Origin of the sequence: Mycolicibacterium pyrenivorans, from assembly GCF_025821625.1 — a bacterium.
Taxonomy (GTDB): domain Bacteria; phylum Actinomycetota; class Actinomycetes; order Mycobacteriales; family Mycobacteriaceae; genus Mycobacterium; species Mycobacterium pyrenivorans.
Window position 1 is genome coordinate 1 of the sequence record NZ_JACKSH010000101.1, and the last position, 54,132, is coordinate 54,132.

At 68.5% G+C, this 54,132-nt stretch carries 63 protein-coding genes and 1 pseudogene (1 of these 64 only partly in view); 41 read left to right on the plus strand and 23 right to left on the minus strand.

The window, feature by feature from the left end; translation table 11 throughout:
* From infB to H7I57_RS12950, 4 genes are all read left to right on the plus strand, one after another.
* Nucleotides 1-1,989 (plus strand): translation initiation factor IF-2 (gene infB / locus H7I57_RS12935; RefSeq protein WP_264023922.1); only part of this gene is annotated, 1,989 nt, incomplete at its 5' end.
* Nucleotides 1,989-2,516 carry a 30S ribosome-binding factor RbfA gene (gene rbfA, locus H7I57_RS12940; RefSeq protein WP_264023924.1) on the plus strand — a complete coding sequence of 176 codons (528 nt, stop codon included), beginning with the start codon at nt 1,989-1,991 and terminating at the stop codon, nt 2,514-2,516. The genes infB and rbfA, both read left to right, overlap by 1 nt.
* On the plus strand, nt 2,497-3,489 hold the full coding sequence (locus H7I57_RS12945; protein WP_264023925.1) for a DHH family phosphoesterase: 993 nt from the start codon (nt 2,497-2,499) through the stop codon (nt 3,487-3,489). The genes rbfA and H7I57_RS12945 overlap by 20 nt, the downstream gene beginning before the upstream one ends.
* Entirely contained in the window at nt 3,455-4,828 is a 1,374-nt protein-coding gene (locus H7I57_RS12950) for an MATE family efflux transporter (RefSeq protein ID WP_372510211.1), read from the plus strand. Before H7I57_RS12945 ends, H7I57_RS12950 begins: the two co-directional genes overlap by 35 nt.
* Before the next feature lie 16 nt (nt 4,829-4,844).
* Here the strand turns inward: H7I57_RS12950 and H7I57_RS12955 are convergent, their stop codons facing one another.
* Nucleotides 4,845-5,465, minus strand: a complete 621-nt coding sequence (locus tag H7I57_RS12955) for a class I SAM-dependent methyltransferase (protein WP_264023927.1) — start codon at nt 5,463-5,465, stop codon at nt 4,845-4,847.
* A 45-nt stretch (nt 5,466-5,510) separates the two neighbouring features.
* Between H7I57_RS12955 and H7I57_RS12960 the strand changes: the two genes are divergently transcribed.
* Nucleotides 5,511-6,011: a MerR family transcriptional regulator gene (locus tag H7I57_RS12960; RefSeq protein ID WP_264023928.1), complete on the plus strand. Its 501-nt coding sequence runs from the start codon at nt 5,511-5,513 to the stop codon at nt 6,009-6,011.
* Here H7I57_RS12960 and H7I57_RS12965 read toward each other — a convergent pair.
* On the minus strand, nt 5,980-6,747 hold the full coding sequence (locus H7I57_RS12965) for an enoyl-CoA hydratase (RefSeq protein ID WP_264023929.1): 768 nt from the start codon (nt 6,745-6,747) through the stop codon (nt 5,980-5,982). The two genes, H7I57_RS12960 and H7I57_RS12965, sit on opposite strands and share 32 nt — an antisense overlap.
* A 45-nt stretch (nt 6,748-6,792) precedes the next feature.
* On the opposite strand from H7I57_RS12965, the gene H7I57_RS12970 reads away from it, so the two are divergent.
* Nucleotides 6,793-7,059: a DUF2277 domain-containing protein gene (locus tag H7I57_RS12970; protein ID WP_264023930.1), complete on the plus strand. Its 267-nt coding sequence runs from the start codon at nt 6,793-6,795 to the stop codon at nt 7,057-7,059.
* Nucleotides 7,056-7,628: a DUF1802 family protein gene (locus H7I57_RS12975; protein WP_264023931.1), complete on the plus strand. Its 573-nt coding sequence runs from the start codon at nt 7,056-7,058 to the stop codon at nt 7,626-7,628. Before H7I57_RS12970 ends, H7I57_RS12975 begins: the two co-directional genes overlap by 4 nt.
* A 6-nt stretch (nt 7,629-7,634) precedes the next feature.
* Here the strand turns inward: H7I57_RS12975 and H7I57_RS12980 are convergent, their stop codons facing one another.
* Together H7I57_RS12980 and H7I57_RS12985 are read right to left on the minus strand one after the other, a co-directional pair.
* Complete coding sequence (locus H7I57_RS12980; RefSeq protein WP_372510212.1) at nt 7,635-9,296, minus strand: CocE/NonD family hydrolase; 1,662 nt, start codon at nt 9,294-9,296, stop codon at nt 7,635-7,637.
* A 39-nt stretch (nt 9,297-9,335) separates the two neighbouring features.
* The gene (locus H7I57_RS12985; RefSeq protein WP_264023932.1) at nt 9,336-9,920 is read right to left on the minus strand and encodes a DUF3558 domain-containing protein; all 585 of its coding nucleotides are present in this window, start codon (nt 9,918-9,920) and stop codon (nt 9,336-9,338) included.
* Between the two features lie 152 nt (nt 9,921-10,072).
* Between H7I57_RS12985 and pptH the strand changes: the two genes are divergently transcribed.
* From pptH to truB, 3 genes are read left to right on the plus strand one after another with little or no spacing between them, the layout of a single operon-like run.
* Nucleotides 10,073-11,020 (plus strand): ACP phosphodiesterase PptH, encoded by a 948-nt coding sequence (gene pptH, locus H7I57_RS12990; protein ID WP_264023933.1) that lies wholly within the window; start codon nt 10,073-10,075, stop codon nt 11,018-11,020.
* Entirely contained in the window at nt 11,017-11,694 is a 678-nt protein-coding gene (gene pptT / locus H7I57_RS12995) for a 4'-phosphopantetheinyl transferase PptT (RefSeq protein ID WP_264023934.1), read from the plus strand. The genes pptH and pptT overlap by 4 nt, the downstream gene beginning before the upstream one ends.
* Before the next feature lie 14 nt (nt 11,695-11,708).
* Nucleotides 11,709-12,593: a tRNA pseudouridine(55) synthase TruB gene (gene truB, locus H7I57_RS13000; RefSeq protein ID WP_264024043.1), complete on the plus strand. Its 885-nt coding sequence runs from the start codon at nt 11,709-11,711 to the stop codon at nt 12,591-12,593.
* Nucleotides 12,594-12,611: 18 nt separating this feature from the next.
* Here truB and H7I57_RS13005 read toward each other — a convergent pair whose 3' ends face one another.
* Both H7I57_RS13005 and mntR read right to left on the minus strand, forming a co-directional pair.
* Complete coding sequence (locus tag H7I57_RS13005; RefSeq protein WP_264023935.1) at nt 12,612-13,043, minus strand: type II toxin-antitoxin system Rv0910 family toxin; 432 nt, start codon at nt 13,041-13,043, stop codon at nt 12,612-12,614.
* A gap of 12 nt (nt 13,044-13,055) precedes the next feature.
* The gene (gene mntR, locus H7I57_RS13010; RefSeq protein WP_264023936.1) at nt 13,056-13,775 is read right to left on the minus strand and encodes a manganese-binding transcriptional regulator MntR; all 720 of its coding nucleotides are present in this window, start codon (nt 13,773-13,775) and stop codon (nt 13,056-13,058) included.
* An 80-nt stretch (nt 13,776-13,855) separates the two neighbouring features.
* Between mntR and H7I57_RS13015 the strand changes: the two genes are divergently transcribed.
* The 6 genes from H7I57_RS13015 (at nt 13,856) to bla (ending at nt 20,732) form a co-directional block, all read left to right on the plus strand.
* Complete coding sequence (locus H7I57_RS13015; RefSeq protein ID WP_264023937.1) at nt 13,856-14,830, plus strand: bifunctional riboflavin kinase/FAD synthetase; 975 nt, start codon at nt 13,856-13,858, stop codon at nt 14,828-14,830.
* Between the two features lie 157 nt (nt 14,831-14,987).
* Nucleotides 14,988-15,257 (plus strand): 30S ribosomal protein S15, encoded by a 270-nt coding sequence (gene rpsO, locus H7I57_RS13020; RefSeq protein ID WP_264023939.1) that lies wholly within the window; start codon nt 14,988-14,990, stop codon nt 15,255-15,257.
* Nucleotides 15,258-15,309: 52 nt separating this feature from the next.
* Entirely contained in the window at nt 15,310-15,810 is a 501-nt protein-coding gene (lppU, locus tag H7I57_RS13025) for an LppU family putative lipoprotein (RefSeq protein ID WP_264023940.1), read from the plus strand.
* A 388-nt stretch (nt 15,811-16,198) separates the two neighbouring features.
* Nucleotides 16,199-18,475: a polyribonucleotide nucleotidyltransferase gene (locus tag H7I57_RS13030; RefSeq protein ID WP_264023941.1), complete on the plus strand. Its 2,277-nt coding sequence runs from the start codon at nt 16,199-16,201 to the stop codon at nt 18,473-18,475.
* On the plus strand, nt 18,453-19,799 hold the full coding sequence (locus H7I57_RS13035) for a M16 family metallopeptidase (RefSeq protein ID WP_264023943.1): 1,347 nt from the start codon (nt 18,453-18,455) through the stop codon (nt 19,797-19,799). Before H7I57_RS13030 ends, H7I57_RS13035 begins: the two co-directional genes overlap by 23 nt.
* Before the next feature lie 18 nt (nt 19,800-19,817).
* The gene (bla, locus tag H7I57_RS13040) at nt 19,818-20,732 is read left to right on the plus strand and encodes a class A beta-lactamase (protein ID WP_264023945.1); all 915 of its coding nucleotides are present in this window, start codon (nt 19,818-19,820) and stop codon (nt 20,730-20,732) included.
* On the opposite strand, the gene H7I57_RS13045 is transcribed toward bla, so the two are convergent.
* A complete protein-coding gene (locus H7I57_RS13045; protein WP_264023946.1) occupies nt 20,715-21,284 on the minus strand; it encodes a DUF4334 domain-containing protein in 570 nt (189 codons plus the stop codon). The genes bla and H7I57_RS13045 overlap by 18 nt on opposite strands.
* Nucleotides 21,285-21,340: 56 nt before the next feature.
* Here H7I57_RS13045 and H7I57_RS13050 point away from each other — a divergent pair.
* Nucleotides 21,341-21,703 (plus strand): annotated as a pseudogene (locus H7I57_RS13050) (YchJ family protein); the annotation flags it as partial.
* A gap of 6 nt (nt 21,704-21,709) precedes the next feature.
* On the opposite strand, the gene ald reads toward H7I57_RS13050, so the two are convergent.
* A complete protein-coding gene (ald, locus tag H7I57_RS13055) occupies nt 21,710-22,837 on the minus strand; it encodes an alanine dehydrogenase (protein WP_264023947.1) in 1,128 nt (375 codons plus the stop codon).
* Between the two features lie 92 nt (nt 22,838-22,929).
* Between ald and aldR the strand changes: the two genes are divergently transcribed.
* Nucleotides 22,930-23,445, plus strand: a complete 516-nt coding sequence (gene aldR / locus H7I57_RS13060) for an HTH-type transcriptional regulator AldR (RefSeq protein ID WP_264023949.1) — start codon at nt 22,930-22,932, stop codon at nt 23,443-23,445.
* Between the two features lie 5 nt (nt 23,446-23,450).
* On the opposite strand, the gene H7I57_RS13065 is transcribed toward aldR, so the two are convergent.
* Nucleotides 23,451-23,819 carry a hypothetical protein gene (locus H7I57_RS13065; protein ID WP_264024044.1) on the minus strand — a complete coding sequence of 123 codons (369 nt, stop codon included), beginning with the start codon at nt 23,817-23,819 and terminating at the stop codon, nt 23,451-23,453.
* 369 nt (nt 23,820-24,188) lie between these two features.
* Here H7I57_RS13065 and gntH point away from each other — a divergent pair, with 369 nt between their 5' ends.
* A complete protein-coding gene (gntH, locus tag H7I57_RS13070; RefSeq protein ID WP_264023951.1) occupies nt 24,189-25,328 on the plus strand; it encodes a guanitoxin biosynthesis MBL fold metallo-hydrolase GntH in 1,140 nt (379 codons plus the stop codon).
* Between the two features lie 95 nt (nt 25,329-25,423).
* Here gntH and H7I57_RS13075 read toward each other — a convergent pair whose 3' ends face one another.
* Complete coding sequence (locus H7I57_RS13075; protein WP_264023952.1) at nt 25,424-25,552, minus strand: hypothetical protein; 129 nt, start codon at nt 25,550-25,552, stop codon at nt 25,424-25,426.
* A gap of 109 nt (nt 25,553-25,661) precedes the next feature.
* Here H7I57_RS13075 and dapB point away from each other — a divergent pair, with 109 nt between their 5' ends.
* From dapB to H7I57_RS13100, 5 genes are all read left to right on the plus strand, one after another.
* Nucleotides 25,662-26,399, plus strand: a complete 738-nt coding sequence (gene dapB, locus H7I57_RS13080; RefSeq protein WP_264023953.1) for a 4-hydroxy-tetrahydrodipicolinate reductase — start codon at nt 25,662-25,664, stop codon at nt 26,397-26,399.
* Entirely contained in the window at nt 26,396-26,857 is a 462-nt protein-coding gene (locus H7I57_RS13085) for a tetratricopeptide repeat protein (RefSeq protein WP_264023954.1), read from the plus strand. Before dapB ends, H7I57_RS13085 begins: the two co-directional genes overlap by 4 nt.
* Before the next feature lie 50 nt (nt 26,858-26,907).
* Entirely contained in the window at nt 26,908-27,309 is a 402-nt protein-coding gene (locus H7I57_RS13090; RefSeq protein ID WP_264024045.1) for a flavodoxin family protein, read from the plus strand.
* A gap of 86 nt (nt 27,310-27,395) precedes the next feature.
* Entirely contained in the window at nt 27,396-27,623 is a 228-nt protein-coding gene (locus H7I57_RS13095) for a hypothetical protein (protein ID WP_264023955.1), read from the plus strand.
* Nucleotides 27,624-27,964: 341 nt separating this feature from the next.
* On the plus strand, nt 27,965-28,435 hold the full coding sequence (locus H7I57_RS13100) for a hypothetical protein (protein ID WP_264023956.1): 471 nt from the start codon (nt 27,965-27,967) through the stop codon (nt 28,433-28,435).
* Here H7I57_RS13100 and H7I57_RS13105 read toward each other — a convergent pair.
* Nucleotides 28,423-29,160 (minus strand): dienelactone hydrolase family protein, encoded by a 738-nt coding sequence (locus H7I57_RS13105; RefSeq protein ID WP_264023957.1) that lies wholly within the window; start codon nt 29,158-29,160, stop codon nt 28,423-28,425. The genes H7I57_RS13100 and H7I57_RS13105 overlap by 13 nt on opposite strands.
* A gap of 41 nt (nt 29,161-29,201) precedes the next feature.
* Between H7I57_RS13105 and H7I57_RS13110 the strand changes: the two genes are divergently transcribed.
* The 9 genes from H7I57_RS13110 (at nt 29,202) to H7I57_RS13150 (ending at nt 37,048) form a co-directional block, all read left to right on the plus strand.
* Nucleotides 29,202-30,002, plus strand: coding sequence for a thymidylate synthase (locus tag H7I57_RS13110; RefSeq protein ID WP_264023958.1), 801 nt, complete (start codon nt 29,202-29,204; stop codon nt 30,000-30,002).
* A 61-nt stretch (nt 30,003-30,063) separates the two neighbouring features.
* Nucleotides 30,064-30,552: a dihydrofolate reductase gene (locus H7I57_RS13115; RefSeq protein WP_372510213.1), complete on the plus strand. Its 489-nt coding sequence runs from the start codon at nt 30,064-30,066 to the stop codon at nt 30,550-30,552.
* A gap of 88 nt (nt 30,553-30,640) precedes the next feature.
* The gene (locus H7I57_RS13120) at nt 30,641-31,363 is read left to right on the plus strand and encodes a hypothetical protein (protein ID WP_264023961.1); all 723 of its coding nucleotides are present in this window, start codon (nt 30,641-30,643) and stop codon (nt 31,361-31,363) included.
* Nucleotides 31,364-31,372: 9 nt separating this feature from the next.
* A complete protein-coding gene (locus H7I57_RS13125; RefSeq protein WP_264023962.1) occupies nt 31,373-31,951 on the plus strand; it encodes a TetR/AcrR family transcriptional regulator in 579 nt (192 codons plus the stop codon).
* Between the two features lie 14 nt (nt 31,952-31,965).
* A complete protein-coding gene (locus H7I57_RS13130; RefSeq protein WP_264023963.1) occupies nt 31,966-33,204 on the plus strand; it encodes a winged helix-turn-helix domain-containing protein in 1,239 nt (412 codons plus the stop codon).
* A gap of 43 nt (nt 33,205-33,247) precedes the next feature.
* Nucleotides 33,248-33,427: a hypothetical protein gene (locus H7I57_RS13135; RefSeq protein ID WP_264023964.1), complete on the plus strand. Its 180-nt coding sequence runs from the start codon at nt 33,248-33,250 to the stop codon at nt 33,425-33,427.
* A gap of 214 nt (nt 33,428-33,641) precedes the next feature.
* Nucleotides 33,642-34,406, plus strand: coding sequence for an FAD-dependent thymidylate synthase (thyX, locus tag H7I57_RS13140; protein WP_264023965.1), 765 nt, complete (start codon nt 33,642-33,644; stop codon nt 34,404-34,406).
* 45 nt (nt 34,407-34,451) lie between these two features.
* Entirely contained in the window at nt 34,452-35,372 is a 921-nt protein-coding gene (dapA, locus tag H7I57_RS13145; protein ID WP_308204353.1) for a 4-hydroxy-tetrahydrodipicolinate synthase, read from the plus strand.
* Nucleotides 35,372-37,048, plus strand: coding sequence for a ribonuclease J (locus H7I57_RS13150; RefSeq protein ID WP_264023968.1), 1,677 nt, complete (start codon nt 35,372-35,374; stop codon nt 37,046-37,048). The genes dapA and H7I57_RS13150 overlap by 1 nt, the downstream gene beginning before the upstream one ends.
* Here H7I57_RS13150 and H7I57_RS13155 read toward each other — a convergent pair.
* The 4 genes from H7I57_RS13155 to H7I57_RS13170 all read right to left on the minus strand — a co-directional run bounded on the left by H7I57_RS13155 (nt 37,045) and on the right by H7I57_RS13170 (nt 39,918).
* Nucleotides 37,045-37,713 (minus strand): response regulator transcription factor, encoded by a 669-nt coding sequence (locus H7I57_RS13155; protein ID WP_264023969.1) that lies wholly within the window; start codon nt 37,711-37,713, stop codon nt 37,045-37,047. The two genes, H7I57_RS13150 and H7I57_RS13155, sit on opposite strands and share 4 nt — an antisense overlap.
* 84 nt (nt 37,714-37,797) lie before the next feature.
* Nucleotides 37,798-38,673: an SAM-dependent methyltransferase gene (locus H7I57_RS13160; protein WP_264023970.1), complete on the minus strand. Its 876-nt coding sequence runs from the start codon at nt 38,671-38,673 to the stop codon at nt 37,798-37,800.
* Nucleotides 38,674-38,692: 19 nt separating this feature from the next.
* Entirely contained in the window at nt 38,693-39,511 is an 819-nt protein-coding gene (locus tag H7I57_RS13165; protein ID WP_264023971.1) for a mycofactocin-coupled SDR family oxidoreductase, read from the minus strand.
* A gap of 11 nt (nt 39,512-39,522) precedes the next feature.
* On the minus strand, nt 39,523-39,918 hold the full coding sequence (locus H7I57_RS13170; protein WP_504928639.1) for a putative quinol monooxygenase: 396 nt from the start codon (nt 39,916-39,918) through the stop codon (nt 39,523-39,525).
* Between H7I57_RS13170 and H7I57_RS13175 the strand changes: the two genes are divergently transcribed.
* Nucleotides 39,887-42,565 carry an FtsK/SpoIIIE family DNA translocase gene (locus H7I57_RS13175; RefSeq protein WP_372510220.1) on the plus strand — a complete coding sequence of 893 codons (2,679 nt, stop codon included), beginning with the start codon at nt 39,887-39,889 and terminating at the stop codon, nt 42,563-42,565. The two genes, H7I57_RS13170 and H7I57_RS13175, sit on opposite strands and share 32 nt — an antisense overlap.
* An 87-nt stretch (nt 42,566-42,652) precedes the next feature.
* Here the strand turns inward: H7I57_RS13175 and H7I57_RS13180 are convergent, their stop codons facing one another.
* A complete protein-coding gene (locus H7I57_RS13180) occupies nt 42,653-43,174 on the minus strand; it encodes an amino-acid N-acetyltransferase (protein ID WP_264023974.1) in 522 nt (173 codons plus the stop codon).
* A gap of 42 nt (nt 43,175-43,216) precedes the next feature.
* On the opposite strand from H7I57_RS13180, the gene pgsA reads away from it, so the two are divergent.
* The 5 genes from pgsA (at nt 43,217) to pspM (ending at nt 46,437) form a co-directional block, all read left to right on the plus strand.
* Nucleotides 43,217-43,813, plus strand: coding sequence for a CDP-diacylglycerol--glycerol-3-phosphate 3-phosphatidyltransferase (gene pgsA / locus H7I57_RS13185; RefSeq protein ID WP_264023975.1), 597 nt, complete (start codon nt 43,217-43,219; stop codon nt 43,811-43,813).
* On the plus strand, nt 43,791-44,138 hold the full coding sequence (locus tag H7I57_RS13190; RefSeq protein WP_264023976.1) for a CinA family protein: 348 nt from the start codon (nt 43,791-43,793) through the stop codon (nt 44,136-44,138). Before pgsA ends, H7I57_RS13190 begins: the two co-directional genes overlap by 23 nt.
* Before the next feature lie 111 nt (nt 44,139-44,249).
* Nucleotides 44,250-44,591, plus strand: a complete 342-nt coding sequence (gene clgR, locus H7I57_RS13195) for a transcriptional regulator ClgR (RefSeq protein ID WP_264023977.1) — start codon at nt 44,250-44,252, stop codon at nt 44,589-44,591.
* A gap of 174 nt (nt 44,592-44,765) precedes the next feature.
* Nucleotides 44,766-45,593, plus strand: coding sequence for a phage shock protein PspA (pspA, locus tag H7I57_RS13200; protein WP_264023979.1), 828 nt, complete (start codon nt 44,766-44,768; stop codon nt 45,591-45,593).
* 25 nt (nt 45,594-45,618) lie between these two features.
* Entirely contained in the window at nt 45,619-46,437 is an 819-nt protein-coding gene (gene pspM / locus H7I57_RS13205; RefSeq protein WP_264023980.1) for a phage shock envelope stress response protein PspM, read from the plus strand.
* 26 nt (nt 46,438-46,463) lie between these two features.
* On the opposite strand, the gene H7I57_RS13210 is transcribed toward pspM, so the two are convergent.
* The gene (locus H7I57_RS13210) at nt 46,464-46,925 is read right to left on the minus strand and encodes a limonene-1,2-epoxide hydrolase family protein (RefSeq protein ID WP_264023981.1); all 462 of its coding nucleotides are present in this window, start codon (nt 46,923-46,925) and stop codon (nt 46,464-46,466) included.
* 41 nt (nt 46,926-46,966) lie between these two features.
* Here H7I57_RS13210 and H7I57_RS13215 point away from each other — a divergent pair, with 41 nt between their 5' ends.
* Entirely contained in the window at nt 46,967-48,139 is a 1,173-nt protein-coding gene (locus tag H7I57_RS13215; protein WP_264023982.1) for a glycosyltransferase, read from the plus strand.
* Between the two features lie 9 nt (nt 48,140-48,148).
* A complete protein-coding gene (locus H7I57_RS13220) occupies nt 48,149-48,343 on the plus strand; it encodes a DUF3046 domain-containing protein (protein ID WP_264023983.1) in 195 nt (64 codons plus the stop codon).
* Nucleotides 48,344-48,359: 16 nt separating this feature from the next.
* On the opposite strand, the gene H7I57_RS13225 is transcribed toward H7I57_RS13220, so the two are convergent.
* The 6 genes from H7I57_RS13225 to hypF form a co-directional block, all read right to left on the minus strand.
* A complete protein-coding gene (locus H7I57_RS13225) occupies nt 48,360-48,548 on the minus strand; it encodes a hypothetical protein (RefSeq protein ID WP_264023984.1) in 189 nt (62 codons plus the stop codon).
* A gap of 66 nt (nt 48,549-48,614) precedes the next feature.
* Nucleotides 48,615-49,367: a DUF6390 family protein gene (locus tag H7I57_RS13230; RefSeq protein ID WP_264023985.1), complete on the minus strand. Its 753-nt coding sequence runs from the start codon at nt 49,365-49,367 to the stop codon at nt 48,615-48,617.
* Nucleotides 49,368-50,441 carry a hydrogenase expression/formation protein HypE gene (gene hypE, locus H7I57_RS13235; protein ID WP_275081226.1) on the minus strand — a complete coding sequence of 358 codons (1,074 nt, stop codon included), beginning with the start codon at nt 50,439-50,441 and terminating at the stop codon, nt 49,368-49,370.
* Complete coding sequence (gene hypD / locus H7I57_RS13240; protein ID WP_264023986.1) at nt 50,434-51,534, minus strand: hydrogenase formation protein HypD; 1,101 nt, start codon at nt 51,532-51,534, stop codon at nt 50,434-50,436. Before hypD ends, hypE begins: the two co-directional genes overlap by 8 nt.
* Complete coding sequence (locus H7I57_RS13245; RefSeq protein ID WP_264023987.1) at nt 51,531-51,860, minus strand: HypC/HybG/HupF family hydrogenase formation chaperone; 330 nt, start codon at nt 51,858-51,860, stop codon at nt 51,531-51,533. Before H7I57_RS13245 ends, hypD begins: the two co-directional genes overlap by 4 nt.
* Before the next feature lie 20 nt (nt 51,861-51,880).
* Nucleotides 51,881-54,132: the 3' portion of a carbamoyltransferase HypF gene (gene hypF, locus H7I57_RS13250; protein WP_264023988.1), read on the minus strand. Its footprint extends 40 nt past the window's final position; 2,252 of the gene's 2,292 nt are visible here — the last part of the coding sequence; its start codon lies beyond the right edge, outside the window; it ends in the stop codon at nt 51,881-51,883.

The window sequence follows — 54,132 nt, forward strand, 5'->3', positions numbered from 1 at the left end:
GGCGGTGCCCCCGCAGGCGGCGGCTACCGCGGACGGCCCGGCGGCGGTGGCCGTCCAGGTCAGCGCGGCGGTGCGGCCGGTGCCTTCGGTCGTCCCGGCGGCGCACCGAAACGCGGTCGCAAGTCGAAGCGGGCAAAACGCGCCGAGTACGAGAACATGCAGGCCCCGGTCGTCGGTGGCGTGCGGTTGCCGCACGGCAACGGCGAGACCATCCGGCTCGCCCGTGGTGCGTCGCTGTCCGATTTCGCCGAGAAGATCGACGCCAACCCGGCATCGCTGGTGCAGGCGTTGTTCAACCTCGGCGAGATGGTGACCGCCACCCAGTCGGTGGGCGACGAGACGCTCGAGCTGCTCGGCAACGAGATGAACTACATCGTGCAGGTCGTGTCCCCGGAGGACGAGGACCGCGAACTGCTGCAGTCGTTCGACCTCACCTACGGCGAGGACGAAGGCGGCGAGGACGATCTGGAGTTCCGTCCGCCGGTGGTCACCGTCATGGGTCACGTCGACCACGGCAAGACCCGGCTGCTCGACACGATTCGTCAGGCCAACGTCCGCGAGGGCGAGGCCGGTGGCATCACCCAGCACATCGGCGCCTACCAGGTGCTCACCGAGCTGGACGGCAACGAACGACTGGTCACCTTCATCGACACCCCGGGTCACGAGGCGTTCACCGCCATGCGTGCCCGCGGTGCGAAGGCCACCGACATCGCGATCCTGGTGGTCGCCGCCGACGACGGCGTCATGCCGCAGACGGTGGAGGCGATCAACCACGCCCAGGCGGCCGATGTGCCGATCGTGGTGGCGGTCAACAAGATCGACAAGGAGGGCGCCGACCCGGCCAAGATCCGCGGGCAGCTCACCGAGTACGGCCTCGTCGCCGAGGACTTCGGCGGCGACACGATGTTCGTCGACATCTCGGCAAAGCAGGGCACCAACATCGACGCGCTGCTGGAAGCGGTGCTGCTGACCGCCGACGCCGCGTTGGACCTGCGGGCCAACCCGGACATGGAAGCCCAGGGTGTGGCCATCGAGGCGCACCTGGACCGCGGTCGCGGTCCGGTGGCCACGGTGCTCATCCAGCGCGGCACACTGCGCGTCGGCGACTCGATCGTCGCCGGCGACGCCTATGGCCGCGTCCGGCGCATGGTCGACGAGCACGGCGAGGACGTCACCGAGGCGCTGCCGTCCCGGCCGGTGCAGGTCATCGGCTTCACGTCGGTGCCAGGTGCAGGTGACAACCTGCTGGTCGTCGACGAGGACCGCATCGCCCGGCAGATCGCCGACCGGCGCAGCGCGCGTAAGCGCAACGCGCTGGCGGCCAAGACGCGCAAGCGGATCAGCCTCGACGATCTGGATGCCGCGCTGAAGGAGACCAGCCAGCTGAACCTGATCCTCAAGGGCGACAACTCCGGCACCGTCGAAGCCCTGGAAGAGGCCCTGTACGGCATCGAGATCGACGACGAGGTGGAACTGCGCGTCATCGATCGTGGTGTCGGCGGTGTCACCGAGACCAACGTCAACCTGGCGTCGGCGTCGGATGCGATCATCATCGGGTTCAACGTCCGTGCGGAGGGCAAGGCCACCGAGCTGGCCAACCGCGAGGGTGTGGACATCCGGTACTACTCGGTGATCTACCAGGCCATCGATGAGATCCAGAGCGCGCTCAAGGGCATGCTCAAGCCGGTCTACGAGGAGAAGGAACTCGGCCGCGCCGAGATCCGCGCGATCTTCCGCTCCTCGAAGGTGGGCAACATCGCAGGCTGCCTGGTCACCTCCGGCATCATGCGGCGCAACGCCAAGGCGCGATTGCTCCGCGACAACACCGTCGTCGCCGAGACCGTCACGATCTCGTCGCTCAAGCGGGAGAAAGACGACGCCACCGAGGTGCGCGAGGGCTACGAGTGCGGTCTGACGCTGACGTACTCCGACATCAAAGAGGGCGACGTCATCGAGGCGTACGAGCTTGTGGAGAAGGAGCGCACCTAATGGTCGACGTCGGTCGGGCGCGCCGGCTCTCCAAGCGCATCGGCACGGTCGTCGCCTCGGCCATCGAGTTCGAGATCAAGGATCCCCCGCTGGCCTTCGTGACCATCACGGACACGAAGGTCACGGGAGACCTGCACGACGCCACCGTGTACTACACGGTTCGTGGCGAGACCCTGCAGGACGAGCCCGATTACGAGGCCGCCGCGGCGGCGCTGGAGCGCGCCAAGGGCACGCTGCGGAGCAAGGTCGGCGCCGCCACCGGTGTGCGCTTCACCCCGACGCTGACCTTCGTGCTCGACAAGGTGCCCGACACCGCGCAGCACATGGAGGAACTGCTGGCCCGTGCGCGAGCCGCGGATGAGGATTTGGCGAGAGTTCGTCAAGGTGCCAAGCACGCAGGCGATGCCGACCCGTACCGTGTAAGCGGGGCGGAGGACACGGATGACGCTGCAAGCGGGGGGCCATCGGGGACCGACGCTGAGGACACGGGTGACGCTGATTGGCTCGATGACAGACACGACGACTGATGCCCTGGTGGCGGGCGCGCACATCGATGCCCGCGCCGCAGCCGACCTGTTGTCGGCGGCCACCACCGTCAGCGTGGTCTGTCACGTCTTCCCCGACGCCGACACCATCGGCGCCGGGCTCGCCCTGGCGCTGGTCCTCGACCATGCCGGCAAGGACGTCCAAGTCAGTTTCGCCGAGCCGGCCGAGCTGCCCGAGTCGTTGCAGTCGCTGCCGGGCGGTCACCTGTTGGTGGCGCCCGACGATCTCCGTCGTGACGCCGATCTGGTGGTCACCGTCGACATCCCCAGCGTGAACCGCCTCGGTAAGCTGCGCGAACTGGCCGCCCCCGACCGTCAGGTGCTGGTGATCGATCACCATGCCTCCAACCGTCTGTTCGGCACTGCGAATTTCGTCGACCCGTCCGCGGACTCGACGACGATGCTGGTCGCCGAACTGCTCGACGCGTGGGACAAGCCGATCGACGTGGGCGTGGCGCACTGCCTGTACGCGGGCCTGACCACCGACACCGGTTCGTTCCGGTGGGCCAGCGCCCGGGCGCACCGGCTGGCGGCGCGTCTGGTGGAGTTGGGTGTCGACAACGCCGCCATCAGCCGCACCCTGATGGACACCCATCCGTTCGCGTGGCTGCCGATGTTGTCGCGGGTGCTGGGATCGGCGCGACTGCTGACCGACGCTGCCGACGGGCAGGGTCTGGTGTACGCCGTGGTCGACCACGGAGAGTGGGTCAACGCCCGCCCGGAGGAAGTGGAGAGCATCGTCGACATCGTGCGCACCACGCAGGAAGCCGAGGTCGCGGCGGTGTTCAAGGAGATCGAGCCCCGGAAATGGTCGGTGTCGATGCGCTCGAAGTCCGTGGACCTCGCGTCGGTCGCCAGTTCGTTCGGCGGCGGTGGTCATCGCCTCGCCGCCGGCTATTCGGCAGCGGGGACCGCCGACGATGTGGTGGCGGCGCTCGCACGCGCACTTGGCTGAATCCCGGCACCGAACACCTTTGACCGACCCCGTTCAGCCTGCGACCAGCCGTCGCATCGCCGCACTGGCCTTCCCGGCGCTCGGCGTGCTGGCCGCCGAACCCGTCTACCTGCTGTTCGACCTGGCCGTCGTCGGCCGCCTCGGTGCCGTCGATCTGGCCGGCCTGGCGATCGGCGCGCTGGTCATGGGCGTGCTGAGCTCGCAGCTGACCTTTCTGTCCTACGGCACCACCGCGCGCGCGGCGCGGTTCTACGGAGCCGGTGACCGGAGTGCGGCCGTCGGGGAGGGCGTGCAGGCGACGTGGCTGGCGCTGGGGATCGGCACCACGATCGTCATCGGCGTCCAACTGACCGCGGGCCCGCTGGTGTCCGCACTGGCGGGCGGCGGACGGATCGCCGAGGCGGCGCTGCCGTGGGTTCGGATCGCCAGCCTGGCCGTCCCCGCGATACTCGTCGCCGCCGCAGGCAACGGGTGGATGCGCGGCGTGCAGGACACCATGCGTCCGCTGCGCTATGTCGTCTTCGGGTTCGCGGTGTCGGCGGTGCTGTGCCCGCTGCTGGTGTACGGGTTGCTGGGTGCTCCCGAACTCGGCCTGCCCGGGTCGGCGGTGGCCAACCTGGTCGGTCAATGGCTGGCGGCGGCGCTGTTCTTCCGCGCGCTGTTCGTCGAGCAGATTCCGCTGCGACCGCGGCCACCGGTGCTGCGCGCCCAGGTGGTGATGGGCCGCGACCTGGTGTTGCGCACCCTGGCGTTCCAGGCGTGCTTCGTCTCCGCCGGGGCTGTCGCGGCGCGCTTCGGCGCGGCGGCCGTCGCGGCACACCAGGTGGTCCTGCAGCTGTGGAACTTTCTTGCGTTGGTGCTCGACTCGCTGGCCATCGCGGCGCAGTCACTGGTCGGTGCGGCGCTGGGGGCGGGCCATCTGGCGCATGCGAAATCGGTGGCGTGGCGGGTGACGATCTTCTCGACGGTCGCCGGCGCCGTGCTGGCCGCGTTGTTCGTGCTGGGCTCCTCGGTGCTGCCGGGAGTCTTCACCGACGACCGCTCGGTGCTCGACGAGATCGGGGTGCCGTGGTGGTTCCTGGTGGCCCAATTACCGGTCGCCGGAATCGTTTTCGCCCTCGATGGGGTGCTGCTCGGCGCTGGTGACGCCACGTTCATGCGCAACGCGACGGTCATCAGCGCCCTGGTCGGTTTCCTGCCGTTGGTCTGGCTGTCGCTGGCGTTCGGGTGGGGACTGCTGGGCATCTGGTCGGGTCTGAGCGCGTTCATGGTGCTGCGCCTGGTGTTCGTCGGCTGGCGGGCGTTCTCGGGTCGCTGGCTGGTGCCCGGGACGGGCTAGAGAGGTTCCGCGTGGCTCAGGGGCGGGTACCGCCGACCGTCCACACGTCCCGCCTGCCGCTGCGGTGACCGGCGACGGTGACGTTGACCAGCCCCGCCGTACGGCACAGCGCTGCAAAGGATTCCGCCTGGTCTGCCGTCCATCCGTGGCTCGCGAGCCCGGTGGCACCCGGCTGCGTCTGGCGTTCGACGGCCAGCAACCGGCCGCCGGGGGCGAGCACTCGATGTGCCTCGGCCAGGCCCTTGGTGACGTCACGCCAGTGGTGCACCGTGGCCAGCGCCCACACGACGGTCGCCGAACCATCCGCAACAGGTAGGCGCTCGGCCGCACCTTCGGCCCACCTGATGGCAGCGCGGTTGCGGGTGACGGCCCGCGCCAAACGCAGCATGGATGGCGCCGGGTCGACCCCGGTGACACGCGCGCCCCGGCGGGCGGCGGCGCGCGCGGCGGAACCCGGTCCGCAGCCGATGTCGACGACGTGGTCGGCCGCCGAGACCCGCGCGAGGTCAGTGGCCAGCCTCGCGTTCCGGCGGCCGGTGAGCAGGAAGACGAACCCGCAGAGGGTCCCGGTGAGACCGGCGAAGCCGGGGTGATCGCCGTGGTGGTTGACCGCCATCGCGGCCGATGCATCGCTCATGCATCGACCTTGCCGGTTCAAGCGGGGTTGAAGTCGAATGGCCCCATGGACTCGATACCGATCGGCGAGGCCGCCTCGCGGTTGCAGATGACGACGTCGGCGTTGCGTTACTACGACGAGCGCGGGCTGGTGTGCCCGCGGTCGCGCCGATCCGGCAGGCGGATGTACGGGCCCGAGGAGCTGCGGCGGCTGGCGTTCCTCAAGATCGTGCACCGGCTTGGCCTGCCGCTGGGCACCGCCGCCGCCGTGCTCGACGCACCGGGTGAGCAGTGGCGCGACACTGTCCGCGGCCAGATCGCCGACCTGGACCGGGTGATCGCCCAGGCGCGGGCCGCGCAGCAGTTCCTCACCGACGCACTGAACTGCCCGACGGATCACCCGGCCCGACAGTGCCCCTCCATGATCGGGGCGCTGGACCGACGACGGGGTGAGTGTGGAACAGCTCGCCGCCGAGCAGACCGGGGCGAGCGGGCCCGCCGACTGACTGTCGACGGCCGCGGGCGCGTGCCGGTGCTCAGCGCACCTGGGTGCGGCCGCGTTCGATGACCGAGCTCCGGCTCTCCGCGATGTCGTCGCCCGTCGCGCTCTTCATCCACTCGCGCGCCGACGCCGCCTCCAGCCACAGCGCCGCGCTGTTCTGCTGGTCGTCGATCTGGTGGTAGGACGCCAGCAGGGCGCGGACGGCTTTCTGGTTGTTGCCGACGATCGACGCCGCGATCTGACGGGCGGTGTCGAGCAGCTCGCCGTGCGGCACCACCTGCGTGACCAGACCGGTGCGCAGCGCGTCCTCGGCGGACAGGTAGTCGCCGGTCATGCTCATCCGTCGCGCCATCCCGACGCCGACCTTCTGCGGCAGCCGCACCGACAGTCCCCAGGTGGGCAGCAACCCGACGCGGGCGTGGGTGTCGGCGAAGCGGGCCAGCTCCGAGGCGATCAGGATGTCGCAGTAGAGCGCGATCTCCAGACCTCCGGTCACCGCCGCGCCGTTGATCGCCCCGATCACCGGCTTGGTCATCGGTGGCCACTTGGGGGAGATGTCGGGAAGGTCGGTGGTGTCGCCCAATTCCTTGAGGTCCAGGCCGGCGCAGAACACCGGATCGGCGCCCGTGACGATGACCACGTCGACACCGTCGTCGGCCTGCGCGTCGCGCAACGCCTGGTAGAACTGCGTGCGCAACGCCGCCGACAGCGCGTTGCGGGACTCCGGCCGGTTCAACGTGAGTGTTCGGACCCGGTCGCGGGTGTCGATCAGCAGGACGTCCGTGGTGTCGGAGTTGGTCATCCGCTCACCGTATCGGCTCGCGCTTTCGCGCCTATCGTGGAGAAGATGTGCCGAAACATCACCGAGCTGCGGGGCCTGGAACCGGCCGCCACCTCCGAGGAGGTCGAGGCAGCCGCACGCCAGTACGTCCGCAAGGTCAGCGGCATCACCAGGCCCTCCGGCGGCAACGTCGAGGCGTTCGAGATCGCCGTCGCCGAGGTCACCGCGACCACCGAGCGGCTGCTGGCGGGCCTGCAGCCGCGCCGACAGCCGCCGAAAAGCGTTCCGCCGCTGCGTCGTCCCGAGGTCCGGGCGCGGCTCGGACTCGGATGACCGCAACGCTGACCCGGCCCGCGCTCAAGGAGTGGAGCGCCGCCGTGCACGCGCTGCTCGACGGCAGGCAGAGCGTGCTGCTGCGCAAGGGCGGTATCCACGAGAAGCGGTTCGAGGTCGCTCCCGAGGTGGCCAGGTCACGGTTCTTGCTGTTCCCGACCGTGGCGCACAGTCACGCCGAGCGGGTCCGTCCCGAGCATCGCGAGCTCCTCGAGCCCGCGGCGGCGGACAGCACCGAGGATGACGTGATCCTGCGTGCCGGAGCCCGGGTGATCGCCGCGGTGGAGGTCAACCGCCCGGAGAAATTGGACGAGATTGCGCCGCTGCATATCTGGACCGCCGAGTCGGTGCAGGCCGATCGCCTCGACTTCCGGCCGCGGCACCGGCTGACGGTGCTGGTCGTCTCGGCGGCGCCGCTGGCCGAGCCCGTGCGACTGGCGCGCACCCCCGACTACCGCGGTTGCTCGAGCTGGGTGCGGCTGCCGGTGCACCCCGAGTGGGCGGCACCGGTGCACGACGACGCGGATCTGCTCGAGGTCGCCGAGCGGGTGCGCCGGTCAGTCGGTTGAGGGCGGTCAATCGCCTGCGGGAAGGATCAGCCGAGTCGCATCCCCGAGATGCAGGGTGTGTCGGGCGGTGGCGAAGCCGGTTCCGCTGACCGCGGGTTCACCGGTGCCCAGGTTGCGCAGGAACCGCGGGTGCGACCCGCCGGCCACCAGGACCCGGATGCGGGAGCCTGCGGGAAAGGTGTGCGCGACACCGTCGAGTTCGATGCGCACGGTGCCCGTATCGGGCGCCGAGGCACGATATCCGTCGCTGACGTTGCGGGAGCGGCCCTGCGCGTCGACCTGGCTGACCCGCACGAACAGATCGTTGTTCGGGTTGGTGCAGGAGTGGGACAGCTCCAGCACCGGCGACCCGACCACGAAGAGGTCGGTGGGCAGCGGGTCCCCGGTGAACGTGAGCACGTCGGCCCGCCGCGCCAGGGCGGTGTCGTCGCGGTAGCCGCCGACCGGCGACAGCAACCGGCCGCCGACGGTGGGCGTCGGGTCGGCGGGGTTGTAGACGAATGCCGCCGTGCTCGCCTCGGGAACGGTGTCCGCGAGCCGTCTCGCGGGTTGCAGGTAGAGCACGCGTTCGGGCATCGGGGGCGGCCAGTCGGTGAAGTCGAGCCAGCCATCCCCGTCAGGTGAGCCCGCAAGGTGGACGCGCACCGGGGCGCTGCGCTGTGCGGGCGCGTCAGCGAGGTGGGCGTCGAGCCAGTCCAGGGATTCGCGGATCACCGTCGGGGCGGCCTTGGTCATCATGTGGCCATGTGTCCAGGGACCGATGGTGAGGCCCGCGGTCACCCCGCGGCTGCGCAGCCGGCCGTACTGCTCCAGGGTCTGTTCGAGGAACAGGTCCTGCCAGCCGGTCAGTAACAGCACCGGGATCTCGGCGCGCTCCAGCGCGTCGCGCAACTGCAGCTTCGTCCAGAACGGGTCGTCGGCCTGCGGATGGTCGAGCCACGACTCGAACCACGGCGCCCCGTCCCCGAGCAGCGCCCGGCTCGACTCGCCCAGCGGCAGCCCCAGGGATGCCCGGGTCACCAGGCGCTGAGCGCGTGCCTGCCGCAGCAGGACGCGCAGCCTGCGCGGGTCTTCCTGGCGGGCCACCAGGTCGCTCCAGCCGAGGAAGTCGTTGAGTCCGAATGACCCTGTGCCCCAACGTGGTCCACTGACATCGTGGGGCCCGACGGTGATCACCGCGGCCTTCATCTCCGGCGGCGGGTCGGCGAGCAGCGCCCACTGCGTGAAGCCCAGATACGACAGTCCCACGGTCCCGAACGTGCCCGTGAACCACGGCTGCTCGCGCAGCCAGGCGACGGTGTCGGCGCCGTCCTCTATCTCGTGCACCATCGGATCGAATTCGCCGCCCGAGCCGTACGTGCCCCGCACGCTCTGCACGATCACGTGGTAGCCCCGCGCGGCGTAGACCGAGCCGAACAGCGCCGCGAAGGGAAAGCCGCGTCCGTACGGGCCGCGGACCAGCAGCGTGCCCGCGGGCTGCGTCGTCTGCGGCACGTAGTGGTCGGCGACCAGGTCGACGCCGTCACGCATCGGCACCCGCAGTCCGCGGTCGACGACGTAGTCCGTGGTCGGCGGCGGCAGCTGCAGCACCCCGCTGAGCTTCCGCAGAGCGGCCTGCTGCAGCGTCGGACGGGTCGCGGTGTTCGGGGGCGCGGCGGTCACGCTCACGAGGCTACGCAAGCCCGCTTCCCAAGCCCGCTACGCGCCTCAGTACACGTAGAAGGGGCTGAGCTCGTGTGCCCGCTGCAGGTTGGTCTGCATGCAATCCGGATCGGGCTCGGAGTAGATGGGGGAGTAGAACAGCGACTGCTGGATCACTCCGTAACTGGTCTTGAAGGCCACCATGCAGGTGATCCACCAGCGGTTGTTCCAGTCCGTCGGCTTCATGATCCAGTACTGGGCGGCGCGGTGGCCGTTGATGTCGAGTTCGACCGCGTCGGGGGGCAGGGTCTGCTCGTAGGTGCGCCACACGAAGGCCTCGACCGCCATCTGGTAGTTCCCGGCGTCGTATTTGCACCGCAGACTGTCCTCCGGCATAGGCGGCGTGTATGCCAGCCCGATGCGCTGCACGACGTCGAGCGGGACGTCGCGGCACGGGTCGAACGGGTCGGGATCCACGGTATCGACCACCGGCCATTTGATCGTGGTGGACATGTCGGTCAGGGGTGCGCCGGTCGCCCGCAGCTCGACCCGCTCGGCGGTGACAGGGCCGGTCGGGTTTGCCTGCCAGACCACGACAACAGCCGCGACCAGCGCGCACAGCGCCGAGAGCAGCCGCAGCTTGGCGACCATCGCACCCCCTGATCTCGAGGCGGTCCGTGCCGCCGATTCGTCCGACCCTGCCGGGAGTGTAGCGGGCACCGCTTCGCCGCCGACACGGAAACAGGAACATGTTCTAGTTGCCGGAGCGTCGACTCGGTGCCGCACCAGTAGGCTGACGGGTTGTGACCAGTGACGACCGACGTCCGACGTTGTGGGCCGTCAGTGACCTCCATACCGGACACACCGGAAACAAGCCGGTGACCGAGTCGCTGCACCCGGCCTCGCCCGATGACTGGCTGATCGTGGCCGGTGATGTCGCCGAGCGCACCGATGAGATCCGGTGGGCGCTGGACCTACTGCGCAAGCGGTTCGCGAAGGTGATCTGGATACCGGGCAACCACGAACTGTGGACGACCCAGCGCGACCCGATGCAGATCTTCGGCAAGGCCCGCTACGACTACCTGGTCAACATGTGCGACGAAATGGGCATCGTCACCCCCGAGCACCCGTACCCGGTGTGGACCGAGGAGGGCGGCCCGGCGACCATCGTCCCGATGTTCCTGCTCTACGACTATTCGTTCCTGCCGCAGGGCGCGGGCACCAAGGCCGAGGGCCTGGCCATCGCCAAGGAACGCAACATCGTCGGCACCGACGAATACCTGCTGTCCTCGGAGCCGTACTCGACCCGCGACGCCTGGTGCCGGGACCGGGTCGCCTACACCCGCAAGCGCCTCGAGGAACTGGACTGGATGATGCCGACCGTCCAGGTGAACCACTTCCCGATGGTCCGCGAACCCTGCGACGCGATGTTCTATCCCGAGTTCTCCCTGTGGTGCGGCACCACGGCGACCGCCGACTGGCACACTCGCTACAACGCGGTCTGCTCGGTGTACGGGCACCTGCACATCCCGCGCACCACCTGGTACGACGGTGTGCGGTTCGAGGAGGTGTCGGTCGGTTACCCGCGGGAGTGGCGCCGCCGCAGGCCTTATCGCTGGCTGCGCCAGATCCTGCCCGACCCGAAGTACGCGCCGGGATACCTCAACGAGTTCGGTGGGCATTTCCAGATCACCCAGGAGATGCGCGACAACGCCCAGAAGGTGCAGCAGCGGATCAAGGACCGGGCATGATCGCAGCGACCCTGCTCGCCGGGGTGCTTCCCGGCTCGCTGGACGCGCTGGCCGCCGCCGAGATGTATTCCGACCCCAAGGAGCTCGCGCCGCTGCCCGAGGAAGAGCCGCTGATCGCCCGGTCGGTGGCCAAGCGGCGCAACGAGTTCATCACCGTGCGGTACTGCGCCCGTCAGGCGATGGTCGATCTCGGGCTGGAACCGGTGCCGATCCTCAAGGGGGACAAGGGCGAACCGTGCTGGCCCGAGGGCATCGTCGGCAGCCTGACGCACTGCGAGGGCTTCCGCGGTGCCGCCGTCGGGCGTCGCGAGGAGGTCCGTTCGGTGGGCATCGACGCCGAACCCCACGACGTGCTGCCCAACGGTGTCCTCGACGCGATCAGCCTGCCCGTGGAGCGGCACGAACTGCAGGCGATGCCGGCGGGTGTGCACTGGGACCGGGTGCTGTTCTGCGCAAAGGAAGCGACGTACAAGGCGTGGTACCCGCTGACGCACCGGTGGCTGGGCTTCGAGGACGCGCACATCGTGTTCGATGTCGACGGGTCCGGGCAGGCGGGAAAGTTCACCTCGCAGATCCTGATCGACCCGGCGGCGGAGTCGGGGCCGCCGCTGACCGCGTTGTCGGGCCGATGGTCGGTACGCGACGGCATCGCGCTGACGGCGATCGTGCTGTGACGGCCCACCAGGGGATCAACACCGGCGGTCTCGTGGTCGTCGACAAGCCGGGCGGGATGACGAGCCACGACGTGGTGGGCCGGTGCCGGCGGCTGTTCGGCACCCGCAAGGTCGGTCACGCGGGCACGCTCGACCCGATGGCCACCGGCGTCCTGGTGGTGGGCGTCGAGCGGGCGACCAAGATCCTCGGGCTGCTGACGGCGACCGACAAGTCGTACTCGGCGACGATCCGTCTGGGACAGACGACATCCACCGAGGACGCCGAAGGCGAGGTGCTGCAATCGGTTTCGGCATCGGAGGTGACCGATGAGCAGATCGGGTCCGCGATCGCCCCGTGGCGCGGTGAGATCGACCAGATCCCGTCGTCGGTCAGCGCCATCAAGGTCGACGGCAAACGCGCCTACCAGTTGGCGCGCGAGGGCCAGTCCGTCGAATTGAAGCCGCGCCGCGTCCGCATCGACCGTTTCGAGGTCCACAGCATCCGGCGCGGCACCGACGGCGTCGTCGATGTGGATGTCGAGGTGGACTGCTCGAGCGGAACCTACATCCGCGCGCTGGCCCGCGACGTCGGCGCCGCGCTCGGGGTTGGAGGGCACCTCACCGCTCTGCGCCGCACCCGGGTCGGGGCGTTCGGCCTCGATCAGGCCCGCACGCTCGAGCAGCTCGCGGAGGCGCCGCGGTTGTCCTACTGCATCGACGAGGCGTGCCTGCGGACGTTCCCGCGGCGTGACCTCACCGAGGCCGAAACCGACGACGCACGCCACGGGCGCGCGCTGCCGCCCGCCGGTCTGGACGGGGTGTACGCGGCGACGGCGCCGGACGGCCGCGTCATCGCGCTGCTGGAGGACGCGGGCTCACGCACGAAAAGCGTTGTGGTGGTGCGCCCGGCGACGCTGTAGCGGTAACACGTCGCCGCGTCAGGCGTAGAGCTCCTCGAACTTCCTGATCGAACGCTCGATGTCGCCCTTGACCGCGCGGACCGCCGCGGAGCCGATCGGGCCGAACAGCGGCGCCCCGCCCAGGTCCATCTTCACCGTGAACGTGCAGCCGTCACCGGTCGAGGTGACAACCATCGACAGCTTGTACCGGGTGCCACCCACGCCTTCGCCACTGATCGCGAGCGCCGAGGGCGGGTCGAACTCGCGCACCGTCCACGTGACACGGTTTCGCATCCCCTTCGCGCCCGCCACGCCGACCACCGTCGTACCCACGTCGAGTTCCTCGGGCAGATCCGAACGCCAGCCCTGGTGCATGGTCATCCAGTCACCCAGCGCGGCCAGGTCCGACGCATGATCCCAGGCGTCTTCGGCGGGAATCGCCAGTGATCGCGACAACTCGAGTTTGGCCATGTCCAGCTCCTCCTATGCGACGACCCAGATCGCTTCTGCGGCAGGGCTTCCCAGTTCGACGGTGGTCTCGGCGGCGTCGCCGCCGTCTTCGGAGGGCTCATCGCCCGGGTTCTGCACGGTCACCGAGATCATGCCGGCGAAGTCGCGGCGGGCCACCACACGCAGCCGGGAGTCCAGGCTGATCCCGACGGTGTCGAAGTATCGCAGCATCTCGGGGTCGGCGTCGGAGATCCGCGCGACGGTGCCCGCGTCACCGTCCTCGCAGACCGACAGCTGACGGGCAGGAGGTGTCGGGACCTGACCGTCGGCGGCCGGGATCGGATCCCCGTGCGGATCGCGCGTCGGATAGCCGAGCTTGGCGTCGATACGGTCCAGCATCCGGTCGGACACCGCGTGCTCGAGCACCTCGGCCTCGTCGTGCACCTCGTCCCAGCTGTAGCCGAGCTCCTGGACCAGGAACGTCTCCATCAACCGGTGGCGGCGCACCATCGCCAGCGCGGCGCGCCGGCCCGCGTCGGTCAGCGTCACCGCACCGTACTTCTCGTGGTCCACGAGGCCTTGGTCGGCGAGCTTGCGGATCGACTCCGAGGCGGTGCTCGCCGACACCCCGATGCGCTCGGCCAGGAGTTTGGTGCTGACCTTCTCGTGTGACCATTCCTGGGCGGTCCAGATGACTTTCAGATAGTCCTGAGCCACCGTCGTCAGATCGCGGGGACTTCCATCAGGACTCACAAGACCAAAGTTTAGGCAATCATCACCTGATCTGGTGGTGCTGATGGTCTGGCGTTGCGGACTGGCCGTAGGCTATCGGCGTGCAGCGCTGGCGGGGGCAGGACGAAATCCCCACCGACTGGGGCCGATGCGTCGTGACGATCGGCGTGTTCGATGGTGTCCATCGCGGGCACCAGGAGCTGATCAGTCGTGCGGTGAAGGCCGGTCGGTCGCGCGGTATCCCGACGGTGTTGATGACCTTCGACCCGCACCCGATGGAGGTTGTGTTCCCCGGTAGCCATCCCGCCCAGCTCACCACGCTCACGCGGCGCGCCGAACTGGTCGAGGAGATGGGCATCGACGTCTTCCTGGTGATGCCGTTCACGCCGGACTTCATGAAGCTCACCCCCGACCGCTACGTGCACGAACTGCTGGTCGAACGGCTCCACGTGGTCGAGGTCGTGGTCGGCGAGAACTTCACCTTCGGCAAGAAGGCCGCGGGCACCGTCGAGTTGCTCCGCAGGGCCGGCGAGCGGTTCGGCTTCGCGGTGGATTCGCTGTCGCTGGTCGCCGAGCATCACCGGGACGAGACGGTGACGTTCTCCTCGACCTACATCCGGTCATGCGTCGACGCCGGCGACATGGTGGCGGCCGCAGAGGCGCTGGGCCGCCCGCACCGCGTCGAGGGAGTGGTGGTGCGTGGCGACGGTCGCGGCAGGGTGCTGGGGTTCCCGACAGCCAACGTCGCACCGCCGATGTACTCGGCGATCCCCGCGGACGGCGTGTACGCCGCCTGGTTCACCGTCCTCGGGCACGGGCCCGTTGTCGGGTCCGTCACCCCCGGCGAGCGCTACCAGGCCGCGGTGTCGGTGGGCACCAACCCGACTTTCTCAGGTCGCACCCGCACCGTGGAGGCGTTCGTCCTGGACACCACCGCCGACCTGTACGGACAACATGTCGCCGTCGACTTCGTGGCGCGCCTACGCGGTCAGGAGAAGTTCGACTCGGTGAACGACCTGGTGACCGCCATGGGTGCCGACACCGAACGCGCACGCACCATCCTGTCCGCGCGGTGACCAGGCGCGGGTGGCGATTCGCGGCTCGCCGCGGTCCGCTGCTAAACTCCCAGCCGACCCGGCGCGTGCTGCAGTTCGCGGTGGCCGCGCCTGCCGGAGGTCCTCTCGAGTACCTGCCGGCACCTTGATCGCGGACCTATTTGATGGAGTTGTATTCGTGGCGCTCACCACCGAGCAGAAGAAAGAAATCCTGGGTCAGTACGGCCTGCACGAGACCGACACCGGTTCACCGGAGGCGCAGGTCGCGATGCTGACGAAGCGGATCTCGGACCTCACCGAGCACCTGAAGTTCCACAAGCACGATCATCACTCGCGCCGTGGGCTGCTGCTGCTGGTCGGCCGCCGCCGCCGGCTGCTGAAGTACATCGCCCAGGTCGACGTCGAGCGCTACCGCTCGCTGATCGAGCGCCTCGGCCTGCGTCGCTGACGCCGAGCCGTCCGGCTTCGCCAACCTCCCACGTCCCGTGCGGACCCTGTTCATGGTCGCATCGGTCGCGACCATGGCACTTGGGGGTCTGACGGGGTGTTCGTCGGCGGCCGACTCCGACATGGTGGTCGGCGACTGCGTGAGGATGGGCGGCCCGCCCGACCGGCCCGAGGCCACCAAAGCGGCCTGCGGGACGCCCGAGTCGAACTTCAAGGTCGTTGCCACGGTCTTCGGGACGTCCGACGGTGCCGACCAGTGCCCGACCGACGTGGACTCCTACTATTCGATGCGCGGTGCGTTCTCCGAGTCGCGCAACACCATCTGCCTGGACATCGACTGGGTGGTCGGCGGCTGCATGAGCATCGACCAGGAGAACGGCAGGGACCCCGTCCGGGTGGACTGCGACGATGCTTCCGTGCCCGGTCGGCAGCGGGCCACCCAGATACTGCAGAGCCCGGAAGACGGGCATGCCACCGTCGACCAGTGCGCCAGCGGGCTGGGCTACGCCTACGACGAACGCAACTTCACCGTGTGCGTCGAGGACATGGCGTGAACCGCCTGCCACACCCCGCAACAGCCCCCGGATTAGGGGTTACGCACGCACTGAGATGTACGATGGGTGCGTTCGCCAGCCGGCGTGGCCGCGAGCGGCACAGAAGGCATGTGTCCGCGAGCGGCACGGAAGGCACGGCGCGAACAACCGGGTGCGGTCTTCGCAGATCCGCGAGCACCGTTCCCGCGTGACACGACAGGCACCGCCAGATCGCGCGGTCTTCGGTAGTGGCTGCCGGATGCACTCCGGCCGCTTCGATCGACGGCCGTCGACGCATCCGGGCCGGGCTTCTCGGGGCCACTCGAGGTTGTCTGCAACTGACCGCATTCAACGCGCAGTGCTCACGCGAAACAGCTGAATATGAGAACCAAAGAGGCCTGACACACGTATGTCTGCAATTGAAATAGAAGACGGCGTCTTCGAATCCACCGCCGTGATCGACAACGGGAGCTTCGGCACCCGCACCATTCGCTTCGAGACCGGCCGGCTGGCCAAGCAGGCCGCCGGCGCCGTCGTCGCCTACCTCGACGACGAGACCATGCTGCTGTCGGCCACGACCGCCAGCAAGGCCCCGAAGGAGCACTTCGACTTCTTCCCGCTCACGATCGACGTCGAGGAGCGGATGTACGCCGCGGGGCGGATCCCCGGCTCGTTCTTCCGTCGTGAGGGTCGCCCGTCGACCGACGCGATCCTGACCTGTCGCCTGATCGACCGGCCGCTGCGCCCGACCTTCATCTCGGGTCTGCGCAACGAGATCCAGGTGGTCGTCACCATTTTGAGCCTCGATCCCGAGGATCTGTACGACGTGCTGGCCATCAACGCCGCGTCGGCGTCGACCCAGATCTCCGGGATCCCGTTCGCAGGTCCCGTCGGCGGCGTGCGCGTCGCCCTGATTGACGGCCAGTGGGTCGCGTTCCCCACCGTCGAGCAGCTCGAGAACGCCGTGTTCGACATGGTCGTCGCCGGTCGTAAGGTCACTGATTCCGCTGGGAAAGACGACGTCGCGATCATGATGGTCGAGGCCGAGGCCACCGACAAGGTCGTCGAGCTGATCGCCGGCGGTGCCGGAGCGCCCACGGAGAGCGTTGTGGCCGAGGGTCTCGAGGCCGCCAAGCCGTTCATCGCCGCACTGTGCACCGCGCAGCAGGAGCTGGCCGACAGCGCCGCCAAGCCCACCGCCGATTACCCGGTCTTCCCCGAATACCAGGACGACGTGTTCTACGCGGTGTCCTCGGTGGCCACCGACGAGCTGTCCAAGGCCCTGACCATCGCGGGCAAGGAAGAGCGCAACGAGCGCACCGACCAGATCAAGGTCGAGGTGCTCGAGCGGCTCGCCGACACCTACGCCGGCCGCGAGAAGGAGATCGGGGCGGCCTACCGCTCGCTGACCAAGAAACTGGTCCGCCAGCGCATCCTCACCGACCACTTCCGCATCGACGGCCGCGGCGTCACCGACATCCGGGCGCTGTCCGCCGAGGTGGCCGTCGTGCCGCGGGCACATGGCAGCGCGCTGTTCGAGCGGGGCGAGACCCAGATCATGGGTGTCACCACACTGGACATGGTCAAGATGGCTCAGCAGATCGACTCGCTGGGACCCGAGACCAGCAAGCGGTACATGCACCACTACAACTTCCCGCCGTACTCGACCGGTGAGACCGGCCGCGTCGGTTCACCCAAGCGTCGCGAGATCGGGCACGGTGCCCTGGCCGAGCGGGCCCTGATGCCCGTGCTGCCGAGCATCGAGGAGTTCCCGTACGCGATCCGCCAGGTGTCGGAGGCGCTGAGCTCCAACGGTTCGACCTCGATGGGCTCGGTGTGCGCATCGACTCTGTCGCTGCTGAACGCCGGTGTGCCGCTGAAGGCTCCCGTCGCCGGTATCGCGATGGGTCTGGTGTCCGACGACGTCGAGGTGGACGGAAAGACCGAGCGTCGCTTCGTCACGCTCACCGACATCCTCGGCGCCGAGGACGCATTCGGCGACATGGACTTCAAGTGCGCAGGCACCAAGGACTTCGTCACCGCGCTGCAGCTGGATACCAAGCTCGACGGCATCCCGTCGCAGGTCCTGGCCGGGGCACTGGCCCAGGCCAAGGACGCCCGGATCACCATCCTCGAGGTGATGGCCGAGGCCATCGACGAGCCCGACGAGATGAGCCCGTACGCCCCGCGGATCACCACGATCAAGGTGCCGATCGACAAGATCGGCGAGGTCATCGGGCCCAAGGGCAAGATGATCAACTCGATCACCGAGGAGACCGGCGCGTCGATCTCCATCGAGGACGACGGCACGGTGTTCGTCGGCGCCTCCAACGGCGAAGCGGCACAAGCGGCCATCGACAAGATCAACGCGATCGCCAACCCGCAGCTGCCCAAGACCGGCGAGCGGTTCCTCGGCACGGTGGTGAAGACCACTGACTTTGGAGCTTTCGTCTCGCTGCTGCCGGGCCGGGACGGCTTGGTGCACATCTCCAAGCTGGGCCGGGGCAAGCGGGTCAACAAGGTGGAGGACGTCGTCAAGGTCGGCGACAAGCTGCGCGTGGAGATCGCCGACATCGACAACCGCGGCAAGATCTCGCTGGTCCTCGTCGCCGAGGACGACAAAGCAGAGGCAACCGACACCGCGGATTCACCTGTGCCGGTCGATGCAGCGACCGCCAGTAACTAGCTCGGGGTCGCTGCGCCGGTCGCGCCGCAACGACGACACATCGTTGGCGGTGCGTCGCACGGATCTGCCCGGTGGCCTGCGTGTGGTCACCGAGCACATCCCGCACGTGCACTCGGCGTCGGTCGGGGTGTGGGTCGGCGTCGGGTCGCGCGACGAAGGTCGCAGTGTGGCCGGCGCCGCGCACTTCCTGGAGCACCTGCTGTTCAAGGCGACGCCGACGCGGTCGGCGGTGCAGATCGCCCAGGCGGTCGACGCTGTGGGTGGCGAGCTGAACGCGTTCACCGCCAGGGAGCACACCTGCTACTACGCGCACGTGCTCGACTCGGATCTGGCGCTGGCCGTCGATCTGGTCGCCGACGTCGTCCTGAACGGGCGCTGCGCCCAGCACGACGTGGAGGTCGAGCGCGACGTCGTCCTCGAGGAGATCGCGATGCGCGACGACGATCCGGAGGACACCCTCGGCGACGTGTTCCTGTCGGCGATGTTCGGTGAGCATCCGGTGGGCCGCCCGGTGATCGGCAGCGTGGAATCGATCTCGACGATGACTCGCGCGCAACTGCACTCGTTCCATGTCCGCCGTTACACGCCGGACCGCATGGTCGTGGCGGTCGCCGGGAACATCGACCACGACGAGGTCGTCGGGCTGGTGCGCGAGCACTTCGGTCGGCGGTTGGTGCGTGGCCGGTCCCCGGTGACGCCGCGGATGGGCGCCGGACGCGTGCCGGGCCGTCCGACGCTGCAGCTGGTGAGCCGGGACGCCGAGCAGACCCACCTGTCGATGGGGGTGCGTACTCCGGGACGGCACTGGGACCATCGCTGGGCACTGGCGGTGCTCAACACCGCGCTCGGCGGTGGCCTGAGTTCGCGTCTGTTCCAACAGATTCGCGAGACCCGCGGGCTGGCGTACTCGGTGTACTCGACAGTGGACACGTTCGCCGACAGCGGTGCGCTCTCGATCTACGCCGGGTGTCTTCCGGAGCGGTTCGACGAGGTGGTGCGGGTGACGACCGACGTGCTGGCCGAGGTCGCCCGTGACGGGATCACGGCCGACGAATGCCGGATCGCCAAGGGGTCGATGCGTGGCGGGCTGGTGCTGGGTCTGGAGGACTCCGGCTCGCGGATGAACCGCATCGGGCGCAGCGAGCTCAACTACGGGCATCACCGCAGCATCGCCTACACGCTGGAGCGGATCGACGCTGTCACCCTCGAAGAGGTCAACGCCGTTGCGCGCCTTCTGCTCACCCGCCCGTTCGGGGCCGCGGTCCTCGGGCCGGTGCGCGGGAAGCGGTCGCTTCCCAAGCCGCTGCAGACGATCGCGGGCTGACCGCCTAGCCTCGTTGCCGTGACGGAGTTATCCAGACGGCATCTACTGATCGGCGGACTGTCGCTGACGGCGCTGGCGGCGTGTTCGGGTCCCAACGTGACGGCGGACCCGCAGACCCCGACCGAGCAGCCGGTGCCACCCACAGATGCGCGCATCGAAGCTCTCGAGCGCAAACACAATGTCGTCATCGGTCTTTCGGCCGTCGACGTGGCCAGCGGTCGCTGGTTGGCGCACCGCGCCAAGGAGCGATTCGCGATGTGCTCGACGTTCAAGGCCTACGCCGCCGCGGCGATCCTACAGAGGGCCGAGCGCGGCGAGCTCGCCATGACCGACGCGGTAACCGTCGAGCAGGCCGACATCATCACGCACTCGCCGGTGACCGGACCGCGGGTGGGCACGGAGATGACGTTGGCCGAGCTGTGCGAGGCAGTCCTGCGGGTGAGCGACAACGCCGCGGCCAACCTGCTGCTGCGCGTGCTCGGCGGCCCGCTGGCGATCACTGAGTTCGCCCGCAGCATCGGGGACGAACAGTCTCGGCTTGATCGGTGGGAGACCGAGCTGAACTCCGCGGTGCCCGGGGACCTCCGTGACACCACGACACCGTTCGGCGTGGGTGTCGGCTACCGCAACCTGCTCACCGGCGATGCGCTGGGCCCGGCCGGCCGTCAACAGCTCGAGGACTGGATGCTGGCCAACGAGACCTCGAGCATGCGGGCAGGGCTGCCCGAGGGGTGGACCAGTGCCGACAAGACCGGCAGCGGGGACTACGGCAGCACCAACGACGTCGGCGTCGCATACGCGCCTGACGGTCAGCGGTTGTTGCTGTCGATCATGACGAGGTCGGCGGCAGACGATCCGGCCGCACCGAACCAGCGTCCGCTGATCGGCGAGCTGGCGGCGTTCGCGGTGGCCGAGCTATACCAGCCGCAGTGAGTCGTCGCGGTGCAGTACGAAGAAGTACGGCGCCCTGATTCCGCGCAGGTCCATCGCGCCGAGCACGGTTTCTGATCCGGCGGTGTCGTCGAGCAGGCGGAACACGTCGTTGATCGGTAGCTGGTCGTAGATCATCGTCGCGGTGTCCACACCGCGGTAGCGCGTGGTGCGCAGCCGGGCCTTGGGTCCGCGCGCCTGCAGCACGGGCTTCAGTGCGGCGATGACACCCGCGAAATTGTGTCGCTTCACGGTGGGGATCCTGGTGGCCAGGCCGAGGCCGCCGAAGGCCGGCGCGGGATTGAGCGCCCACAGAGCAGCGCCGTCACTGGTGCGGAACAGCAAGGGGTGCACGGTTTCCCCGTCGAGGAACGCCTTGCCCCACCAGCCACTGGCGGCCAGCATGCCGTCCAGCGGATGGCCGGTGGGCAGTTCCGCGCCGTGCCAGGTGCCGATCATGAACTCCGGGTCGACGGCGGGCAGGAAGTCGAAGAGCGCAAGAGCGTCGACCGTGGTGGTCGGGGCGTCGGACAGCACGTCAGGAAGCGAAACCATGACGCGATCCTACTTGACACCCGTCAAGTGAGGCAGACTGTGCTCGTGCGTCCGCCGAACCGTGCCCGTGCGGCAGCGACCTCCACTACGGCAGTTGCTGTCTGCCGCTGCACGTCGGTGAGCGGCAGGCGCGGACGGCCGAGGAACTCATGCGGTCGCGGTACAGCGCCTTCGTTGTCGGCGACACCGGGTACCTCTGGCGGACATGGCATCCCCGCACCCGTCCGCAGGATGTCGGCGACGGTGCGGTGACGTGGTCGCGCCTCGAGATCGTCGACACCGTGGCAGGCCGCGAGGGCGACGAGTCGGGCGAAGTGGAGTTCCGCGCCCACCACCGCGCCGGCGTCCTGCATGAACGGTCGCGGTTCACGCGTCGCGCCGGCCGGTGGTTCTACGTGGACGGTGACCTGTTCGACTGAGCCGGATCAGACCAGCAGGTCCGCCGGATCGGTGAACGGCAGGTCGAGGTCGGTGGCTACCTGCTCGGACAACAGCGCACCCTCGTGCGTCGACAGCCCCTTCGCCAGCGCGGCGTCGGCACGGCAGGCAGCCCGCCAGCCCTTGTCGGCGAGCTTGAGCACGTACGGCATCGTCGAGTTGGTCAGCGCGAAGGTCGACGTGCGCGGCACCGCGCCGGGCATGTTGGCCACGCAGTAGAACACGGTGTCGTGGACGGCGAACGTCGGGTTGTCGTGCGTGGTCGGTCGCGAATCCTCGAAGCAACCGCCCTGATCGATTGCGATGTCGACCAGCACTGCACCCGACTTCATGTGGGCGACAGTCGAATTGGTGACCAGTTTGGGGGCCTTTGCGCCCGGGACGAGGACGGCGCCGATGACGAGATCGGCCTGCTTGACGGCCTCCTCGAGTTCGAGCCGCGACGAGTAGCGCGTCTCGATGGCTCCGCCGTACTCGGCGTCGATCTTGCGCAGGATGTTGATGTTGAGGTCGAACACGGTGACGTGCGCGCCCATGCCCCAGGCGACGGCGGCGGCGTTGTCGCCGGCCATTCCGCCGCCGATGACGACGACCTTGGCCGGCGCGACACCGGGGACACCGCCCATCAGCACGCCGCGCCCGCCCTTGGTGCGCATCAGATGGTAGGCGCCGACCTGGGCGGCCAGGCGTCCGGCGACCTCGCTCATCGGTGCGAGCAGGGGGAGCGCGACAGATCCGTCCGGGCTGGCGGTCTGGACGGTCTCATAGGCGATCGATGTCGTGCCGGAGGCCAGCAGCGCGTCGGTACAGGGCTTGGACGCGGCGAGGTGCAGGTAGGTGAACAGCGTCTGGCCCTTGCGCATGCGGCTGTACTCGGCCTCGATCGGCTCTTTGACCTTGAGCAGCAGATCCGCTTCGGCCCACACCTTCTCGGCGGCATCGACGATCTGCGCACCGGCGGACTTGAAGTCGCGGTCAGAGATCGCAGAGCCCTCGCCGGCACCGGTCTGGATCAGGACCTCGTGACCGCGGCGGGCCAGCTCGGCCACACCCGCCGGGGTGATGGCGACGCGGAACTCGTTGTTCTTGATCTCGGTCGGGACGCCGACACGCATGATCGCTCCTTGGATAGTCTCGGTTCTCTAAAGTGTGAAGAAAAGGTTGTTCCAAGGCAATAATGATGATGATCATTCGTTAGAGTGGCACAGTGCGGGAAGAATCATCGAAATCGACCGAAAGTCGAGCCGAGTCGCCGAAGGATGTTCGGGCCGTGCCCGTGGATGACGTCGACAGACGGATCCTGAGCGCGCTACACGCTGACGCCCGAATGTCCAACAGTGCGTTGGCCGATCTCGTCGGAATCGCCGCGTCGACGTGTCACGGCCGGGTGAGGCGGCTGCAGGAAGCGGGGGTGATCCGGGGTTTCTATGCCGACATCGACCCTGCCGCCATCGGCCTGAACCTGCAGGCGATGATCTCGGTCAGCCTGCAGTTCCATGCCCGCGCCAAGATCCGGAGCTTCATCCAGCAGATTCGACGCAAACCTCAGGTGATGGATGTGTACTTCCTGGCCGGCGCGGACGACTTCATCCTGCATGTGGCCGCCCGCGACACCGACGATCTGCGCTCGTTCGTGGTGGAGAACCTCAACGCCGATGCCGATGTCGCGGGTACGCAGACGTCGCTGATCTTCGAGCATCTGCGGGGCGCGTCGCCGCTGTAGCGGCGTTAAGGCGCCACCGTCAACGTCACGTTGTGCAGGCTCACCGCGACGTCACTCGGGAGGATGTCGACGAATGTCGGCGCGTCTCGCAGCGCACCGCCCGTGGCGATGATGTTGCCGGGAGACGTTCCCGCGCAAGGGAAGTTGCTGCATCTCATCCAGAAGCCCGGGGGGCTCTGGTACGGCTGCATGCTGGGGGACTGGTCGACGCGGTAGCGGCCCGGCGGGATGTACGTCGTCGCCCAGCCGTCGCGCGGCTGGGTGCTGACACCGAAGACGCCGTTGCTGCCGTAGATCACCGGTGAGGCCCCGGCCGACGACGACAGGACGCACGCCGATGCCAGCGCGCCTGCGGCGGCCAGTGCGGGAACCATGACGTTCACACCTGGAGCGTAGCCATGTCGTCACGGCCCTTGGTCGTCTTCGGGAGTCGGTAGCGCGCGGGGTGGTGGTAGTTGTTGATTCGGGTCTGGCCGTTGTCGAGCGCTGGTGGCGGGAGCCTTTCGCGGCACGCCGACAAATTGGCTACGGATTGTGACCCTCATCCGCCAGGCCGGGGGTCGGCGGCGTTGCTCCAGGCCTTGAGACCGGCACCTGTCGGATTGCCGGGCACCGCCGCCTGCCTGGATGCGCCGCCGGATCGGCTGAGCGTGAAAAGGCCTACCAACCCGTCACCGGCTGCCATCGTTGAGGCATCAGGGCCGTCGAGAGCACGTGCTCAACGACTGCGAAAGGGTTCATGGATGACCACCGAGATCAACGAGATGACCGAATTGGCCCATGAGGGCAGCAGTGTTCCGTTGACGACGACCCCGGTCGTCGGTATGCCGACCCGGGACTATGCGCCGACCGTGATTGCCGACCAGGAGCGGGTCGCTGACGGCGAAATTCGGGTGACCATCCTAGGCAGTGGTGACCCATTCGTGAAGCGGGCGCAGGCATCAGCGTCGGTGCTAATCGAGGTGGGCAACGAGCAGCGAGACTTCTTCTTCTTCGATATGGGGTCCGGGGCGTTGGCCAACTTCAACGGCCTGCAGCTGCCCGTGACGGCCACGACCAACGTTTTCCTCAGCCACCTGCACGCCGACCACGTTGGCGACATGCCGACTTTGGTGTGGAGCCTGGCCAAGGCCGGTCGCCGTGACCCGGTCGAGGTCTGGGGTCCGGGCGGCGAGCGCCCGGAGCTGGGCACCCGAGCCTACGCACAGCATCTCCAGGCGGCCCATGCCTGGGACATGGAGTCCCTGTGCGGGCATCCCGGCCAGTCCGGGGCACGTACCGAGGTCACCGAGGTGCCCTTCGATAAGACGTCTAGCGTGTATGAGCGCAACGGCGTACGTATCTCCTCGTTCCCGGTCATCCACATCCTCAACGGCGCAGTCGGCTACCGCCTCGACTACTCCGGGTTGAGTGTGGTTTTCTCCGGCGACACCCGGCCCAGCCACACCCTCGTGGATGCCTGCGACGGCACGGACCTGCTCATCCACGAGACCTTTCCGTCGGCCAGCGTCTTCGCCGCGAAGGCCGGCGTGTCACCGGAGTTCGCCGAGCAGGTCGTCAACGGTGCACACACCAGCCCTGCGGCGGTGGGCAACGTGTTCCGGCGGGCAGGTGCCCGGATGTCGGTGATGTGGCACCTGGCTGTGGACCACGAGACGGTTGGTCCCGCGTTCGCCGACATGCGCACCCAGTACAAGGGACCCGTGACGATCGCGCAGGACCTAACGACCTTCACCATCACAAAGGACGCTGTCGTCACCCGGCAGACCGCTATCGACCAGTGCGCCTGGCCGGTCGTCGGCCCGACCGGCGTGACTGGACCCCCCATGTCCGCACCGAAGCCACCTCCGGCATGGTGGGCCGACGCCCTCGTCGCCGACTGAAAACGGCCACAGGACCGCACGTCGCGGCCATCCACCCCGCCCCGGTCTGGTGACAATCAGCACATCTGGACGACGAAACCGGATCAGTCCGCTCGTCACCTTTTCCAGTCGATGTCCACGTTGTCCTTGGCCGACTTACACCGACGACCGTCGATGATGCCTTCGTCGTACTCGTTGTCGATCTTGGCTAGTCGGGCGCGCAGTGCCTTGGATTCCTCGACCACCGACAAGAAGGTCCCAAATGTGACACCAGAAACCACAGTGACACAAGTGAATTCAGTGCTGAAAGCGGCAGCGGCCGTGCAGCGTTCGCGGGCAAGCTAGGGTAATCCCATGCGAGTCGGAGTGCTGGGTGCCAAGGGCAAGGTCGGCGCCACCATGGTGCAAGCCGTGCAGGATGCGGAGGACCTCGACTTCTCCACCGGTGTCGATGCCGGTGATCCGCTGTCCGCCCTGGTGGACGCCGACACCGAGGTCGTCATCGACTTCACCCACCCCAGCGTGGTGATGGACAATCTGAAGTTCCTGATCGACAACGGGATCCACGCGGTCGTCGGCACCACAGGCTTCACCGATGAGCGCCTCGACCAGGTCAAGGGATGGCTGGCGACCAAACCCGATGTGGCAGTGCTCATCGCACCCAACTTCGCGGTCGGCGCGGTGCTGTCGATGCACTTCGCGAAGAAGGCCGCGCGGTTCTTCGAGTCCGTGGAGGTCATCGAGTTGCACCATCCGCAGAAGGCCGACGCGCCTTCCGGAACGGCGACCCGAACGGCGCGACTCATCGCCGAAGCGCGAAAAGGACTGCCGCCCAACCCCGATGCCACGAGCACCGGATTGGAAGGTGCCCGCGGGGCGGACGTCGACGGTATCCCCGTCCACTCGGTTCGACTCGCCGGCCTGGTCGCCCACCAGGAGGTGCTGTTCGGCACCATGGGGGAGACATTGACCATCCGCCACGACAGCATCGACCGCACGTCGTTCGTACCGGGGGTGCTGCTGGCAGTCAGGAAGATCGGCGAGTTCCCCGGGCTGACGGTGGGCATCGAGCCGCTGCTCGACCTGACATGAGCGAAGGGGCGCGCGCACTGCGCATCCAGCTGCTGATCGGCTTCATGTGCGTGGCGCTCCTGGTCTACTTCGTGCTGCTGGGCCGCGCCGCACTGGTGTTCATCACGTCCGGGCGGCCCGCTGCGATCGGGCTGGGTGCGGCCATCCTCGTGCTGCCGATCATCGGGATCTGGGTGATGGTCGCGACGCTGAAGGCAGGGCTGGCACACCAGCGGCTGGCGCGCATGGCGCGTGAGGACGGAATGGACCTCGACGTCAGTGAGCTACCCCGGATGCCGTCGGGGCGGATACAGCGCGACGCTGCCGACGCGCTGTTCGGGACGGTGCGCGACGAACTCGAGGCCGATCCCGAGAACTGGCGGCGGTGGTACCGATTGGCACGCGCGTACGACTATGCCGGTGATCGCACGCGGGCCAGGGAGGCCATGAAGAAGGCTGTTCAACTGGAGGCATCGTGAGCAGGACGCTGCTGATCGTCCATCACACGCCGTCGCCGCACTGCCAGGAGATGTTCGAGGCGGTGCTGTCGGGCGCGACGGACCCGGAGATCGAGGGAGTCGACGTCGTGCGGCGGGCGGCGCTCACCGTCTCGCCGGTAGAGATGCTGGAGGCCGACGGGTATGTCCTGGGCACCCCGGCGAACCTCGGATACATGAGCGGTGCCATGAAACACGCCTTCGACTGCGCCTACTACCAGCTGCTCGACATCAGCAGGGGAAGACCGTTCGGCGTCTACCTCCACGGCAACGAGGGAACCGAGGGAGCCGAGCGCGCCATCGACGGCATCACCGCCGGGCTGGGCTGGGTGAAGGCGGCGGAGACGGTCGTGGTCGCGGGCAAGCCGACCAAGGCCGACGTCGAGGCGTGTTGGAACCTCGGCGCGACGGTCGCCGCTCAGCTGATGGGCTGAGCCGGGCGACGAGACATACCGGCTGGCCTAAACTGGATACACGCCTAGAACCTAACGGGGGGACACACCGAGAGGAGGCGCATGCCATGAAGAAAATGCTCGTCACCTTGGCCACGTTCGCGGTGTCGTCGGGAGTCGCACTCGCCGGCGCCGGAAGCGCCCAGGCCGACGATGACCCCAGCCTGTGCTGGGACGGCCGGTTCTGGAGCGCCTGCGTGTCAGGACCGGGATGGGTTGACTGGAAACCGTGGAAACCCTGGAATCCTGGACATGGGTTCCTGGATGCTCGCCATGGCGGGAAGCACTGGAAGTAGCCAGAGCAGCTCTCCAGCCCTTCGGCCCCGGCCATCGTGAAGTTGCAGGCCACCGCTTCTCGCCGGAGCGCTCGCTGAGCACCTCAGAGTGCCGATGAAACGCGCCGGATACAGCAGTGGTCTATGCCGACGCTACGCTTCCGACATCGGGTAGTTGCGCCGAGTGATTGCCTGGGCAGATCGACGGGGCGCGGGATCGCCGAACCTGTCCCACCGGCCGGCGAGGCTTCCCGTCACCCTCGAGCGCGTCACCCGTGAGCGCCCGGCGCGACAGTCGCAGCGCAGTTGACGGGATGAACCGGCACCCTGCCGCGACGCTGCTGAACTGACGAAGGAGTCTCATGCCAGGCATCGCTGAATTCGCCCTCGCGAGCGCGCCGATCGCGGGTGGCGCCTTGCTGGGAATCGCCGCGGGGAACTTCAAGGGGCCCGACGTCCGCGCTGCGCTCCTCAAGGACCTGGACCTGCTGGATCGGATTCCCGAAGACCAGGCCGAGCGGCGCGCGCAATTGCAGCGCGTCATCGACATGCGTATCGACTCCCTGATCGCCGCCGCTGACAAGAGTCGCGAAGTCAAGGAACTGGCCGCGTCCTACCAAGGCAATTGGCGTGACATCGTCGTGTTCGTCTGCGCGGTCCTGTTCACCGTCGTGTGGTGGAACATCGACCACAGCCGCACCAACTGGATGGTCATGTTCGTCGTGATGATCGTGGTGTCGATCGTGGCCGGGATCTATGCCGCCCGCGGTGTGATCCGAGGCGTGCGGACCTATCTGCGGTCGCGACGAGGCAGGCCCGCTCACCCCAGGTGAGTAGCGAAGAAGGAACTCATCGTGTCCCAGTGGCGCCGCGCCGACACCTCGTCGTACGGGCCGTTGTCCGGTACCGCGAACCCGTGGAACGCCGCGTAGAACTCGATGGTGTGCTCGACGCCGGCCGCAGTGAGCGCCTTGTCCAGCCTTTCGCCGTCCTCGGTGGTGAATGACCGGTCGTTCCGGGCGGCACCCACGTAGACCGCCGCCTGGATCCTGTCGGCGAGCAGGTGCGGGCTGCCGGGATCTTCGGTGGCCAGTCCGCCACCGTGGAACGACATCGCCGCCGCGACACGCTCGGGAACCCGGCCTGCGACCACCAGAGATGTCCGGCCGCCCATGCAGTACCCGGTGGTGCCGAACGATTCCCCGCTGATCTCCGGCCGCGCCGACAGGTAGTCGAAGAACGCGGTCGCGTCGGCCGCCATGAGGTCCGGGGTCACCTTGGAGATCATCGTGAACAGGCGGCGGCGCTCGGCCTCGTCCTCGAACACCGTCGCCATGGTGAACGGCGCCCAGTCGCCGTCGCGGTAGTACACGTCGGGCACCAGCACGGCGTACCCGCAGCCGGCCAGTTTGTCGGCCATCGCGCGGAACGTGGGGCGTGCACCTCCGGCGTCGGGGTACATGATGATGCCGGGCCATGGTCCGTCCCCTTCGGGGAGGTGCAGAGAGACGGGGCAGGAGCCGTCGGCGGTCGTCACGGTGTCGTTGATCCTCGGCATGGTTCCGTTCTACCCCGCCCGGTACCACGTAAGCTGAGCGCGTGCCGATCCCCACTCCATACGAGGACCTGCTGCACCTGGTGCTCGACACCGGGACCCCGAAATCCGACCGCACCGGCACCGGTACCCGCAGCCTGTTCGGCCACCAGTTGCGCTACGACCTGGGTGCCGGGTTCCCGCTGATCACCACCAAGAAGGTGCACACCAAGTCGATCGTCTACGAGCTGCTGTGGTTTCTGCGCGGCGACTCCAACGTCCGGTGGCTGCAGGAGCACGGTGTCACCATCTGGGACGAATGGGCTTCTCCGACAGGAGATCTCGGCCCGGTCTACGGCGTGCAGTGGCGGTCGTGGCCGACGCCGTCCGGTGAGCACATCGACCAGATCAGCGCGGCTCTGGAGTTGATGCGCTCCGATCCCGACTCGCGGCGCAACATCGTCTCGGCGTGGAACGTGGGCGATATCCCGCAGATGGCGCTGCCGCCGTGCCACGCGTTCTTCCAGTTCTACGTCGCCGACGGCCGGTTGAGCTGCCAGCTCTACCAGCGCAGCGCCGACCTGTTCCTCGGCGTTCCGTTCAACATCGCCAGCTACGCGTTGCTCACCCACATGATGGCCGCGCAGGCCGGCCTCGGGGTCGGGGAGTTCATCTGGACCGGGGGAGACTGCCACATCTACGACAACCACGTCGAGCAGGTCACCGAGCAGCTGTCGCGCACACCGCGGCCCTACCCGGAACTCGTTCTGGCGCCGCGTGATTCGATCTTCGACTACACCTATGAGGACATCGTCATCAAGAACTACGATCCACACCCGGCGATCAAAGCCCCGGTGGCTGTATGAGGACTGCTTGCAGGTCCGAATCGACGATGTTGAGGACTGCTTGCAGGTCCGAATCATGAGTATGAGTCTGAATCTGATCTGGGCCCAGTCCACCTCAGGTGTCATCGGTCGCGGTAACGGGATTCCCTGGAAGCTGCCCGAGGACATGGCGCGCTTCAAGGCACTGACCATGGGGCACACCGTGATCATGGGCAGGTTGACCTGGGAGTCGCTGCCCGAGAAGTTCCGGCCGCTGCCGGGCCGGAGGAACATCGTGGTGACCCGCCAGGCCGGGTACCTGGCCGAGGGAGCCGAAGTGGTGACGTCCCTCGAGGACGCCCCGCTCGACGACGCGTGGGTGATCGGCGGCTCGCAGATCTATGGGCTGGCGCTGCCGCTGGCGACCCGGTGCGAGGTCACCGAGGTGGACATAGACCTGCGCCGCGAGGACGACGACGCGCTGGCGCCGCTTATCGACGAGTCGTGGACGGGCACCGATGAACAGTGGCAGGACAGTTCGTCGGGGCTGCGCTACCGGTTCTACACCTATCTGCGGCACTCCAGCTCGTAGAACTGGCCGGGAATGTCCTCGCGATCGGTGGCGTTGGCGTGTAAGACGACCGGTCGCATTGATCGGTTCCACATCACACGGAGATCCGATGAACCTTCTCGACGAAGTGCTTGCCGCCCACGGCGGGGTCGCGCGCTGGCAGCAGGTCGACACCATCACGATTCACCAGATCGTCGGGGGTGTGCTGTGGCCGCTCAAGCACGTCGACGGCATCCTCGAGGACTCGACGGTCGAGATTCGGGTGCAGGACCAGCGAGCGTGGCACCGGCCGCTGCCCAAGCCGGGCCTGCGATCGGCCTACTCACCCGGGCGCGTGGTGATCGAGCACGACGACGAAACCCACCAGGCCGTCGAGACGCTGCACGATCCACGCGCATCGTTCGCCGGGCACACCCTGGAGACCCCGTGGACGCCGCTGCAATTGGCGTACTTCGCCGGTTATGCGATGTGGACCTATCTGTCCGAGCCGTATTCGCTGACGTTCCCCGGTGTGCGGACCGAGGAACTCGGTGACTGGCACGAGAACGGCCAGACCTGGCGGCGCCTCGCAGTGCGGTATCCGGACAGCATCGCCACACACAGCGCCGATCAGGTGCTCTACGTCGATTCCGACGGGCTGCTGCGACGGCGCGACTACCAGGTCGACATCGCCGGAGGCTCCCCGGCAGCGCACTACATGGACGGCCACCGGGAGTTCGACGGCATCGTGTTGCCGGTCAGGCGCATCGTCCACCCTCGGGACGAGGACGGCAGGCCGGTGCCCGACACGGTGACGGTGTCCATCGACATCGATGACGTCACGGTGCGCTGAAGGTACCCGGTGCCCAAACCCAGTCTGCGAGAGGCGCTTCTGGACGCCGGCTTCGACCAGCTGCACGCCGGTGGCTATGCGGCCACCGGCGTCGCGGCGATCGCGGCAGCCGCCCACGCGCCAAAAGGATCCTTCTACAACCACTTCCACAGCAAGGAGGCACTGGCCGTCGAGGCGCTCGGCCGGTACGCCAAGAGTCGCCGGCTCGACCTGCTCACCCAACCCGGCGTGTCTGCGCTGCAGCGCATCCACAACCACCTCGACCATCTGCGCTCCGACCTCGCCGCCCATGGCTTCCGCCGGGGTTGCATGTTCGGCAACTTCGCCGCCGAGTCACCCGCGGGCGCACCCGAGGTCACCGCGGCCGTGTCCGCCGCGCTGGACCGGTGGCGCACGACGCTCGCCGGCACCATCCGGGACGGGCAGCAGGCCGGTGAGATCGCGGGTGACGTCGACGCCGACGCCGCAGCCCAGCTGATCGTCGACGCGTGGGAGGGTGCCGCGTTGCGGGCGAAGGCCGTTGGCAGCAGCACGCCGATCGACAACGTCACCGGGCTCGTCTTCGACCGCCTCCTGTCGGTGCGGTAGGCGACGATGGCGTGATGGCCTCGTCTTCTCGCACGGCGACAGCGACGCTGACCGCCGCCCAGGCGCGGCGGGTGGCCGTCGCGGCCCAGGGTTTCCACGAAACCAAGCCGTCCGGACCCGTCACGCGCGCGCATCTGAAGCGTCTGGTCGCGCGGTTACAGGTGCTGCAGCTCGACTCGGTGTCGGTGGCGGTGCGTGCCCACTACGCACCGGTGTTCAGCAGGCTCGGCCCCTATGACCGAGACATCCTGGACCGGGCGGCGTGGAGTCACTCGGCGCGATCGCCGCGGCTGCTGGTGGAGTACTGGGCGCACGAGGCGGCGCTGATGGCGGTTGACGACTGGCCGTTGCTGCGCTGGCGGATGCGCGAATACCGGCACGGCCGGTGGGGCACCGAGATCGTGAAGAAGAATGCGAAGCTCGCCGACGACATCGTGGCCGCGGTGGCCGCATTGGGCCCGGCGACCGCCGGTCAGATCGAGGCCTACCTCGAGTCGGAGCCGCGGGGCCGCAAGGGGCCGTGGTGGGACCGCAGCGACACCAAGTGGGTGGCGGAGGCGCTGTGGTCGTCCGGGGTGCTGACGACGGCCACCCGGGTCGGGTTCGCGCGCCACTACGACCTCACCGACCGGGTGCTGCCCGCCGAGGTGGTGGGACGGGACGTCGGCGAGGCCGACGCCATCCGCGAGCTCACGCTGCGGGCGGCCACCGCGCTGGGCGTCGGCACCGAGGCCGACATCCGTGATTACTTCCGGCTGGGCGCGCGGCAGGTGAAGCCGGCGATCGCCGACCTGCTGTCGGCCGGTGAACTCGAGCGCGTGGACATCGAGGGCTGGAGCGCACCGGCATACCTGCGAGGGGGCCGGATCGTGCCGCGCCGGGACCGGGGTACGGCGCTGCTGTGTCCGTTCGACCCGCTGATCTTCTTCCGGCCCAGGGTCGAGCGGCTGTTCGGCGGCTACCACTACCGCATCGAGATCTACACCCCTGCGCAGAAGCGGCAATTCGGCTACTACGTGTGGCCGTTCCTGCTCGACGGGCACCTGGTGGGCCGCGTCGACCTCAAGGCCGACCGGGTCACCAACACGTTGCACGTCGTCGGTGCGTTCGCCGAGGACGGGCGGGAGCCTTCGCAGGTGACGGCCGCCCTGGCGGCGGAACTGCGCTCGATGGCCGGATGGCTCGGCCTCGACGATGTCCGCGTCGGCGAGCGCGGGGACCTCGTCACCGCGTTGCGTCGCGCACTGCGGTAGTGGTCGGGATGCTTTCGGCGGCGCGGCAAGGCACACTGCGGAGGTGGCCTGGTGGCACCAGACGGACCAGTTCGATTGGTTCAGCAGCTATTTGCGCGACCGTGGACTCCAGCGGCAGCTCACCACGGTTCCCCGGGACTCTTCGGGCGTCCAACTGAACGTGACGATGGTCGACCTCGACAGGTTCAAGAACCTCAACGACACGATGGGCATGCGCAGGTGATCAGGCGCTGGTCCCCGTCGGTGCCATGCTTGCGCAGGCATGCGGCCCGGGCGCGGCCGTCGCTCCCGGCGCCGTGGTGCCGCATCCCGAGTTCGTCGACACGCTCATCCGGTCAGCGGATGCGGCGATGTACGAGGCGAAGAGCCGGCGGAAACCGGATCCAGCACCGGCATCTCGACCAACTAGGTGCGTAACTGCACGTTAGGCTCACCGCGTGGCCGAGATCGCGCCGCTGCGTGTGCAGCTGATCGCCAAGACCGAGTTCGCGGTGCCCCCGGACGTGCCGTGGAGCACCGACGCGGACGGAGGCGCCGCGCTGGTCGAGTTCGCCGGCCGCGCGTGCTACCAGAGCTGGTCGAAGCCCAATCCGCGCACGGCGACCAACGCGTCCTATGTCCGGCACATCATCGACGTCGGGCACTTCTCGGTGCTCGAACACGCCTCGGTGTCGTTCTACATCACGGGCGTCTCCCGCTCGTGCACCCATGAACTGATCCGGCATCGGCACTTCTCCTACTCGCAGCTGTCCCAGCGTTACGTGCCCGAGCAGGATTCGCAGGTGGTGGCGCCGCCGGGCATCGAGGACGATCCGGAGCTGCAGGAGATCTTCATCGCGGCCGCCGACGCCGGACGCGCCGCCTACACCGAGTTGCTGAGCAAGCTCGAGGCCAAGTTCATCGGCGATCAGCCCGCGGGAAGCTCTGCGGTGTTGCGGCGCAAGCAGGCGCGCCAGGCCGCCCGCGCGGTACTGCCCAACGCCACCGAGACCCGGATCGTCGTCACCGGGAACTACCGGGCGTGGCGGCACTTCATCGCGATGAGGGCCAGTGAGCACGCCGACGTGGAGATTCGCCGGTTGGCGATCGAGTGTCTGCGTCAACTCGTCGACGTCGCCCCGGCCGTGTTCTCCGACTTCGAGATCGGCGTGCTCGCCGACGGCACAGAGGTCGCGACCAGCCCGCTGGCAACCGAGGTCTGAGCCGACAATGCATTCGTGAGGCCGGTGGGCGACCAGGTAATCTTGGTGCCCGTGAGCACCAGCGGATTCGACGCCAGCGCCCGTTTGGGCACCTTGTTGACCGCGATGGTTACTCCGTTCAAGCCCGACGGCTCGCTCGACACCGATGCCGCCGCCCGCCTGGCCACCCGCCTGGTCGACGCCGGCTGCGACGGGCTGGTGCTGTCCGGGACCACCGGTGAATCACCCACCACCACCGACGACGAGAAGATCGCGCTGCTGGGTACGGTGCTCGAAACCGTCGGCGACCGCGCGCGCATCATCGCGGGCGCAGGCACCTACGACACCGCGCACAGCGTGCGCCTCGCCAGGGCGTGTGCCGCCGAGGGTGCCCACGGCCTGCTGGTGGTCACCCCCTACTACTCGCGTCCTCCGCAGGCGGGTCTCATCGCGCACTTCACGGCCGTCGCCGACGCGACCGACCTGCCGCTGATCCTCTACGACATCCCGCCGCGCTCGGTGGTGCCCATCGAGTGGGACACCATGCGCATCCTGGCCGGGCACCCCAACATCGTCGCCATCAAGGACGCCAAGGGCGATCTGCACGGCGCAGCTCAGATCATGGCCGAGACCGGGCTGGTGTACTACTCCGGTGATGACGCGCTGAACCTGCCCTGGCTGGCGATGGGCGCGGTCGGCTTCGTCAGCGTGTGGGGGCACGTTGCCGCCAGCCAGCTGCGAGACATGTTGACGGCCTTCACATCCGGTGATATTGCCACCGCCCGTAAGATCAGCGTCACGTTGGGTCCGCTCAACGCCGCCCAGACGAGGTTGGGTGGCGTCACGCTGTCCAAGGCGGGTCTGCGGCTGCTGGGTTTCGACGCCGGTGACCCGCGCCTGCCCCAGGTGCCTGCCGACGACGAGCAGATGGCGGCGCTGGCCGCCGACATGCGCGCCGCCGGGGTGCTGCGACAGTTGGACCTGTAGTGGATTCCGAACTCACCGCGCCGAGGCCACTGACCCCGGGAGGTCTGCGGGTGACCGCGCTGGGCGGGATCAATGAAATCGGCCGCAACATGACCGTTTTCGAGCATCTGGGCCGACTGCTCATCGTGGATTGCGGCGTGTTGTTCCCCACGCACGACGAACCCGGCGTCGACCTGATCCTTCCCGACCTGCGCCACATCGAGCACCGGCTCGACGACGTCGAGGCCCTCGTCGTGACCCACGCCCACGAAGACCACATCGGCGCGATCCCGTTCCTGCTCAAGCTGCGCTCCGACATCCCGATCGTCGGTTCGAAGTTCACCATCGCGCTGATCAAGGAGAAGTGCCGGGAGCACCGCATCAAACCGGTCTTCATCGAGGTGACCGAGGGTGGGCGATCCACCCACGGGGTGTTCGAATGCCAGTACTTCGCCGTCAACCACTCCATTCCCGGGTGCCTGGCCATCGGCATCCACACCGGCGCGGGCACCGTGCTGCACACCGGTGACATCAAGCTCGACCAGCTTCCGCTCGACGGCAGGCCCACCGACCTGCCCGGCATGTCGCGACTCGGCGATGCCGGGGTGGACCTCTTCCTCTGCGATTCGACGAACTCGGAGATCCCCGGTGTCGGCCCGTCGGAGAGCGAGGTCGGTCCGGCGCTGCACCGCTTGATGCGCGGCGCCGAAGGCCGGGTCATCGTGGCGTGCTTCGCATCGAATGTCGATCGCGTGCAACAGATCATCGACGCCGCGGTGGCGCTGGGCAGGCAGGTGGCCTTCGTCGGCCGGTCGATGGTGCGCAACATGGGCATCGCCCGCGACCTCGGCTACATCAAGGTCGCCGACGAGGACGTTCTCGAGATCGCCGCCGCGGAGATGATGCCGGCCGACCGCGTGGTGCTGATCACCACCGGGACCCAGGGCGAGCCGATGGCCGCGTTGTCGCGGATGTCGCGCGGCGAGCACCGCAGCATCACGCTGACCGCGGGCGACCTCATCATCCTGTCCTCGTCGCTGATCCCGGGCAACGAGGAGGCGGTGTTCGGCGTGATGGACGCGCTGGCCAAGATCGGCGCCCGCGTTGTCACCAACCAGCATGCGCGCGTGCATGTTTCGGGCCATGCTTACGCCGGCGAGCTGCTGTTCCTCTACAACGGCGTGCGGCCGCGCAACGTGATGCCGGTGCACGGCACGTGGCGGATGATGCGCGCCAACGCCGCGCTGGCCGCCAGCACCGGGGTGCCCGAGGAGAACATCGTGCTGGCCGAGAACGGTGTCAGCGTCGATCTGGTGTCCGGGCAGGCGCGCATCGCAGGGGCGGTGACCGTCGGAAAGATGTTCGTCGACGGACTGGTCACCGGTGATGTCGGCGATGCCACGCTGGGCGAAAGGCTCATCCTGTCTTCGGGTTTCATCGCGGTGACGGTCGTGGTTCGTCGCGGCACCGGCAAGCCGGCAGGCCCGGCGCATCTGCACGCCCGGGGGTTCTCCGAGGACCCGAAGGCGCTGGAGCCCGCGGCCGCGAAGGTCGAGGCGGAGTTGGACAAACTCGCCTCCCAGAACATCACCGACCCGACGCGCATCGCGCAGGCCGTCCGCCGTGCGGTCGGCAAGTGGGTGGGGGAGTCCTACCGCAGGCAGCCGATGATCGTGCCGACGGTCATCGAGATCTAGTTCTTGCGGGCCTCGAGCCGGTAGCCGACGCCCCGTAGCGCGACGAACCAGTTGGCGCCCAGCTTGCGTCGCAGATACCGGACGTACTGGTCGACGACGTTGGAATCCGAGTCCCGATCGTGGCCCCATACGTGCCGGTGCAGCTGTTCGCGGGTGAGAACCTGGCCGGGGTGCCGCATGAACGTCTCGGCCAGCGCGCATTCGCGCGCCGACAGATCCACCGCATAATCGCCGATGTGCGCGCGCCCCGTGCGCAGATTCAGCTTCAGGCCCCCACACGAGATCGTGGTCCGCTGGGCGGACCGGGTGGCGCCGAGTCGTCCCTGCACCGTCGACAACAGTTCGTCGGAGGCGAACGGCTTGGCGATGCAGTCGTCCGCGCCGCCCTTGAACCACGCCGCGGTCCTGGCGCGGCCGGCACGCGGGGTGAGCACCACCACCGGAAGGGCGCGGCCCTCGGCCCGTAGCCGGCGCAGCACCTCGGCGGCGCCGAGTCCGGGGAGCCCCGCGGCGAGAACCATCAGGTCGAAGTTGCCGCTGCGGGCAATCGAGTAGGCCGACGTGCCGTCGGCGACCACCCGAACCGTGAACCCGTTGGCGAACAACGTTCTCTGCATCATGGACGACAGTCGAGGGTCGTTCTCGGCAATCAGGATCGCGGGCATGGTCCAAGTGTCGCGGGTGGCCGGTCCCGTCGTTAGGGCCACAGGTCGCGCGCCCGCGAGGCCGAAGGTCCTGCGCGGCCCATCTCAGCGCTCGGCAAACACCGTCCACTCGATGGGGGAGGCGGACAGGGCCCGACCGGTGGGACGGATGTAGGTGTCGCGGAAGTAGCTCGGTCCGGCTTGCTCGACGAGCCGCCAGTCGTGGTCGGCCAGCACTTCGCCGACCTGCTCGGGCACCAGCCCCGACTTCCACAGCTGGCTGCGCTGCCGGAACCGGCGGTAGACCGCCTCGGCGCCGTAGCGCTGGGTGCCGTCGATGAAGTCCTGGCGGATGTAGGTGAAGATGAGCCTGCTGCCGGGGGCGGCACTGCTGAGTTGCCCGAGCGTCGCGCTGACGGCCTCCGGAGCGAGGTACTGGGTGACGCCCTCCCAGATGAAGAAGGTGCGGCCGGCGGCGCGGTAACCGTGCGCCTCGAGGGCCGGCATAAGCTCGTCGCGTTCGAAGTCGACCGGGACCAGATGGACCGATGCGGGCGCACTGCCGAGCGCCCGTTGCACGACAGCGGCTTTGCGGTCGATGTTGACCGGCAGGTCGACCTCGAACACCGGCAGGTCGCTGTGGCGGGCGATCCGGTAGGCGCGGGTGTCCAGGCCTGCGCCCAGCACGACGACGGTGTCGAACTCGTTGACCGGGTCGGAGAGCCGCTCGTCGATGTAGCGCTTCCGGCAGGCGATACTGGCCCACAACCCGGGTCCGGACCGGTCCGAGGCCGCCACCGCCGCCCGCCGCAGCGCATCGACGCGGCTCAGGCCGACCAGCATCCGCATTCGCGTCGGAAGGAACGACGCCGCGAGATCGTCGTCGACGAGGCGGCGATCCGGCCGCTCGTGGTGCTCGAGGGCCGACAGCACGATGGGTCCGAAGGCTGTCTGCGCCGCCGGATTCCTGGGCTGTGTCATTGGTTCGACGTCATTGTTCTCAACGCTTGTTCACGTATCCCGCGTCGACGGGCAGCGTGACGCCGGTGACGTAGCGGGCGGCGTCTGACACCAGCCAGAACACCGCGTTGGCGATGTCCTCGGGCTCCAGTGCCTGCACCGGCAGCGCGTTGCCCATGTCGGGGCCGCCCTCGCTCTCCTGCGCCATCCCTTCCAGCCAGGACCGGGTGAAGTCGTTGTCGATCATCGGGGTGTTCACGCCGGCCGGGTGGACCGAGTTGACCCGAATACTGTACTGGGCAAGGAAATTCGCGTACACCCGCATGATGCCGACCATGCCGTGCTTGGCGGCGGCGTAGCCGACGGATCCGCCGACGGGAGCTCCGAGCCCGACCAGGCCGGCGACCGAGCTGATCAACACGATGGAGCCGCCGTTGCCGAACTTGACCATCGGCTTCATCGCGACGTCGACGGTGTTGTAGACGCCGGTGAGGTTCACGTCGATGACGTCCTGCCACGCGCCGGCGGCCGCCATCGGTGCGATCCCCGCGTTGGCCACCACGATGTCGAGGCGGTCTCCGAGTTTCTCGGTGCCCTCCCGCAGCGCGGCCTTCACCGCGTCGCGGTCCCGGACGTCGGCTTGGTAGGCCACGATGCGTGCCCCCGTCTCCTCGACGAGTTTGACGGTGGCGGCCAGATCGTCGGGGGTGGCCAGGGGGTAGGGCACCGAGTCGATCTGATCGCACAGATCGAGGGCGATGATGTCGGCCCCCTCGGAGGCCAGCTTGACCGCGTGCGCGCGGCCCTGCCCCCGAGCGGCTCCGGTGATGAATGCGACCTTGCCGGTGAGCTCACCCATGACTGCGCAGACTACGGCCGCAGCCGGCCCTTGGCCGGATCCCCCGCCACAACCGGCTGCAGCATCTTGATGTCGGGCGCGCCGTCGAGGTGCTCGCCGATGGTGCCGAACAGCGTCGCCACCGCAGGGGCGGTGCTGTGTGCCTGCAGCGCGTCGCCGTCGGCCCACTGCTCGACGAAGACGAAGGTGCCTTCCGATTCGTGCAGCGAGTACAGGTCGCACCCGGGCTCGCTGTGCACCGCTTCGATCGCCTGCTTACACGCGTCCCGAACGGCGTCCACGGACTCGGGCTTGGCGGTCATGGTGGCGATGACGGTAATCGGCATGGGGGGCGTCTCCTCGATCTCGGCGCTGAGTTGGACAGGTGTCCACCCTATTACGGGGCCGCCCGGATCGGGCAGCGGCATCGGCCGGGATGGCGCTGTCCTGGGCTTTCGGGGGCCAGGGTGCAATCGACACCGATCTGTGGCCCGTGTGGCAGATGGTGCATCTGAGGCGTTTGCGACTAGTCTTGTCGGCATGGCGAGTAAGACCGCGGCCCGATCTGCTGCCCGTTCGACCAGGTCAAAGACCAGCTCACGGGGTGGTTCGCGGCCGTCGCGGCCGGCAGCGCCGCGTCGCAAGCCGGCGCGCCGGAATCCCTCCGCCGTCTCGGCCGCGGGAACCGCGGTCGGCCGCGGCGCACGTGCGGGGTGGCTGATGCTGGCCAAGGGGGCGGGCAGCACGGCCCGCTCGGTCGGTCGGGCGCGGGATCTCGAACCCGGGCATCGCCGCGACGGCGTCGCCCTGGCGCTGCTGGGGCTGGCCGTCGTGGTCGCCGCGAGTTCGTGGTTCGACGCCGCGCGCCCCGTTGGCGGATGGATCGACACGTTCGTGCGGGTGCTGATCGGCTCGGCCGTGGTGCTGGTCCCGCTCGCGCTGGCCGCGCTCGGGGTCGGGCTCATGCGCTCGGAGCCGGACCCCGAGTCCCGGCCCCGGTTGATCCTGGGCACCGCGATGATCGCCCTGCCCGCGCTCGGCCTGTGGCACCTGTGGTCGGGCTCGCCGCAGGATCCGGTCGCGCGCCAGGATGCCGCCGGCTTCTTCGGCTTCGCGATCGGAGGTCCGCTCTCCGACGGGTTGACGCCGTGGATCGCCGCGCCGCTTCTCTTCCTCGGAGTGATGTTCGGGCTCCTTCTGGTGACCGGGACGACTATCCGCGAGGTGCCCGAGACGGTGCGGGCGATGTTCTCCACGCGCTGGCGCGCCGAGTACGACGAGTACGACGAATACGAGGATGACGACCCCGAGGCGGTGGAGTCCGAGGACTTCTCCGACGGGTATTACGACGACGTCGCCGGCTACGGGGACGACGAGGCCCAGCCGTGGCCGTCGGCGACCCAGCTCACCGAGCCGCTGCCCGCACCGGCAGGTTCCCCGATGGACAACTACCCGATCGAGGACGACGCACCGACGATCCCCGAGCCGGCCGCCCGCTCGCGCAAGAAGAAGGACCCCAAGGCGCAGGCAGGAAAGGCACTGCAGCTGGACCGCGTGGTGGACGGGCCGTACACGCTGCCGTCGCTCGACCTGCTGATCGCCGGCGACCCGCCCAAGCGCCGCAGCGCGGCCAACGCCGCGATGGAGGAGGCCATCACCTCGGTCCTGCAGCAGTTCAAGGTCGACGCGGCCGTCACCGGCTGCACCAGGGGACCGACGGTCACCCGGTACGAAGTGGAGCTGGGTCCCGGCGTCAAGGTCGAGAAGATCACCGCGCTGCAACGCAATATCGCCTACGCCGTGGCCACCGAGAGCGTCCGCATGCTCGCGCCGATTCCCGGCAAGTCGGCCGTCGGCATCGAGGTTCCGAACACCGACCGTGAGATGGTGCGGCTGGCCGACGTGCTCACCGACCCGTCGACCCGTGGCGATCACCACCCGTTGGTGATCGGCCTCGGCAAGGACATCGAGGGCGAGTACATCTCGGCCAACCTGGCCAAGATGCCGCACCTGCTGGTCGCCGGGTCCACCGGCTCGGGCAAGTCCAGCTTCGTCAACTCGATGCTGGTGTCGCTGCTGTCGCGTGCCACCCCGGACGAGGTCAGGATGATCCTGATCGACCCCAAGATGGTGGAACTGACGCCCTACGAAGGCATTCCGCACCTCATCACGCCGATCATCACGCAGCCGAAGAAGGCTGCGGCCGCGCTGGCCTGGCTCGTCGAGGAGATGGAGCAGCGCTACCAGGACATGCAGGCCTCCCGGGTGCGTCACATCGACGTGTTCAACGAGAAGGTGCGCTCCGGCGAGATCACCGCGCCACTGGGCAGCAACCGCGAGTACAAGCCGTATCCGTACATCCTGGCCATCGTCGACGAGCTCGCCGACCTGATGATGACGGCGCCGCGCGACGTCGAGGACGCGATCGTTCGGATCACCCAGAAAGCCAGGGCGGCGGGCATCCACCTGGTGCTGGCCACGCAGCGACCGTCGGTCGACGTGGTCACCGGCCTGATCAAGACGAACGTGCCGTCGCGGTTGGCGTTCGCGACGTCGTCGCTGACCGACAGCCGCGTCATCCTCGACCAGCAGGGCGCCGAGAAGCTGATCGGCATGGGCGACGGACTGTTCCTGCCGATGGGCGCCAACAAGCCGATCCGCCTGCAGGGTGCCTACATCACCGACGAGGAGATCCAGGCGGTCGTCACGGCCACAAAGGAGCAGGCCGAGCCCGAGTACACCGAGGGCGTCACCACCGCCAAGCCGACCGGCGAGCGCACCGACGTCGACCCCGACATCGGCGACGACATGGATGTGTTCCTGCAGGCGGTCGAGCTCGTCGTGTCCAGCCAGTTCGGATCCACCTCGATGCTGCAGCGCAAGCTGCGGGTCGGGTTCGCCAAGGCGGGCCGGTTGATGGACCTGATGGAGACCCGCAACATCGTCGGCCCGTCGGAGGGCTCCAAGGCACGCGAGGTCCTGGTCAAGCCCGACGAGCTCGCGGGCACGCTGGCGTTGATCCGCGGCGGCAGCGACGCCACCGGCGGCGACCCCGACGACGAGCCTGACTTCTAGCGCCCCCGGCCTTCGCCGGAATTGCATTCCAGCAGGGAAATTCCGAGTGCGGGCCAGCCGGAATGCAATTCCGGCGGGGGCAGGGAGTCAGAGGGTCAGCAGCATCCTGGTGTTGCCCAGGATGTTCGGCTTGACGAAGGACAGGTCGAGGAACTCGGCGACACCTGTGTCGTACGAGCGGCGCATCTCCTCGTAGACCTCGGCGGTGACCGGGGTGCCCTCGATCTCCTTGAAACCGTGGGCGCCGAAGAAGTCGACCTCGAAAGTCAGCACGAAGATGCGCTGCAGGTGCAGCTCGGTGGCGACGGCGAGCAACCGCTCGACGATGGCGTGGCCGACGCCGCGGCCGCGCACCTCGGGATGCACCGCCACCGTGCGCACCTCGCCCAGATCCGACCACAGCACGTGCAGCGCCCCACACCCGATCAGCTCGCCCTGCAGTTCGGCGACCCAGAACTCCTGCACCGATTCGTAGAGGTTGACCAGGTTCTTCTCCAGCAGGATCTTGCCGGCGTAGATGTCGACGAGCGATTTGATGGCGGGGACGTCGGAGGTCCTGGCGCGCCGGATGGCGAGCGGGCCGACGCACTCCTCCGGGGCTGCGGTCACACACGGAAGAGTATCGGTTCCGGCAACCAGTATTCTGTGGCGGTGCCGGGCCAACCACATACCGATCCTGTGGTCCCGCGCGCTCGGGTGGCGAATCTCGCCAATGCCCTCACCGGTATCCGGTTCGTGTTGGTGCCGGTGTTCCTCGTCGTTCTGTTCGTCGGCGACGGCCACGAAACATATTGGCGGGTAGTCGCATTCATCGTTTTTGCGGTCGCCGTCATCACCGATCACCTCGACGGGGCACTGGCCCGCAGCTACGGCATGGTGACCGAGTTCGGCACCCTTGCCGACCCGATCGCCGACAAGGCCCTCATCGGCGCCGCGCTCATCGGGCTGTCGCTCCTCGGTGACCTGCCGTGGTGGGTGACCGTGGTGATCCTGGTCCGCGAGGTCGGTGTGACGGTGTTGCGGCTGGCGGTGATGCGTCGCGGCATCATCCCCGCCAGCCGCGGCGGCAAGCTGAAGACCTTGGTCCAGGCCGTCGCGATCGGTTTGTTCGTGCTCCCCCTGTCCGACGGCTGGCTGACGGGCGCCTGGGTGATCATGCTGGTCGCGGTGCTGCTGACGGTCATCACCGGCGTGGATTACTTCGTGTCGGCGTTCCGGGATTCCCGTGGACGACCCGCTCGTCAGTGACGACGCGCGCGCGCTGGTCGCGGATCTGACCGTGCGCGGGCAGACCGTCGCCACCGCCGAATCGCTGACCGCGGGCCTGCTGGCCGCCACGCTGGCCGTCGGCGCGAGACAGAGATGCGGCGCGACGTGGGGCGTCGGGCTGACCGGGGTGGCGGGCCCCGAGCCCCACGGCGGGCATCCCGTCGGCACGGTGTTCCTCGGCGTGGCCGGACCGGTGGACACCGACGTGGTGCGGCTTGTTCTCGAGGGGACGCGCTGGGACATCCGGGTGTCGGCGGTGCACGCGGCGATCACCGGATTGCGCCGGTTCATCGGACAGCACTGAGCCACGCCGGGGCCGCGCCGGTATTGCGCGGCGCATTCGGGAACCAACCCGAGGACACCGAGCGTTGGGCTAGATAGCCACCCAGGACGCCAAGCCAACAAGGAGAGCGCGATGACGGCATTGCTGCGCGAGGTGATCGGCGACGTGCTGCGTCGCGCCCGTGTCGAGCAGGGACGCACCCTGCGTGAGGTGTCCGACTCCGCGCGGGTCAGCCTGGGGTACCTCTCCGAGGTGGAGCGCGGACGCAAGGAAGCGTCCAGCGAGTTGCTCAGCGCCATCTGTGGCGCCCTCGACGTTCCGCTGTCGCGGGTGCTGTCGGAGGCCGGTGACGACCTGGCGCTCGAAGAGGCCCGCAGCGTGGTCACCAAGACCGCCGAGCCGGCAGGTGCCGGCCGCATCGACGTCACCACCAAGGTGGTCATCCCACAGGTCGTGTCGATGGCGGTCGCCTGACCCTGCCCGCCGGTTCGCTCGCGCAAACGACCAGCAGGGGTGTGGTGATCTGCGAGGAACCGATAAGTTGGGACGAGGCACTTCAGGCACAGCTGGGGCTGTCCGACACACATCCGAACACGGACACACATCAGAACACCTGCACACCCCCGAACATGAAGGCGGAGCGAACCGATGGCCAATCCGTTCACCAAGGCGTGGAAATACCTCATGGCGCTGTTCAGCTCGAAGGTCGACGAGTACGCCGACCCCAAGGTGCAGATCCAGCAGGCGATCGAAGAGGCCCAGCGCCAGCACCAGGCTCTGACCCAGCAGGCCGCGCAGGTGATCGGCAATCAGCGTCAGCTGGAGATGCGTTTGAACCGTCAGCTCGCCGACATCGAGAAGCTGCAGGTCAACGTCCGTCAGGCGCTGACGCTGGCAGATCAGGCCGTCGCCGCTGGTGATGCCGCCAAGGCCACCGAGTACAACAACGCCGCCGAGGCGTTCGCCGCGCAGCTGGTGACCGCCGAGCAGAGCGTCGAGGACCTGAAGGGGCTGCACGACCAGGCGCTCGGCGCGGCCGGGCAGGCCAAGAAGGCTGTCGAGCAGAACGCGATGATGCTCCAGCAGAAGATCGCCGAGCGCACCAAGCTGCTCAGCCAGCTCGAGCAGGCGAAGATGCAGGAGCAGGTCAGCTCGTCGTTGCGGTCGATGAGCGAGTTGGCCGCGCCGGGCACCACCCCCAGCCTCGAAGAGGTGCGGCAGAAGATCGAGCGCCGCTACGCCAACGCCATGGGCGAGGCCGAGTTGGCGCAGAACTCGGTGCAGGGCCGGATGCTCGAGGTACAGCAGGCCAGCGTCCAGATGGCCGGCCATTCGCGGCTCGAGCAGATCCGGGCGTCGATGCGCGGCGAGCAGCTGCCCGCCGGTGGCCAAGCCAGCCCGGCCTCGGCCGCCCAGACGCCGGCGACGCCGGCCGCGAACCCGAACCCGACACCGGAAAACCCGCTGTCGCAGTAATTTTGGAGAATGCAGGGGTGTGTCGATGAGTGCACGGACCAGCAGACCGGAGGCCTGGCGTTCGATGGCGCAACGCGGGGTCGACACCGCCGCGGAGTGGTCGGACATGCTGGCCGCAAAACTCAACGCCGCCGCCGACCCGCGGGCGAAGCTGTTGCGCAAGCGGCGCTGGGCGCTGCGCCTCGGGGTGTTCTTCACCGTTTCGGCCGTGTTCTGGGTGGGTGTGACCGCACTGCTGGCATCGTGGAGCACCCCGGTCTGGGCGCTGTTCATCCCGTCGCCCATCGCCGTCGGTGCGGCGTTCCTCGCGACGCTGTCGTTCCTGCGCTATCGCTGGCTGCGTGGTGAGCCCCTGCCGCCGCAGCGGTCGCGGGCAGCGCGGCGGTTGCCGCCGTGGGGGTCGGCCGCCCGGCAGCCCATGGCCGCGCTGGCGGCCTCCGAACGCGGGCTGACCTCTCTGCTGGGAGTCATGGAGCGGGGCCGGATGCTGCCCGCCGAGGAACTGCGGGAACTGCGGGTCGCCGCCGAACTGACGGTGGCGACGATGGCCGCCACCGCCACCGAGGTGGTGTCGATGGAGCGCGCCATCAACGCGGCGCCGCAGTCGCGCGCCCACCTCGCTCCGACGATCGCCGCCTTCAGGACACAACTCGACCGTGGTGCCCACCAGTACAACGAGATGGTCTCTGCGGCGGCGCAATTGGTTTCGGCCGCGAACTCGGGGACGATGTCGAGTTCGCCGATGTCGCAGCGGCGCTACCGCGATGAACTCGCGATGGCCACCGACCGGTTGACGGGCTGGGCGCAGGCGTTCGACGAACTGGGCCGCCTCAAAGGGGCCTAGAGCCTCCTAGAACCTGCCCCCCGGGGTCAGAATGTCGGGCGCAGCGACGGGAACACCGCCGCGGCCACGGCCCGCAGCGGAGCCTTCACCAGCGCGTCGAAGAAGTCGAAGTAGTCGCGCCACAGCACGACCTTGCCGTCGCGGACCTCGAACGTGCCGCACACCCAGAACTGCAGCCGCAGCGGCCCGATGATCAGCGCGTCGGTGCGTTCGGTGAGCACCACGTCGCCGTTGGAGGCGATGCGGTGGAACTTGACGGCGAAACCTGCCCTGCCCTGCCCGCTGCGCAACAGCTTCATCACCCGGTCGCGTCCGCGGATCGACGGCAACCCGACGTTCTGCCAGATCAGCTCCGGCGCCGCCAGTGACTCCACGGTGTCGAAATCCTCGTCGGCCAGGGCGAACAGGAACGTCTGCACGGTGTGAGCGTTGGCGCCTGTCGTCGTGAACACCGTCGGCTGCAGCGAATCCGGGGCCTTGTCAGTCATCGCTCGAGCCTAACGGCGGATGCTGTGGCAGGGTAGCCCGCATGCGCGTCGCCGTGGTCGCCGGACCCGACCCCGGACACGCGTTCCCGGCCATCGCGCTGTGCCTGCGATTCCTGGCCGCCGGCGACACCCCGACCCTGCTCACCGGCAGGAAATGGCTCGATGTGGCGCGCGCCGAAGGCGTCGACGCGGCCGAACTCGACGGACTCGATCCGACTGAGGTCGACGACGACACCGACGCCGGGGCGAAGATCCACCAGCGCGCCGCGCGGATGGCGGTGCTGAACAAGCAGCGGATCGGTGATCTTGCGCTCGATCTGGTGATCTCCGATTCGATCACCACCTGCGGTGGGCTGGCCGCCGATCTGCTGGGCGTTCCGTGGATCGAGCTGAACACCCATCCGCTCTATCGTCCGTCGAAGGGGCTGCCGCCGATAGGCAGCGGGCTCGCCCCCGGGACCGGGCTGCGCGGCCGGCTGCGCGACACCGTCCTGCGGGCTCTCAGCGCCCGCTCGTGGCGCGAGGGTCTGCGCCAGCGGTCCGAGGTGCGCGTCGGGATCGGTCTGCCCGCCGAGGATCCCGGGCCGCGTCGACGCCTTATCGCCACGCTGCCGGCCCTCGAGGTGCCGCGACCGGACTGGCCCGAGGAGGCCGTGATGGTGGGGCCTCTGCATTTCGAGCCGACCAAGTCGGTGTTGCCGCTGCCCGCCGGCGACGGCCCCGTCGTGGTGGTCGCCCCCTCGACGGCGAACACCGGCGCCGAGGGGCTCACCGAGATGGCACTGCAGACACTCGTCCCCGGCGAGGTCCTCCCGGACGGTTCGCGGGTGGCGGTATCCCGGTTGGAGGGGCCCGACGGGCCGATCCCGCCCTGGGCGGTGGTGGGCCTCGGGCGCCAGGACGAACTACTGTCCGGCGCGGATCTGCTGATCTGCGGGGGCGGGCACGGAACCGTTGCCAAAGCACTGCTGGCCGGTGTGCCCATGGTGATCGTCCCCGGTGGTGGCGACCAGTGGGAGATCGCCAATCGTGTTGTGCGCCAGGGCAGTGCGCAGCTGATCCGGCCGCTGACCGCGGCGGCGCTGGCCGCGGCGACGCAGGAAGTGCTCGGATCCCCGCGCTACCGGGAGGCCGCGCGGCGGGCCGGTGCCGGCGCCGAGACGGTGCCAGATCCGGTACGGGTGTGCCATGAAGCGCTCGGTGCGTGGGCGTAAGTTGGGCCCGTGCGGCTCACCGAATTCTCTGAGCTCGTCGCCCGCCAGTTCGGCGCGGTGCGGGCCTCGTCGATGCTGATCGACCACGTGCTGACGAGCATGGGCGGGCGCACCGCGGCGCAGGCCATCGAGGACGGCGTCGACCCGCGCGAGGTGTGGCGGGCGCTGTGTGCCGACTTCGACGTCCCACGCGACCAGTGGTGACGACGTCCTGCCCGGTCTACCCGTCGCTGTCCCGGTCCGGCTCGCCCGCCTCGTCGTGTGCCGGCACGCTCTCGTCGCCGCGGTAGCTGCCCGACGGCCGGTCGGTGGGTCCGGCCGACGGCTCATCCGACCCGGTGTCGCGTGACCCGGGAGCGCCGCGCTCGTCCTGGGGTTCTTCTGAAAGATGTTCACCCGGGGTGCTCATGTCGTCTCCTCACGGTCGCCCGCGCGATGCGGTCGACTCCCTGAGCGGCTACCCGTGTGACGGCGGTCACAAACCGCCGGGCGGCGGTCGCGAGGCGACCCGCACCGCGTTCACCAGCGTCAACGTCGTACGCGTCGCGGTGTCCAGCGCGGTCACCTCGGCGTCGGTCAGAGCGTCGCAGGCCCAGTCCCAGTGGGCCGACACCGTCTGACCGGGGATCGGCCTTTCGGCCAGGGACAGACCGTCCCTGCGCCACCGCACCCGCTCGGCTCTGGGTTCGGCAAGCCCGAGCGCACCGGAGCGGAATGTCAGCGGGCGCGAGACGATCACGGCGTGGTCGTCGTCCACCGCATCGACGACACCCCAGCGAATCCTGCAGGCCTGCATGACCTTCAGCGGTGTTTCCGGGTCGCGATCCAGAAACCGCGCCCACGGGTACACCACGAAGACGTGAAAGCTGTGGTTGGCCAGCACGCCGTCAGGCGGTACCTCGGCGAGCAAGCCCGTGACCTGCCCGCTGAACGCGGCCCGCAACCGGGCCAGCAGTGCCGGTGCGTCCACCTCGGCCAACAGCGGCCCGCCCAACCAGTAGCTGCGCACGATCTGCTCATCGAGCGCATCCGGCCGGCCCGCCGTGTCGGCGAGAGCACTCAGATACGGCCAGGCACCGTCGAATTCGCGGGCGTAACCGGCGAGGTCCGCACCACTGGGGAGGGCATCGGTGCCGGGTGGCCCGCAGTATCCGAGCTCGTTGGGCGGGAAGGCGTACCTCGCGAACAACGCGTGGCCGGGACGGGTGTGGTGGCCGACCGCCGCCATTCAGCAGATCCGCGGAAGTTGTTCGCCGATGGGCAGATCGACCACCCGGGTGCCGCCGAGCGCGGTGCGCGCCACCACCATCCCCGGGTGTTCGGAGACGCAGCCACCGATCACCGCGGCGCGTCCGCCGTAGGGATGGGCGCGCATCGCGGCGAGCACCCGCTCGGCGTCCTCGGGGGCGACGAACGCGATCAGCTTGCCCTCGTTGGCGACGTAGAGCGGGTCGAGACCCAGCAGCCCGCACGCATCGCGGACCTCACCCGGTATCGGAAAAGACCGCTCGGTCAACGAGATTCCGACGCCCGCGGCCCTGGCGATCTCGTTAAGGGTGGCACCGACACCGCCCCTGGTGGGGTCGCGCAGGGTATGGATGTCCGCCCCGGTGTCGATCATCGCCGCGACCAGTCCGTGCAGCGGTGCGCTGTCGCTGGCGACGGTGGTTTCGAACTCCAGACCCTCGCGGCAACTCATCACCGCGACGCCGTGCACGCCGATGTCACCGCTGACTATCACCACGTCCCCGGGGCGGGCCCGCTGCGGACGGATGTCGGCGCGTTTGTCCACCAGACCGATGCCCGCGGTGTTGATGTAGACGCCGTCCCCGTGGCCGGAGTCGACCACCTTGGTGTCGCCGGTCACCAACTTCACACCGGCCGCCAACGCCGCGGTGCCCACGGCGTGGGCGACCAGGGCGAGTTCGGACAGCGCGGTGCCCTCCTCGAGGATGAACGCGGTGGACAGGGCCATCGGCTGCGCGCCGGCCATCGCCAGGTCGTTCACGGTGCCGTTGACCGCGAGGTCACCGATGCTGCCGCCGGGGAAGAACAGCGGCTTGACGACATAGGAGTCGGTCGAGAACGCCAATCGCTCGGCGCCGACCTGCAGCACCGCCGAATCACCCATCGCCGCATCGGCCGCGGAGCCGAACGCGGGCAGAAACAGATGCTCGATGAGCTCGGCCGACATCGCCCCGCCCCCGCCGTGTCCCATCAGGATGTTGGGGGCGTCGCGCAGCGGCGCCGGACACACCCAGGCCTCCATGTCGATGGCCGCCGGCCGGGGCGTCTCAGGCATGCGTCACCTCCAGCCGCCGGTACAGGTAGTAGGCGGCGCACGCGCCCTCCGAGGACACCATGGTGGCGCCGAGCGGATTGCGCGGTGTGCACAGCGTGCCGAAGGCCGAGCATTCGTGCGGCTTGATGAAGCCCTGCAACACCTCGCCGGAACGGCACACCGCGGACTCCTCGGTGCGGATGTCCGTCACCGCGAATCGGTGCTCGGCGTCGTAGTCGCGGTACTTGGCCGACAGCCGCCAGCCGCTGGAGGGGATCATCCCGATGCCTCGCCACGACCGATCGGTCACCTCGAACACGTCGAGCAGCATCGACTTGGCCGCGGCGTTGCCCTCGGCGCGTACCGCGCGCGGATAGGCGTTCTCCAACTCGTGGCGGCCGGATTCCAGTTGCAGCACGGTGCGGCGGATGCCTTCGAGGATGTCCAGCGGCTCGAACCCTGTCACCACGATCGGGATGCCGTACTTGTCGCACAGCGGCGGATACTCCTCGGTCCCCATGACACTGCAGACGTGGCCCGCGGCCAGGAACGCCTGTACCCGGCAGGTGGGCGACTCCATGATCGCCGCGATGGCAGGCGGCACCAGCACGTGTGAGACCAGCAGCGAGAAGTTCTCGATGCCGAGCCGGCTGGCCTGGTACACCGTCATCGCGTTGGCCGGCGCGGTGGTCTCGAATCCGATCCCGAAGAACACCACCTGCTTGTCGGGGTTGTCCTTGGCGATGGTGAGCGCGTCCAGCGGTGAATACACCACCCGCACGTCGCCGCCCTCGCTCTTGATCCGGAACAGATCCTTGCCGCTGCCGGGAACCCGCAGCATGTCGCCGAACGAGCAGAAGATGACATCGGGCCTCGATGCGATCTCCAGTGCTTTGTCGATGATCTCCAGCGGTGTCACGCACACCGGACATCCCGGCCCGTGGATCATCTCGATCTCGTCGGGCAGCAATTGGTCGATACCGTGGCGGATGATCGAGTGGGTCTGTCCGCCACAGACTTCCATGATGGCCCAGCGCCTGCTGGTGGCCGCCCGGATCTGATCTACCAGCTTGCCCGCCAGTTCAGGGTCGCTGAACTCGTCCAGGTACTTCATCGCGTCACCTCAGAATCTGCATCGGTCGTGACAGGTGCCTCGGGGTTGGTCAGACCGGCCTGCCGGGCGGCCAGTTCGAAACCGTCACCGAACTCCTCCTCGAGCACCCCGAGGCGCTCGAACTCGGCCAGTGTCTGCATCGCCGATTCCTCGTCGAGACGCTGAATCGCGAAACCGACATGCACCACTACGTATTCGCCCACCTGGGCGTCGGGTATGTACTGCAGGCAGACGTCCTTCTGGACGCCGCCGAAGTCGACCACCGACATCAGCGTGCCGTCGCGGTCCTCCGTCCGCAGAATTCTTCCCGGTACCGCCAGACACATGAGCAGTCCTCCTTCTTCCGCTAGCCTGAGTTCCCGACCATGAGCTGACCCAGCGCGACACCGCCGTCGTTGGGTGGTACCCGATGGTGCGTGATCACCTCGAAACCCTTGGCTGCCAACGCGGTCGACGAGTTCCGTGTCAGCAGCATATTCTGGAACACCCCGCCCGACAGTGCGACGGTGCCGGTGCCCGTCGCGCACTCGACGGCGAGGTCGACGATCAACTCGGCCACCGCGGCGTGGAAGCGGGCGCCGATCACCCCAGCAGGCACCCCGGCGCGCACATCGTCGACGGCGGCGCGCAGCAGGGGAGCGGGATCGATGAGTGCGGGCCCGTCGACGTCGAGGTCGACGTCGAAGCGGTATCGCACCGCGCCGGGCCCGACGTCGCGCGACAGGCCTTCGAGTTCGATCGCGGCCTGCGCTTCGTAGTCCACCACCTGGCGCACGCCCGCCAGTGCCGACACGGCGTCGAACAACCGGCCCATGCTCGACGTCGGCACACAGCCCAGCCCGGTCTCGAGTTGATGCCGCAGCACCCCGCGCTCGTTCGGCGGGCAGGCGTCCACCGGTGCCAGGTCGTCGGCCCACGGCACCCCCGCCGCCCACAGGTGCGCCATCGCCATCCGGTAGGGCCGCAGCACGCTGACGTCACCGCCCGGCAGCGGCACATACCTGAGGTGGGCCATCCGCCGGAACGCCTTGTAATCGGCGAGCAGGACCTCACCACCCCAGACCGCGCCGTCGGGCCCGTAACCGGTGCCGTCGAAGGCGAACCCGAGCACCTGGCCGGCGCCGTCCAAACCGTGTTCGGCCATCACCGCGGCGATGTGGGCGTGGTGGTGTTGCACCTGGCGCACCGGCCGGCCATCGGCGTGCCGATGCGCCCACGAGGTCGAGCGGTACCCGGGGTGGGCGTCGGCGACGACGAGTTCCGGGTGCACCCCGGTCAGCGCGCCGAGGTGTCCCGCCGCGGACTCGAACGCCGTCAGCGTGGCCAGATCGTCCATGTCGCCGATGTGCTGGCTCAGCCACGCATAGCGGCCCTCGGCGACGGCCAGGGTGTTCTTCAGGTCCGCGCCGACCGCCAGCGTCGGCTGCACCGACATCGGCAGCGCGACCGGCAGCGGCGCATAGCCGCGCGACCGGCGGATGGGGAGCTCGGTGCCGGATACGACCCGCACCACGGAGTCGTCACACGGCACCAGGATCGGCCGGTCATGCGACAACCAGCCATCGGCGAGGTGCGAGAGTCGTTCTGCCGCATCGTCGTCGCGATGACAGATCGGCTCCCCGCCGAGGTTGCCCGACGTCATCACCAGCGCGGCAGGCCCGGGTTCGTCGCCGGGAAGCCCGAACAGCAGCGTGTGCAACGGGGTGTAGGCCAGCATCACCCCGAGGTCGGGATTGTGCGGGGCGACCGACGCGGCGACCGGTGCGGACGGTGAGCGCGCCAGCAACACGATGGGCCGCTGCGGTCCGGACAGCAGCCGTGCCGAGCAGTCGTCGACCGTGCACAGCGTGCGCGCCCCCGCCAGGTCGGCGACCATCACGGCGAAGGGCTTGTCGCCGCGCTTCTTCCGGCGCCGCAGCTCGGACACCGCGTCGTCGTCGGCGGCGTCGCAGGCCAGGTGGTAGCCCCCGATTCCCTTGACCGCCAGGATGCCGCCGTCACGCAGCAGCCGCCGTGCCCGCCGCAGCCCGTCCTCGGAGGTGCTGCGATGGCCCTTCCTGTCGCGGTAGGACAGGGTCGGGCCGCACCGCGGGCAGCACACCGGTTGTGCGTGGAAGCGGCGATCGGTCGGGTCGGCGTATTCACCCGCGCACTCCGCGCACATCGGAAAGCCCGCCATCGTGGTGTTCACCCGGTCGTAGGGGAGTGCCGCGATGATCGTGAACCGCGGACCACAGTTGGTGCAGTTGACGAACGGGTGCCGGTACCGCCGATCGGACGGGTCGCGTTGCTCGGCCTCGCAGTCGGCGCAGATGGCCACATCGGGGGAGACCAGCGTGCGGCCGCCGTCGGAGCGGGAGGTGTCGGCGATCCGGAAGTCGGTGCCGCCGACAGTCGGGATGTCTTGAACGGCAACGGTTTCGATGACAGCGAGCGGTGGAGGGTCGGCGCGCAGCCGGTCGAGGAATCCCTCGATGTCACCCGGCTCGCCCTCGACCTCGATGATCGCACCGCAACTGTCGTTACGCACGCAACCGGACAGGCCCGCCTCCACGGCAGCGGTGTACACGAACGGCCGGAAGCCGACGCCCTGGACCA

What these genes read in the sequence shown, in the direction of transcription:
- H7I57_RS13105 (WP_264023957.1), bottom strand. Translation starts at nt 29,160, where the DNA reads ATGCCGAGGATCAACGACACCGTGACGACCGCCGACGGCTCCTGCCCC.
- H7I57_RS13100 (WP_264023956.1), top strand. Translation starts at nt 27,965, where the DNA reads ATGCCAGGCATCGCTGAATTCGCCCTCGCGAGCGCGCCGATCGCGGGT.
- H7I57_RS13030 (WP_264023941.1), top strand. Translation starts at nt 16,199, where the DNA reads ATGTCTGCAATTGAAATAGAAGACGGCGTCTTCGAATCCACCGCCGTG.
- gntH (WP_264023951.1), top strand. Translation starts at nt 24,189, where the DNA reads ATGACCACCGAGATCAACGAGATGACCGAATTGGCCCATGAGGGCAGC.
- H7I57_RS13245 (WP_264023987.1), bottom strand. Translation starts at nt 51,860, where the DNA reads ATGTGTCTGGCGGTACCGGGAAGAATTCTGCGGACGGAGGACCGCGAC.
- H7I57_RS12970 (WP_264023930.1), top strand. Translation starts at nt 6,793, where the DNA reads ATGTGCCGAAACATCACCGAGCTGCGGGGCCTGGAACCGGCCGCCACC.
- H7I57_RS13210 (WP_264023981.1), bottom strand. Translation starts at nt 46,925, where the DNA reads ATGACTGACAAGGCCCCGGATTCGCTGCAGCCGACGGTGTTCACGACG.
- H7I57_RS13165 (WP_264023971.1), bottom strand. Translation starts at nt 39,511, where the DNA reads ATGGGTGAGCTCACCGGCAAGGTCGCATTCATCACCGGAGCCGCTCGG.
- H7I57_RS13085 (WP_264023954.1), top strand. Translation starts at nt 26,396, where the DNA reads ATGAGCGAAGGGGCGCGCGCACTGCGCATCCAGCTGCTGATCGGCTTC.
- H7I57_RS13005 (WP_264023935.1), bottom strand. Translation starts at nt 13,043, where the DNA reads ATGGCCAAACTCGAGTTGTCGCGATCACTGGCGATTCCCGCCGAAGAC.
- H7I57_RS12960 (WP_264023928.1), top strand. Translation starts at nt 5,511, where the DNA reads ATGGACTCGATACCGATCGGCGAGGCCGCCTCGCGGTTGCAGATGACG.
- H7I57_RS12945 (WP_264023925.1), top strand. Translation starts at nt 2,497, where the DNA reads ATGACAGACACGACGACTGATGCCCTGGTGGCGGGCGCGCACATCGAT.
- hypD (WP_264023986.1), bottom strand. Translation starts at nt 51,534, where the DNA reads ATGAAGTACCTGGACGAGTTCAGCGACCCTGAACTGGCGGGCAAGCTG.
- H7I57_RS12975 (WP_264023931.1), top strand. Translation starts at nt 7,056, where the DNA reads ATGACCGCAACGCTGACCCGGCCCGCGCTCAAGGAGTGGAGCGCCGCC.
- H7I57_RS13130 (WP_264023963.1), top strand. Translation starts at nt 31,966, where the DNA reads ATGGCCTCGTCTTCTCGCACGGCGACAGCGACGCTGACCGCCGCCCAG.
- ald (WP_264023947.1), bottom strand. Translation starts at nt 22,837, where the DNA reads ATGCGTGTCGGCGTCCCGACCGAGATCAAGAACAACGAGTTCCGCGTC.
- H7I57_RS12950 (WP_372510211.1), top strand. Translation starts at nt 3,455, where the DNA reads ATGTGGTGGCGGCGCTCGCACGCGCACTTGGCTGAATCCCGGCACCGA.
- H7I57_RS13215 (WP_264023982.1), top strand. Translation starts at nt 46,967, where the DNA reads ATGCGCGTCGCCGTGGTCGCCGGACCCGACCCCGGACACGCGTTCCCG.
- hypE (WP_275081226.1), bottom strand. Translation starts at nt 50,441, where the DNA reads ATGCCTGAGACGCCCCGGCCGGCGGCCATCGACATGGAGGCCTGGGTG.
- H7I57_RS13095 (WP_264023955.1), top strand. Translation starts at nt 27,396, where the DNA reads ATGAAGAAAATGCTCGTCACCTTGGCCACGTTCGCGGTGTCGTCGGGA.
- dapB (WP_264023953.1), top strand. Translation starts at nt 25,662, where the DNA reads ATGCGAGTCGGAGTGCTGGGTGCCAAGGGCAAGGTCGGCGCCACCATG.
- H7I57_RS13230 (WP_264023985.1), bottom strand. Translation starts at nt 49,367, where the DNA reads ATGGCGGCGGTCGGCCACCACACCCGTCCCGGCCACGCGTTGTTCGCG.
- H7I57_RS13115 (WP_372510213.1), top strand. Translation starts at nt 30,064, where the DNA reads ATGAGTCTGAATCTGATCTGGGCCCAGTCCACCTCAGGTGTCATCGGT.
- pptT (WP_264023934.1), top strand. Translation starts at nt 11,017, where the DNA reads ATGATCGCAGCGACCCTGCTCGCCGGGGTGCTTCCCGGCTCGCTGGAC.
- H7I57_RS13120 (WP_264023961.1), top strand. Translation starts at nt 30,641, where the DNA reads ATGAACCTTCTCGACGAAGTGCTTGCCGCCCACGGCGGGGTCGCGCGC.
- H7I57_RS13090 (WP_264024045.1), top strand. Translation starts at nt 26,908, where the DNA reads ATGTTCGAGGCGGTGCTGTCGGGCGCGACGGACCCGGAGATCGAGGGA.
- H7I57_RS13035 (WP_264023943.1), top strand. Translation starts at nt 18,453, where the DNA reads ATGCAGCGACCGCCAGTAACTAGCTCGGGGTCGCTGCGCCGGTCGCGC.
- pspM (WP_264023980.1), top strand. Translation starts at nt 45,619, where the DNA reads ATGAGTGCACGGACCAGCAGACCGGAGGCCTGGCGTTCGATGGCGCAA.
- H7I57_RS12955 (WP_264023927.1), bottom strand. Translation starts at nt 5,465, where the DNA reads ATGAGCGATGCATCGGCCGCGATGGCGGTCAACCACCACGGCGATCAC.
- H7I57_RS13045 (WP_264023946.1), bottom strand. Translation starts at nt 21,284, where the DNA reads ATGGTTTCGCTTCCTGACGTGCTGTCCGACGCCCCGACCACCACGGTC.
- H7I57_RS13170 (WP_504928639.1), bottom strand. Translation starts at nt 39,918, where the DNA reads ATGCCGCTGCCCGATCCGGGCGGCCCCGTAATAGGGTGGACACCTGTC.
- pspA (WP_264023979.1), top strand. Translation starts at nt 44,766, where the DNA reads ATGGCCAATCCGTTCACCAAGGCGTGGAAATACCTCATGGCGCTGTTC.
- H7I57_RS12985 (WP_264023932.1), bottom strand. Translation starts at nt 9,920, where the DNA reads ATGGTCGCCAAGCTGCGGCTGCTCTCGGCGCTGTGCGCGCTGGTCGCG.
- lppU (WP_264023940.1), top strand. Translation starts at nt 15,310, where the DNA reads ATGGTCGCATCGGTCGCGACCATGGCACTTGGGGGTCTGACGGGGTGT.
- H7I57_RS13225 (WP_264023984.1), bottom strand. Translation starts at nt 48,548, where the DNA reads ATGAGCACCCCGGGTGAACATCTTTCAGAAGAACCCCAGGACGAGCGC.
- H7I57_RS13065 (WP_264024044.1), bottom strand. Translation starts at nt 23,819, where the DNA reads ATGGTTCCCGCACTGGCCGCCGCAGGCGCGCTGGCATCGGCGTGCGTC.
- clgR (WP_264023977.1), top strand. Translation starts at nt 44,250, where the DNA reads ATGACGGCATTGCTGCGCGAGGTGATCGGCGACGTGCTGCGTCGCGCC.
- H7I57_RS13160 (WP_264023970.1), bottom strand. Translation starts at nt 38,673, where the DNA reads ATGACACAGCCCAGGAATCCGGCGGCGCAGACAGCCTTCGGACCCATC.
- H7I57_RS12965 (WP_264023929.1), bottom strand. Translation starts at nt 6,747, where the DNA reads ATGACCAACTCCGACACCACGGACGTCCTGCTGATCGACACCCGCGAC.
- rbfA (WP_264023924.1), top strand. Translation starts at nt 1,989, where the DNA reads ATGGTCGACGTCGGTCGGGCGCGCCGGCTCTCCAAGCGCATCGGCACG.
- H7I57_RS13155 (WP_264023969.1), bottom strand. Translation starts at nt 37,713, where the DNA reads ATGCCCGCGATCCTGATTGCCGAGAACGACCCTCGACTGTCGTCCATG.